This is a genomic window from Dactylosporangium sp. NPDC049525, assembly GCF_040676755.1.
Lineage (GTDB): Bacteria > Actinomycetota > Actinomycetes > Mycobacteriales > Micromonosporaceae > Dactylosporangium.
In genome coordinates this window covers 167,146-214,810 of sequence record NZ_JBFAPO010000013.1, presented here as the reverse complement: position 1 = coordinate 214,810, position 47,665 = coordinate 167,146, and the positions used below count along the sequence as shown (strand labels likewise).

Here is a 47,665-nt window from a genome sequence, read left to right as displayed (position 1 = left end):
GGCGGGCCGCCCCCCCGCCCGCCCGGTGGGGGCGGGCGGCCGGCGCCCGCCTGGTCGTCGGGCTCAGCGCCCCGGGGCGGAGGCCGACGGGCTGGGCGACGGGGACAACGAGGTCAGTGACGGCGTCGGCACCGCCGAGGAGGACGGTGCCGGCGTCGCCTTGTCCGCGGCCACGATGCGCCGCTGCAGCGATACTTCGGTCAGCCCGGTCCCGCCGACCTGGATGTCGTCATACGCGGTGAGGTGCCGGTCCTCATCGAAGTACAGGATCGACAGCGCGAGCGGCAGCGGCTTGGCGCTCTCCAGGCCACGCAGCCCGGCACCGCCCGTCGACCCCTCGACCATCAGCAGCGTGCGCTCCGGCGGCTGCGCGACCGGCGACGCGGCGTCCGACGGCAGCACGACCGGCACGCTCGGGTCGAGCCTGGTGATCGAACGGGCGTGCCGGTGCCCGGCCAGGACGAGGGGGCAGATCCCGGCCAGGGGCTGCGCGGCCACGGGGTCGTGCACCAGGGCGACGTCGACCGGCTTCGGGCTGGACAGGATCTTCTCGGCGAGCAGCTCACCGGACGTGACGACGGCGGCGTGCTGCTCGGCGTCGGTGGCGTCGGTCGACTTGTCCGGGGTGAACCGCGGGTCGCCGATCCCGGCGAACGTCAACCCCTGGACCGTGGCGATCGAGTTGTCGAGCACGATCGCGTTGGGCTGCTTCGCGACCGCGGCGGCGGTGACCGCCGAGTCGTGATTGCCGCGGACGTACAGGTACGGCAGCTGCAGCCGGCTGATCTCGCCGACGTAGGAGGACTCCGGCTCGCTGCCCCAGTCGTTGATGTCGCCGGTGTCCACGACGATGTCGACGTCGAACTGGTCCGCGACGGTCCGCACCACGCCCCACGCGGCGGGGTTGAGGTGCATGTCGGAGATGTGCAGCACCTTCGTCGCGCTGGTGTTCGGCTCGTACACCGGCAGCGCGGAGATCGTGCCGTACAGCTTGGAGACGTTGAGCACCAGCTTCTGCAGCTGCGCCCGGTACTCCTCGTAGCGGTCGGAGATCCGGCGCGCGTCGCCGATGATCGCGGGCGCGTTGACCAGCAGGCCGCGGTAGGTGGGCTCCTGGATCGCGGCGGGCTTGAACGTCAGCGCGGTCGCGCCGCCGACCGAGGCGAGCACCGCGACCACCACCAGGCCACCGATCGCCGTCTCGCGCCGGGTCCGGAACACCAGCCCGACGAGGATCATCGCGCCGAGCAGCCCGGAGCCTGCGGTCTGCAGCGCCAGCCGGCGCACGCCCAGGTTGAGCTGGTCGACGGCGTCGTGGCTGACCTGCTCCAGGTTGCCGCCGTCGGCGACGACCGCCCTGGTCCGGGCCTCGTCCAGGGACTCGAGGCGGATCTCCAGGTGGGCCGGGCCGTCGTGACTGTCCAGCTCGAGGGAGCCCAGCGGCGGGATCTCCACCGACGTGTCGCCGCGCAGCGACGGCGTCAGCGACAGCCGCGCCTGGAACGGGCCGATGTCCTGGGTCGTGTGCCCGCCGAGCTGGATGCCGATAAGCATGCCGATGATCGCGACGACGCCGAGCAGGACGCCGCGCAGCACCCGCTTGGTGCGCCGCCAGCCCGCTCCGGAGCCTTTGCCGGGTGGGCGGAACGGGTGGTGCCGCCGTCCGGCGGCCATCACGATCGCCCGGCGCTGAATCCGGCGCGCGGCCACGGCGGCCCGCCGGCGGAACGGCGAGCTCAACTCTTGCCGGCCCCACCCACGTTGCTGATCACGATCTGCAAGAGCTTGTCGTCCTCAGGCTTCGGATCGCCACGACCGTCCTTGTTGGACGTGGAGACCCAGATGCTGTTGTCCGGCGCCGCCACCGCCGCCCGCAGCCGGCCGTGCGCGTCCTTCAGCAGGGGGCTCGGCGCCCCGAAGATGCTGCCCTGGTCGGTGAGCTGCATCACGTACAGCCGCTCGCCCTTGAGGCACGAGGTGACGAGGAACCCCTCGACGTAGGCGAGGCCGGAGCACGACGCCTCGGACGTCTTCCACACCTGGATGGGGTCGACGAACTTCGGGTCGCCGCCCTTGCCCTCGTAGGTCGGCCAGCCGTAGTTCTTGCCCGCCTCGATCACGTTGATCTCGTCCCATTCACCCGAGCCGAACTCCACGGCATACATCCGCTTGTTCTTGTCCCAGGCGAACCCTTGCACGTTGCGATGTCCGTAGCTGTACACGGTGGTTCCGAACGGGTTACCAGGTGCCGGCTTCCCGTCGGGCTGGATGCGCAGGATCTTGCCGCCGAGGCTGTTGAGGTTCGGTGCGTTCTCCGGCTTCGCCGCGTCGCCGGTCGACACGTACAGCAGGCCGTCGGGTCCGAAGTGGATCTGGCCGCCGTTGTGGATCGTCGACTTCGGGATGCCGGTCAGGATCGGGGTCGGCGGCGAGCCGAGGGTGAGCTTCGCGACCCGGTTGTCGTCCTTGGCGGTGTAGTAGATGAACACCGTCTTGTCGGTGTCATACGCCGGCGACACCGCGATGCCCATCAGGCCACCCTCGCCGCCCGGCACCACGTCATCGATCGTCTGCACGGTCGACACCGCCAGGCCGTCGGGCGTGGACTCCTTGCCGACCTTCAGCAGCTTCTTGCTGTCGCGCTCGGTGACCAGCGCGGAACCGTCCGGCAGGAACGCGATGCCCCACGGCACGGTGAGGCCCTTGACCAGCACCTTGGTGGCGACCTGCGTCTGGCCGCCGTCCTCCTCACCCCCCGAGGTCGACGCGCTCGGATACGGCGACAGCTTCGGCGGCGAGCCCAGCTCGTCGGGGGGCGGCGGGCCGAACGAGCAGCCCGCGAGGGCCAGCATCGCCACGACGGCCGCCATCAGGGTCTTTGCGGCCGTCAGGCTTCTCGGGTGCGTCCGGGCGCTCACCCGGCCAAGACTAGCGTTGCCGGACATCATCTTCCTTTCAACCTTTGTCGGCGGGGTGGCGTCTGCCCGAGTGACGGATGTTCCGACTCGAGCAAGATTCGTGTTAGAGGAGCCACATGGGGGCCGGGGAGTTCCAGGAGTTCGTCGAAGTTCGATACGGCGACCTGCTGCGCACCGCCTACCTGCTGACCGGCAGCCAGCACGCGGCCGAGGACCTGCTGCAGAGCAGCCTGCTGCGGGTCATGCGGCACTGGGACCGGGTCGACGAGCCCCTCGCGTACGTGCGCCGGGCCATGGTCAACCAGCGCACCAGCATCTGGCGGCGGCTGCGCAACGCTGAGGTGCTGACCGACGACCCACCGGACCGGCCCGGCGACGATCCCACCGACCGGATCGCCGAACGGCAGTCGCTGCTGCAGGCGCTCGACCGGATCCCGGCGCGGATGCGGGCCGTGCTCGTCCTGCGGTACTGGGAGGACCTGTCGGAGACGGACACCGCCGCGCTGCTCGGCATCTCGGTCGGCTCGGTGAAGAGCCAGGCGTCGCGTGGGCTGGTCCGGCTGCGCGGCGTCCTCGGCGTGGACGTGCTGGCCAGCAGGAGGGCGTCATGAGCACCGATCTCGAACAGGCGCTGCGGGCCGCGTTCCGGGACGCCGCCGCGCCCGTCGTCCCGCGGCCCGACCCGATGCGCCGGCTCCTGCAGCGCCGCCGGCGCCGCTGGGCCGGGCTCACCTCCCTCTTCGCCGCGGTCGCGGTCGCTCTCAGCGCGGCGTTCGTCCCCGCCCTGCAGTTCGGCTCGCCGCCGGACCGCGGCAGCGGCGACGCGGGGTACCCCATCACCTCGCCATGGACGCGGACGCTGCTCGACTCGCCGACCCGTGGATCGCTCGGCGCCCCCGTGGTGTCCCAGGAGGAGCTCGAGCGCGAGCTCCGCCGGCGCGGTGGCGACAACCCCCGGCTCGACCGGTTGAAGGTGCTGTTCCTCGGCGACGCGGGCGGCCGGCGGTTCCTCGCGTACGCCCGCTACAACGCCACCCACGCCGCGCTGTATTACAACGACGGCCCCGCGGGCGCCACCGCGGCCCAGCTGCTCGGCGGCGGCTTCAGCAACCTGCGGCTCGACCCGCTGGTCAGGATCGGCAGCGGGTCTGCCCCGGCGCTGGTCGGGCTGGTCCCGGCGGGCTGCCGGTTCGCCACCGCCGCGGGCGGGACCGTCTCCGGCAACGGCGTCGTGGACCGCGTCTGGACCGAGGCGCCGACCGGCAGCTGGATCGCGCGCGACTCGCTGCGGCCCGCCGAGCGCTGGCGGGTCACCTGCGGCGACGGGGGCCTCTACTTCGAGGGCCCGGCGATGCCCGTGGACGAGTTCGGTGAAGGAGCCGACCTGTTCGCCGCCGGCGGCCTGGCCCACGGGAACATCGTGCAGCGCTGGAGCGGGCCGATCGAGGGGACCAGCGGCACCTGGACCCTGACCAGCACCCTGCTGGCCGGCGGCGGCGTGGCGGCGGTGCTGTCCAACGGTGCCGGTGCGAAGACGATGGTCGCGACGGCCTTCCCGCCGGACGTCGCCGCCACGGACACCACGGACCGGTCCGAGTGGGCACTGGCGTCGACAGCGATCAGCTCAGACCCCGACGTGATCGCGATCCGGGTACCGGAGCGGACGGGTGCGTACGCCTACTACGGGGAGAAGGTCCTCGTCGTCACCACGACACCCGGCGCGCGGTCGGCGCTGGTCCCCGCGGCAACCGGCTTCATCGGGCACCCCCTCGACAACGGCGTCGGTGTGCTGCGCACCGAGGGCGGACCCGTCGCGATCAGGAACGTCGCCGACATGACCGTCAGCCAGGCGTACGTCGCCGAACGGCGCGACGTGCCGGAGTACCTGGGGGAGAAGATCGTGTCGGCGTGGTAGTTACTGTGCTCCGGTGAAGGTTTGCATCCCGCACGAGGCCGGCCTGCCGTTGCTCGGTCCGCTCCCCTCCGAGGTGGCCGTGGCCGTCGACACCGCGCCGGTGGACGCGGACTTCTGGGTGCCGCCGTTCCTCGCCCCGCCGGACGTGGTCGACCTGGCGGCGACGATGTCTGGGCTGCGGGTCGTGCAGCTCATGAGCGCCGGCGCCGACCGGTGGGCCGGACGGCTCCCCGAGGGCGTCACCCTGTGCGACGCGCGTGGGGTGCACGACTCCTCCACGTCCGAGTGGGTCCTCACGGCGATCCTGTCCTGCCTGCGGGACTTCCCGCATTTCGTGCGGAGCGGGAGGCAGTGGGCGTACCGGCAGACCGACGAACTCGCGGGCAAGCGGGTGCTGATCGTCGGTGCCGGCTCGATCGGCGCCGCGGTCACGGCCAGGCTGGCGCCGTTCGAGGTGACGGTCACCTCGGTGGCCCGCCGGGCGCGTGACGGCGTGCACGGCGTCGAGGAGCTGCCGTCGCTGCTGCCCTCCGCCGACGTGGTGGTGGTCCTGGTGCCGCTCACTGCGGAGACGACAGGTCTGGTGTCGGCGGAGTTCCTCGCCGCGATGCCGGACGGGGCACTGCTGGTCAACGCCGCCCGGGGACCCGTGGTGGACACCGGCGCGGTCCTGGCCGAGGCGGCGTCGGGAAGGATCGGCTATGCGACAGACGTCACCGAGCCGGAGCCGCTGCCGGCCGACCATCCGCTCTGGGATCTGCCGAACGTGCTGATCACTCCACACGTGGCGGGTTCGGTACGGGGACTGTTCCGCCGGGCCTACGCGCTGGCCGGTGCCCAGGTACGGCGATTCGCCGCCGGTGAGCCGCTGGTCAACGTGGTGGTCGACGGCTACTGATCGCTGGTTTTGGTCACGGTGGTGATCTTCTCGAGGTCGGTGGGGCGGACCGCGTCGAGCTTCACGAAGTGACCGTTGGCGAGGCGCGCCTGCACGGCGCCGTCCTGGCTGACCAGACCGTCGACCGCGGCCCACGGCACCCGCCGGCTGCCGAACAGCGCCCGCACCGTGAAACCGGCCTCGTCGACGTCGGTGCCGGCCCGCCACGCCCACACCGCGATCGCGATCGGCACCAGCAGGACAGGCAGGAACCAGAGGCTCTCGGCCAGCAGCGGGATCGCGCCGACGGTGGCGATGCCGGCCGCCACGGCCAGCGACGCGCTGCGCCGGAACCGGACGGTGGGACGCGTGGTACGGGTGGTCACCGGACAAGTCTCGCACCTTTCGTGGAACTGCTTCTTGTCGGTGGGTCGGGGCATACTGGCGCGGTGGGGGATCACGATCGGGGCGGACGCCTCTCGCTCGGCGCGGCACGCGGGGTTACGCTCGGTGCCGTGTTCGACGTGATCGCGGCTGACCGGCTCGCCGGTGATCGCGGCGGTCCGCGTCGAAATGTATGGATCTGCCTGGAGGCTGGGACTTGACCGGCAACTCGTGGCACTCCGGCGTCAAGAGCAACCGCCGGGTCGGCGTGCGCCCGACCGGCGTGCTCGCGGGCGCCCTGCTCGTCGCCGCCACCCTCCTCGCCCTCGCCGTCACCGGCTGGGGCGTGACGGAGCTGAGCCCCCTGTGGAGCGCCGCGGCGATCCTGGCGCTCATCGGTGTGCTCGTGCTCACGCTGCGTGGCTTCCCGCTCTTCGCCATCCTCACCGCGGTCGCCGGCGCCGTCGCCTGGGGCGCCGCCACCCGCACCTGGCTCCCCGACGGCTGGATGGACATCCTCGGCCTGCTCAAGTTCATCGGTGCCAACCTCGGCTTCGACGTGCCGCTCATCGGCGCGTTCCTGGCCGCGCTGATGCTCGACGCCCGCCGGTTGTCCCGCGCCGCCGTCGACGAGGCCGTCAGCGGCCGCCGCTGGTGGGGCAAGCCCGACGACCACCTGCCCCGGCTCAAGGAGCTCGAGGCGCTGCCCTCGGCCCGCTTCTTCGCCCTCGGCGAGGGCGGCTGCACCCACCTCGTGGTCGCCGGGCGGCGGGTGGCCCTGTTCCTGCCGACCGTCTGGCCGCACGGCGAGTTCACCATGGACGCCTCCGGCCAGGTCCTGCGTGGCGGCCGGCTCTTCGTCCCCGGCTCGGAGGACGTCGACGGCCTCGCCGCCGAGGTGCACACCTGGCGCGAGCAGCTCGGCAAGGTCGGCGGCGCCGTTCGCGGCTATCTCGTCGTCGCACCCTCCCGCGGCGACGTCAGCGAGGACCTCGTCATCTCCGTCGCCCCCGGCGAGCACCTCCACCTCGTCCACGCGCACGAGATGGTCGACGCCGCGGGCCGCTGGCTCGCCGCCGAGCCCTATCGGGTGGAGCTCTCCGTCATGGAGCGCCTGCTGGTGATCGCCTCGGGCAACAAGCTGCCCGAGCCGTCGCCCCTGGCGCGCTCCTTCGCCCGGATGAACACCGGCGCGCACCCCACCGTCCCCGCGTCCCCCATGGTCGCCGACGCCGCCTTCGCCGCGGTGGCCGGCACCGACGGCCCCACCGGCGCCGAGCCCGGCTCGCTCCGCGACCGCCTCACCCGCGGCCGGTTCGGCCGCTCCACCGGCGGCGACACGTCCCGCGCCGAGGGCGGTTCCGGCGGCCGCTGGAACGGCCCGCCCGACTCCCCGTCGCACCTGGAGGAAGACGTTTCCAGCACCCGTCGCGGCGGCGACTTCGACGACGACGGCTCGGTCCGCGACCGGTTCGGCCGCACCGGCCGCGGTCCCGGGCCCGATCCGGACCCGATCGCCCCCGCCAACGACTCGTGGGAGTCCCGAGCCACGCGCGAGCTGGTCGGCTCCTGGGACAGCGAGTCGGCCAACAAGCTGGCCGCGTGGGCCGCGGACTCGGACCCCGACCCGGACTACTCCGCCGGCCGCGACGACCGCGACCGCTTGACGCTCGAAGACTTCGGCAGCAACTCCGACACCGACACCGGCGCGGGCCGCGGGTCGGAGCCGTTCCGCGACGAGTGGACGGCCACCCCGGACGACGCCGGCCACGATGACGCCGGCTCCCGGCTGCCGTGGTCGTCGGGCCGCGACGAGAGCGCGGCACCGGCGGACGAGCCCCGGCGGGTCGGCCGCCGCCGCGCGGACCCTGAGGACGAGCCGGCCGCTGCTGGCTGGCGCACTGAGCCGTTCGTTGCCCCGGAACCTCCGGTGGCTCCGGCACCTCCGATGGCTTCGGGGCCTTCGGGGCCTTCGGGGCCTTCGGGGGGTGAGCGCCGGTCGTCGTCGCCACCGCCGCCTGAGTGGCCGGCGTCGCCGTCGTCCGCGCCGTCCGTCTCGTTCGCCGCGCCCTCGGCCGCGGGGGGCGCGCCGGAGCCGCCGGCGGACCGGTTCGCGTCGCTCATGTCGGAGTTCGACCGCCTCGCCAATGACCCTGACCGGTTCGGCTTCGCTTTGGACGGCCCGGAGGACTTCAGTTCGGCGGCGCCCCACGACCCGAGTCCGTTCGCGTCGGAGCCCGGCCCGGCGCCCTTGCCGCCGCCGTCGTCGTCTGATCGCTTCGACGCGCCGGGCCCGCCGTCCCGCGGTGCTGCCTCGTCGGGTGCTTACGGGGCGGATGCCGACCGGTTCGGCTCGACCGGCGCCGACCGCTTCGACTCGGCGGCCCCGTCGTCGGACCGTGCCTGGTCGTCGAACCTGAGCGGCCCGTCGGACCGGGAGCCGGCACTGGACCTGGGGGGTCCGTCGGACCGTGCCTGGTCGTCCGACTTGGGTCGGTCGTCGGACTTGGGCCGAGACTCGGACTTCGGTCGGGCCTCGGACTTCGGTCGGGCTTCCGATCTTGGCCGGGCTTCCGACCTGGGTGGCGGGTTGTCCGGGCGGGACGCGGGGTCGGATCTGGGCAGTGGTCGGTCGGATCGTGATTCCGCGTTCGATCGTGACCGGCCGTCGGATCGTGACCGGCCGTCGGATCGTGACCGGCCGTCGGACCGGGACCGCTGGTCGGATCTGGGCGGCGAGATCGCGGATCGGGGCGGTGCCGCGGATCGCGACAGACCGGGCCGGAGCCCGGCCGACACTGGACATTTCAGCACCGGCGCCGGCGAGCGCCCCGCGCGGCGTCCTGCCGAGCGGCCCGCCTGGACCGGCAGCCTCTTCGACGGCGACAAGCCTGAGCTGGTCGCCGAGCCGCTCGAGCTGCGCCGCTCCTGGGACGCCGACCCGGAGGCCCGCTCCGTCCGGCGCCGCGACCGCCAGCAGCCCGGCCCATCAGGTCGCACCTCGGCAGACGACCCCGTCTCCAGCGCGCCCACGTCGGGCATGCCAACGTCGGGCAGTCCGACGTCCTCGATCCCGACCTCAGGCAGCCCGACCTCAGGCAGTCCGACCTCCGGCGGTCCGACCTCCGGCGGTCCGACGTCTGGCGGTCCCCGGCCCGGTGCCTCGTCCTTCGCCGGTCCCTCCACCACCGGTCCCTCCATCACCGGGTCCTGGTCCACCGGTTCTTCGTCCGCCGACGGCTCCTTCAACGGCCCGTCGGCAGCATGGCCGGTGGCCGCCGAGCCCGCGTCCGGTAGCTCGGCGACTCCGTTCGCGCCCCAGCGGTCAGAGCCGCACCGGTCAGAGCCGCACCGAGCGGACCCGGCACCCACGACTCGTTCGAGGTTCGCGTCTGGGCCGTCGACCCGATCGCAGCACCCGTGGGACTCGCCGGCGTCAGACCCGTCCCGGACCGGCCCGCCGGAGCCGAACTCGTCACGCCCGGCACCGTCGCCGTCCTCGTGGTCAAACGCCCCGGGACCCGACCAGCCACGGTCGGACGCAGCGCGGCCTGAGCCCTCATGGTCGGATCAGTTCCGGGCGGACTCATCGCCCGCGGACGCGCCGCCGGTGGACTCCTCCTGGTCGGAGCGGTCCCGGTCGGGGTCTTCGTGGCAGGAGCGGTCGCGGTCGGATTCACCGTCGACGGACGTGCCACCGTCAGGCTCTTCGTGGTCAGGTGACGCCCGGTCGGACGCTGCGAGATCGAATGCTGCACGACCGGATGTTTCGTGGTCGGAGCAGTCCCGGTCGGGGTCTTCGTGGTCGGAGCGGTCGCGGTCGGACTCGTCGCCGATGGACGCGCCGTCGTCGAGCTCGTCGTGGTCGGATGAGTCCCGGTCGGATGCTTCGTGGTCAGACCAGCCCCGGTCGGGCTCTTCGCGGTCGGGCCTGTCGCCAGCGGATGCGCCGTCGTCGGGCTCCTCGTGGTCAGACCAGCCCCGGTCGGGCTCTTCGCGATCGGGCCTGCCGCCAGCGGATGCGCCGTCGTCGGGGTCTTCGTGGTCGGATCATGCCCGTTCGGACGCGGCGCGTTCGGATGCCTCATGGTCGGACCAGCCGCGCTCGGGTCCGTCGCGCGGGGAAGCTGCGCGGGCGGAGCCCGCACCGGCAGACTCTCCGCGGGCAGACGGTTGGCGAGGGGCAGCGTCTGAGCCGCAGCCGGGCGCCTGGGACGCCGCACCCGCTGACGACGGCCCCGCATGGTGGGACGCCGAGGCAGCGCAGAACGCCCGCGGCCAGGTCGACGAGGCGCCGGCGGAGCAGCCGGCGAGTGGCAAGCGCTCACTGTGGGGGCGTTCCAAGTCGGGCAAGGGACGGAAGGGGCAGCCCGCTGAGGCGGCACCGTCCGCGAACGGTCCCGTGCAAGGCCGTCCCGCCGCGGCAGCTCCGAACGCCGGCGACGACTGGGCGTCCGAGGTGGCCACGGGACAGAGCGGGGGCTCCGGGCGATGGTCCGGCACACCCGACGGACCGGGTCCGTCCGAGCGGCCAGGCATGTCCGAGCGGCCAGGCATGTCCGAGCGGCCAGGCATGTCCGAGCGGCCAGGCCAGTCCGAGCGTCCGGGCCTGTCTGAACGGCCGGATCTGTCCGAGCGTCCGGGTTCGCCGGAGCGGCCAGGCCAGTCCGGGCGGCCGGGATCGCCCGAGCGGCAGGGGCAGTCCGGGCGGCCGGGATCGCCCGAGCGCTCGGGCTCGTCCGCGCGGCGGGCGGGGACCTCCGACCGGCCGGCGTGGGCCACGGACCCGACGTCCGGATACGAGAGCGACCCGAGCGGCGAGTTCACCTCCGAGAGCCGATCCCGCATCCCGTCACGCAACGCGCCCGGCGGCGGCAGTGGCGACCGGCCCGGCAGCGGTGAGCAGGACCGAGGCGGCGCCGCCGTGCCAGGTCAGCGGCAGCGTGCACGCGACATGATGTTCGACGACGATGACGTGGCGCCGTTGGAGCTCAACCTCGACGAGGAGCCCAAGAGCCCCGACCAGCGCTCCCGCCGGTTCCTGCGCCGCAAGTAACCCAGCTCGCCGGTCCGCCGGCGCAATGATCCAAAGACGGATCCGGTCTGCCCGGGCCGCTGGTGGCGCGGCGTTCGACACAGACACGCCACCAGCGGTGGGGTCAGTGCCAGCCGGGCATCGGGTACGCGGACAGCAGCTCGCGCACCTCGGCGGCGATCCTGTCCAGTGCCTGGTCGTCGTCCTTGACCGCGGCGTCGACGGCGCGGGAGATCCAGTCGGCGACCTGGGGCATCTGTGCCTCGGTGAGGCCGCGGGTGGTGAGCGCGGGCGTGCCGATGCGGACGCCGGACGGGTCGAAGGGCTTGCGGGTGTCGTACGGGACGGTGTTGTAGTTCGTCTCGATGCCGGCCCGGTCGAGGGCGCGGGCGGCGGGCTTGCCGCCGATGTTCTTGCCGGTGAGGTCGAGCAGGATGAGGTGGTTGTCGGTGCCGCCGGAGACCAGGTCGAAGCCGCGCTCCAACAAGGCGGCAGCCAGCGCGCGGGCGTTGGCGACGATCTGGTGGGCGTAGACGCGGAACGACGGCTGCGCCGCCTCCCGGAGCGCGACGGCGATGCCCGCGGTCGTGTGGTTGTGCGGGCCACCCTGCAGGCCGGGGAACACGGCCTTGTCGATCGCCTTGGCGAAGGGAGCGTCACACAGCAGCATCGCGCCGCGCGGGCCGCGGAGCGTCTTGTGCGTGGTGGTCGAGATGACGGGGGCGTGGCCGACGGGGGAGGGGTGCGCGCCGCCTGCGATGAGGCCGGCGATGTGCGCGATGTCGGCGACGAGAACGGCGTCGACCTCGCGGGCGATCTCGGCGAAGCGCGCGAAGTCGATCGTGCGGGGGATGGCCGTGCCGCCGGAGAAGATCAGCTTCGGGCGCTCGCGGAGGGCGATGTCACGGACCTCGTCGAAGTCGATGAGGCCGTCGGACCTGCGGACCGTGTACTGCACGGGCCGGAACCACGCGCCGGTTGCCGACACGGGCCAGCCGTGGGTGAGGTGGCCGCCCATCGGCAGGGCCATGCCCATCACGGTGTCGCCGGGGGCGGCCAGGGCCATGTACACGGCGAGGTTCGCGGGGGAGCCCGAGTAGGGCTGCACGTTGGCGTGCTCGACGCCGAAGACCGACTTGGCGCGGGCGATCGCCAGTTCCTCGATCGGGTCGATGAACTGCTGGCCCTCGTAGTACCGCTTACCGGGGTAGCCCTCGGAGTACTTGTTCGTCAGGACGGTGCCGGTCGCCTCGAGGACGGCCTGGGAGACGTAGTTCTCCGAGGCGATCATCCGCAGCGTGTCGTGCTGCCGCGAGGCCTCGCGCTGGATCAGGTCCGCGAGGTCAGGATCGGTCGTGGTGATCGTGGGCAGGGCGGGAACATGCATCGGGGCTTCCTCCCGGACAAGGCGCGCACGCGCCTATCACGGGCACCCAGGCGCGCGGTGCCAGCGATACAGGGAGCTCCCCGGTGGTCGATTCCACCTTGACGTGCGCCAGTCGCGGGTACGACCACCATGGTAGTCCAGAACCGAGCCCGTCTCCCGGGCCAATCCGGGCGAATTGGCCCGGGAGACGAATGACCTACGGCACCTTGCGGTAGGCGCCGTCGCTCGCCGCGGTGGCCATGGACGCGTACGCGCGCAGTGCGGCGGAGACGGGCCGCTCCCGGTCCACCGGCGTGTACGGGTGCTCGCGCTTCTCCTGAGCCACCCGGCGCGCGGTGAGCACGTCGTCGTCGACCGCGAGGACGATCGACCTGCGCGGGATGTCGATCTCGATCCGGTCGCCGTCCTCGACGAGGGCGATCAGGCCGCCGCCGGCCGCCTCGGGGGAGATGTGGCCGATGGACAGGCCGGAGGTGCCGCCGGAGAACCGGCCGTCGGTGATGAGCGCGCAGGCGCGCCCCAGGCCACGGCCCTTCAGGAACGACGTCGGGTAGAGCATCTCCTGCATGCCCGGCCCGCCCTTCGGACCCTCGTACCGGATGACCACGACGTCGCCGGCGACGACCTGCTTGGCGAGGATGCCGTCGACCGCGGACTCCTGCGACTCGAAGACCTTGGCCGTGCCGTTGAAGATGAGGTTCTCGTCCGGGACGCCGGCGGTCTTGACGACGCAGCCGTCCGGGGCGATGTTGCCGAACAGGATCGCCAGGCCGCCGTCGACGGTGTACGCGTGCTCCTTGGAGCGGATGCAGCCCTCGGCGGCGTCGGTGTCCAGCGACGCCCAGCGGTTGGACGTGGAGAACGGCTCGACGGTGCGGACCCCGCCGGGCGCGGCGTGGAACAGCTCGAGCGCCGTGTCGGAGGCGGCACCGGAGCGGATGTCCCACTCGGCGAGCCACCCGGCCAGGTCGGGTGAGTGCACGCTGCGGACGCCCGTGTTCAGCAGCCCCGCGCGGTTGAGCTCGCCGAGGATCGCGGGGATGCCGCCGGCGCGGTGCACGTCCTCCATGTGGTACTTCGGGCTGTTCGGCGCGACCTTCGACAGGCACGGCACCCGGCGGGAGATGCCGTCGATGTCGGCGACGCTGAACTCGACCTCGGCCTCGCGGGCGGCGGCGAGCAGGTGCAGGACGGTGTTGGTCGAGCCGCCCATGGCCACGTCGAGGGCGACCGCGTTCTCGAACGCCTCGCGGGTGGCGATCGCACGCGGCAGCACCGAGGCGTCGTCGCCGTCGTAGTACTGCTTGCACAGCTCGACGATCAGCGAGCCGGCCCGCTCGAACAGGGCCTTGCGGGCGCTGTGCGTGGCGAGGGTCGAGCCGTTGCCGGGCAGGGCCAGGCCGATCGCCTCGGTGAGGCAGTTCATCGAGTTGGCGGTGAACATGCCGGAGCACGAGCCGCAGGTCGGGCAGGCGGAGCGCTCGATCTCGCCGAGCTGGTCGTCGGTGACGGCCTCGTTGGCGGAGGCGATCATCGCGTCGATGAGGTCGAGTTTGGCGTGCACGACGCCCTCGATCGCGATGGTCTTGCCGGCTTCCATGGGGCCGCCGGAGACGAATACGGTGGGGATGTTCAGGCGGAGGGCGGCGAGCAGCATGCCGGGCGTGATCTTGTCGCAGTTGGAGATGCACACGAGGGCGTCGGCGCAGTGCGCCTGCACCATGTACTCGACGGCGTCGGCGATGAGCTCGCGGCTGGGCAGCGAGTAGAGCATCCCGCCGTGGCCCATGGCGATGCCGTCGTCGACGGCGATGGTGTTGAACTCCTTGGCGACCCCACCGGCCTCGGCGACCGCGTCGGCGACGATGATCCCGAGGTTGCGCAGGTGGACATGGCCCGGCACGAACTGCGTGAAACTGTTGGCGATGGCGACGATTGGCTTACCGAAATCGGAGTCGGTCATGCCGGTGGCGCGCCACAGGGCGCGTGCGCCGGCCATGTTGCGACCAGAAGTGGAGGTTTTGGACCGCAGCTCGGGCATACTTGTGAGTCTGACACGTTCCAGATCGTGGGACCGGTTGACTCGGGCCGTGAGATGCGCGAGAGTGGGGACATGTCGTCGAGGTCGCTGCGAGTACTTATCATCTAGCGCGCCGACGCCTGCCGTCAGCGCGCTAGCCCCTCGTGCATCGCACGGAGGGGTTTTTTCATGTCTGAGCGAGTATTGAGACGCGACCTGGACACCTTCGAGCGAAAGTGCGAAATGCGATGACGAGACCAACGCCTGAAGTCCTCGCCCACCGAGCGCACCCGACCGCCCCGGCGTCGTCGGCGACGTCGGGGTCGCTGCCGGCCGACAAGACCGACAAGTCGGAGAAGGTCGTAGAGAAGAAGCCGGAACTTCTGACCGGCGCTCAGGTGCTGGTGCGCTCGCTCGAGGCGCTCGGCGCGGACGTCGTCTTCGGCATCCCCGGCGGTGCGATCCTCCCGGCGTACGACCCGCTGTTCGACTCCGAGACCGTCCGGCACATCCTGGTCCGCCACGAGCAGGGCGCCGGCCACGCCGCCACCGGCTACGCGCAGGCCACCGGCAAAGTCGGCGTCTGCATGGCGACGTCCGGGCCGGGCGCCACCAACCTGGTCACGCCGATTGCCGACGCGTACATGGACTCCGTCGCCATGGTCGCGATCACCGGCCAGGTCGCGTCGGCCTACATCGGCACCGACGCGTTCCAGGAAGCCGACATCGCCGGCATCACGCTGCCGATCACCAAGCACAACTACCTGGTCAAGACGGGTGAGGAGCTGCCGCGGGTGCTCGCGGAGGCGTTCCACCTCGCCTCGACCGGCCGGCCCGGCCCGGTCCTGGTCGACATCCCCAAGGACATCCTGCAGAAGCAGACGACGTTCAAGTGGCCGCCGACCCTGGACCTGCCCGGCTATCACCCGACGCTGCACCCGCACGGCAAGCAGATCCGCGAGGCGGCCCGGCTCATCGCCGCCGCGAAGCGCCCCGTGCTGTATGTCGGCGGCGGCGTCATCAAGGCGCACGCGTCCGAGGTGCTGCGCAAGCTGGCCGAGCTGACCGGCGCGCCGGTCGTCACGACGCTGATGGCCCGCGGCGCGTTCCCCGACTCGCACCCGCAGCACATGGGCATGCCCGGCATGCACGGCACCGTCGGCGCCGTCTACTCGCTGCAGAAGGCGGACCTGCTGATCACCCTCGGCGCCCGCTTCGACGACCGGGTGACCGGCGAACTGAGCACGTTCGCGCCGAACGCGCAGATCATCCACGCCGACATCGACCCGGCCGAGATCGGCAAGAACCGGGTCGCGGACGTGCCGATCGTCGGCGACGCCAAGCACGTCATCGAGGAGCTGATCGGCGCCGTCTCCGCGGAGTACGCCGCCGGGCACAAGGCGTCACTCACCGACTGGTGGGCGACCCTCGACGACATCCGCGGCCGGTATCCGCTGGGCTACGAGGAGCCGTCGGACGGCACCTTGGCTCCGCAGTACGTCATCGAGCGCATCGGCAAACTCGTCGGACCCGACGCGATCTACACCGCCGGGGTCGGCCAGCACCAGATGTGGGCGGCGCAGTTCGTGCAGTACGAGCACCCCGCGACCTGGCTCAACTCCGGCGGTCTGGGCACCATGGGCTACGCGGTCCCCGCCGCCATGGGCGCCAAGGTCGGCCGGCCCGACAAGGTGGTCTGGGCGATCGACGGCGACGGCTGCTTCCAGATGACCAACCAGGAGCTCGCCACCTGCGCCCTGGAAGGCATCCCGATCAAGGTGGCCGTCATCAACAACGGCAACCTCGGCATGGTCCGGCAGTGGCAGACGCTGTTCTACGACCAGCGGTACTCCAACACGGAGCTGGGCACCCACAAGCACCGCATCCCGGACTTCGTGAAGCTCGCCGACGCCCTGGGCTGCGTCGGGCTGCGCTGCGAGACCAAGCAGGACGTCGACGCCACGATCGAGGCCGCGATGAAGGTCACCGACCAGCCGGTCGTCGTCGACTTCGTCGTCGGCAAGGACGCCATGGTGTGGCCGATGGTCCCCGCCGGCACCAGCAACGACGAGATCATGTTCGCCCGCGGGGTCGCGCCCAAGTTCGATAAGGACGACGTCTGAGATGACCACACACACCCTGTCAGTCCTGGTGGAGAACAAGCCCGGCATACTCGCCCGGGTCGCCGGCCTGTTCGCCCGCCGCGGCTTCAACATCGACTCCCTCGCGGTCGGTGAGACCGAGCACCCCGAGGTCTCCCGGATGACGATCGTGGTCAACGCCGAGGACAGCCCGCTCGAACAGGTCACCAAGCAGCTCAACAAGCTGGTGCAGGTCCTGAAGATCGTCGAGCTCGACACCAACGCCAGCGTCCAGCGCGAGCTGCTGCTGGTGAAGGTGCGTGCCGAGCGGCCCGTCCGCTCGCAGGTCCTGGAGACGGTGAACCTGTTCCGGGCCCGCGTCGTCGACGTCTCGCCGGACGCCCTCACGATCGAGGCCACCGGCACGTCGGAGAAACTGGACGCGTTGCTCCGTGACCTGGAGCCGTTCGGTATCAAGGAAATGGTCCAGTCCGGCGTCGTGGCCATCGGCCGTGGCTCCCGCTCCATCACCACAGGCCCGGCGCTTCGCGCCGCGTCCTGACTCGAAACCTTTGAAAGGAAAGAAATGTCCGCCGAGGTGTTCTACGACGACGACGCCGACCTGTCGTTGATCCAGGGCCGCAAGGTTGCGGTCCTCGGTTACGGCAGCCAGGGCCACGCCCACGCGCTGTCCCTGCGTGACTCCGGTGTCGACGTCCGCGTCGGCCTGCCGGAGGGTTCCAAGAGCCGCGCGAAGGCCGAGGAGCAGGGCCTGCGGGTCCTCTCGCCGGCCGAGGCCTCCGCCGAGGCGGACGTCATCATGATCCTGGCGCCCGACACCGCGCAGCGCTCCCTCTACACCGAGTCGGTCGAGCCGCACCTCACCGCCGGCAAGGCGCTGTTCTTCGGCCACGGCCTCAACATCCGGTACGGGTTCATCACGCCCCCGGCCGACGTGGACGTCGCCATGGTCGCCCCGAAGGGCCCGGGCCACCTGGTCCGCCGCCAGTTCGTGGACGGCAAGGGCGTGCCGTGTCTTGTCGCGGTCGAGCAGGACGCGTCCGGCAACGCGTTCGCCCTCGCCCTCGCCTACGCGGCGGGCATCGGCGGCACCCGCGCCGGTGCGATCAAGACCACGTTCAAGGAGGAGACCGAGACCGACCTGTTCGGCGAGCAGGCGGTCCTCTGCGGCGGCGCCTCCGCGCTCGTCCAGACCGGTTTCGAGGTGCTCACCGAGGCCGGCTACGCCCCGGAGATCGCCTACTTCGAGTGCCTCCACGAGCTCAAGCTGATCGTGGACCTCATGTACGAGGGCGGCATCGCCCGGATGCGCTACAGCGTGTCCGACACCGCCGAGTACGGCGACTACTCCCGCGGCCCGCGCGTCGTCGACGCCCGGACCAAGCAGGAGATGCAGCGGATCCTCGCCGAGATCCAGTCCGGCGAGTTCGCCAACGAGTGGATCGCCGAGGACGACGCCGGCCGCCCCAACTTCACCAAGTGGCGCGAGCAGGGTGCGGCGCACCCGATCGAGGAGACCGGCAAGAAGCTGCGCTCGATGATGAGCTGGGTCGACCGGCCCATCACCGAGACGGCCTGACCTGCCCCAGGGGGCCCGTCCGGGCCCCCTGGGAAGTTCACGCGCGCGCCGCGTTCGCGTGGATCGCGTCCCGGATGAACTGCGCCAGACCCGGGTGGTCCGTGTCGTAGTTCGCCGTGAACCGCGGGTCGTCGACGTACATGTCGCCGAGGCCGCGGTGGATCTCGCTCGAGCAGTCGTAGAACCACCGGCTGATGTGCTCCCGGTGCGCCTCGGCGAGGTCCATCGCCGCCTCACCCTGCGCCGGCTCGCCGTCGACGAACGCCCGCGTGAACGCCGCGGTGTTCTCCGCGGCCTCCGCCTTGATGCGTTCCCAGTCCCGCGGCGTGTACTTCGCGGTCCGCTCGGCGGACTGCCGGTACGCCTCGGTCTGCCCCCACCGCTGCTCGGCCTCGGCCGCGTACGGGTTCTCCATGGTGCCTCCCTTGTTCGTCGGTAGCACCAGCGTCGGGTCTCCAGCCACGGGAGAGTCAAGCAACGAGTACGGCCCCGGCGTGGAATGTCCACGCCGGGGCCGTCCCGGTTCCCTGACCGCTGCGATCAGGAGCGCGCGTACGGCGAGTACTGCTCGTAGCCCTTGTGCTCGTCGCCCTTGTAGTCAGCCTGGTAGTCGTCAGCCTTGTGGTCGTCGGCCTGGTACTCGTCCGACGCGTAGGCCTGCTGCCCGTCGTGCTCCTTGGGCTCCTCGTACGCGGCGCCGTCCTTGGCCTCGTACGCGTCGTGCTCGATGCCGTCGATCCGGTCGCCGATCAGCTCGATCACGTGGTGCACCTGCTCCTGGACGTCCGCGTACTGGCCGTGGCCGTCGTGCTGGTCGCCCTCGTAGGCGTCGTGACCCTCGTAGGTCGCGTGGTCGGCGCCGCCGTCGTAGTACTCGCTCATCGTGGTGTCTCCTATGCCGTCGGTGGGAGGTCGTGCCGATGCCAGCCGACACGGACGGGCCGGCCCAAAGGGTTCAGAAAGGGCCAGGTCGGGTCCCTGACAGCCGGTCACCCGATCGGGCTGCTGTGATCGCGCTCACGTCCGAGCGGGGACGGGCGGTTGCGGCGGCGGGCCTACCATCGGCGGAAGAGGCCGTCCGCCCGGCCCCGTCGCCGACCTGCGCGTGGCGTGCAGTGCCGCGCGCCCGCGCATCGACGCCAGCCGAAGCCCGAGAGTCGAGGACCGTATGACCCTCCCTCCTGAACGCCCGGTGGTGCTGATCGCCGAGGAGCTTGCTCCCTCCGCCCTTGAGGTCCTCGCCGACGACTACGAGGTCCGTCACATCGACGGCACCGATCGACAGGCACTGCTGAAGTCGCTCGCCGACGCCAGCGCGATCATCGTCCGCAGCGCCACCCAGGTCGACGCCGAGGCAGTCGCAGCCGGGACCCGGCTGAAGGTCGTCGCCCGCGCCGGCGTCGGCCTCGACAACATCGACGTCCCCGCCGCGACCGCCCGCGGCGTCATGGTCGTCAACGCGCCGACGTCCAACATCGTGTCCGCCGCCGAGCAGGCCGTCGCGCTGCTGCTCGCCGTCGCCCGCAACACCGCCGCCGCCTCCGCCGCGCTCAAGGCCGGCGAGTGGAAGCGGTCCAAGTACACCGGCGTCGAGCTGTCCGGCAAGGTCGTCGGCGTCGTCGGCCTGGGCCGCATCGGGGTGCTGTTCGCGCAACGGATGGCGGCGTTCGGGGTCCGGCTCGTCGCGTACGACCCCTACATCCAGCCGGCCAGAGCGGCCGCGCTGGGCGTGCGTCTGCTCGGCCTGGACGAGCTGCTGCGCGAGAGCGACTTCATCTCGATCCACCTGCCGAAGACCCCGGAGACCGTCGGCCTCATCGGCGCCCGTGAGCTGGGCATCGTCAAGCCGGGCGTGCGGATCATCAACGCGGCCCGGGGCGGCCTCGTCGACGAGCAGGCCCTCGCCGACGCGATCGCCGACGGGCGGGTGGCCGGCGCCGGCATCGACGTGTACGCCAAAGAACCGTGCGTCGCGTCGCCGCTGTTCGCGTTCGACAACGTGGTCGCGACCCCGCACCTGGGCGCCTCGACGGTCGAGGCGCAGGACAAGGCGGGCCTGGCGGTCGCCCGCAGCGTGAAGCTCGCCCTCGACGGCGAGTTCGTCCCCGACGCGGTCAACGTGCAGGTCGGCGGTGTGGTCGCCGAGGAGGTGCGCCCGCTGCTGCCCCTGGCGGAGAAGCTCGGCCGGGTCTTCACCGCCGTCGCGGGCGGCATCGCCTCGGCCGTCACCGTCGAGGTGCACGGTGAGGTCGCCCACCATGACGTGTCGGTGCTCAAGCTCGCCGCGACGAAGGGCCTCTTCAGCGGTGTCGTGGCCGAGCAGGTCACCTACGTCAACGCGCCCCACCTGGCGGCCGATCGGGGGGTCGAGGTGGCACTCGCGGTGTTCACCGAGTCCGCCGATCAGACCAACCTGGTGACCGTGCGCGGTGTGCTGCCCGACGGCAGGGTAGCCTCCGTGTCCGGCACGTATGTCGCGGGACCGCGAGAGGCGCTGAAGCTGACCGAGATCGACGGCTTCAGCCTCGAGCTCGCCGCGGAGGGCGTGCTGCTGTTCTTCCGATATGCCGACCGCCCCGGCGTCGTCGGACTGGTGGGGTCAATACTGGGCACTGCGGGGGTCAACATCGCGGCGATGCAGGTCGCCCGGCGCGAAGCCGGCGGCGAGGCGCTGATGACGTTGACCGTCGACACGTCCGTGCACGCGGACCTGCTCAATGAGGCCCAGCAGGCCATCGGCGCCAACGCGGCGAGCACGGTCGACCTGTCGGGCGAGTAAGACGTTCCTCCTAGGGGGCGGGGAGAGTGGCGGCTCTCCCTGCCCCCGTCTTCTTTCCATTCCTTGAGATGACGGTCCACGCAGTAGGACGAACGCGTACCGTGGGCAGGTCCGAGGAAAGGGGCACTGTGGTGGCGAAGATCGCGGTCGTAGCCGGGGACGGTATCGGGACCGAAGTGGTGGCGCAGGCACTCAAGGTGCTGCGGGTCATCCTGCCGGGCGTCGAGACGACCGACTATGACCTTGGCGCCGCCCGCTACCACCGCACCGGCGAGGTGCTCCCCGACAGCGTGCTCGAGGAGCTGCGCGGCCACGACGCGATCCTGCTCGGCGCCGTCGGCGACCCGAGCGTGCCGCCGGGCGTGCTCGAGCGCGGCCTGCTGCTGAAGCTGCGGTTCGACTTCGACCAGTATGTGAACCTGCGCCCGTCGCGGCTGTGGCCCGGCACGACCAGCCCCCTGGCCGGCGTGAAGCCCGGCGAGATCGACCTCGTCGTCGTCCGCGAGGGCACCGAGGGTCTCTATGTCGGCGCCGGCGGCAACCTGCACCCGGGCACGCCCGCCGAGGTCGCGACCGAGGAGAGCCTCAACACCCGGCACGGCGTCGAGCGGGTCATCCGCGACGCGTTCGCCCGCGCGGCGAAGCGCGAGCGGCGCAAGGTCACCCTGGTGCACAAGACCAACGTGCTCACCCACGCCGGCGGCCTGTGGGCCCGCACGTTCAACGCGGTCAAGGCCGAGTTCCCGGACATCGAGACCGAATACCAGCACGTCGACGCCGCCGCCATGTTCCTGGTGAGCAACCCGCAGCGCTACGACGTCGTGGTCACCGACAACCTCTTCGGCGACATCCTCACCGACATCGCCGCCGCGGTCACCGGCGGCATCGGCCTGGCGGCCAGCGGCTCGATCAACCCCGAGCGCGCCTTCCCGTCCATGTTCGAGCCGGTGCACGGCTCCGCGCCGGACATCGCCGGCAAGGGCATCGCCGACCCGTCCGCCGCGGTGCTGTCCACCGCGCTGCTGCTGGACCACCTCGGCCACCCCGAGGCGGCCGCGAAGGTCACCGATGCCGTCGGCGCCGAGGTCGCGGCCCGCACGCCGGGCTCGGCGCTGTCCACGGAAGCGATCGGCGACCGGCTCGCCGAAGCCGTCGCCTGACCCTCGGTGCGCTTGAACGACCGTTCGGGGTAAGTTGCAGACACGACGCGCAACTGGAGGAACGCCATGAACGGCGGTGAAACGCTCGACTTCGAGGTCCGTCCCAACCCGGCGCCGGTGAGCGCCGGGGAGCGGTCCGCGCTGCTCGCCAACCCCGGTTTCGGACGGATCTTCACCGACCACATGGTCACCGTCCGCTATGCCGAGGGCAAGGGCTGGTATGACGCCCGCGTCGAGGCCCGCGCGCCGATCCCGATGGACCCGGCGACCGCCGTGCTGCACTACGCCCAGGAGATCTTCGAGGGCCTGAAGGCCTACCGCGCGGCCGACGGCGGCGTCACCTTGTTCCGCCCCGACGCCAACGCCGCCCGCTTCCGGCAGTCCGCGGCCCGCATGGCCATGGCCCAGGTGCCGTCGCAGCTGTTCCTCGACGCGCTGAGCGAGCTCATCCGCGTCGACCGCGAGTGGGTCCCCTCCGACCCCGAGGGCAGCCTCTACCTGCGCCCGTTCCAATACGCGAGCGAGGTCTTCCTCGGCGTCAAGCCCTCCTCGGAATATCTCTTCCTGGTCATCGCCTCCCCGGTCGGCAGCTACTTCAAGGGCGGCGTCAAACCCGTCAGCGTCTGGGTCTCCCGCGACTACACCCGCGCGGCCCCCGGCGGCACCGGCGCCGCGAAGTGCGGCGGCAACTACGCCGCCAGCCTCGTCGCCCAGGCCGAGGCCATCGAGCACGGCTGCGACCAGGTCGTCTTCCTCGACGCCGTCGAGCAGCGCTACGTCGACGAGCTCGGCGGCATGAACGTCTTCTTCGTCTTCGACGACGGCACCCTGCTCACCCCGCCGCTGACCGGCACGATCCTGCCCGGCATCACCCGCGAGTCGGTCCTGCGCCTCGCCGCCGACCAGGGCCTCACGGTCCGCGAGGAGCTCTACTCCTACGAGCAGTGGCAGGCCGACGCCCGCAGCGGCCGCCTGCGCGAGGCGTTCGCCTGCGGCACCGCCGCGGTCATCACCCCGATCGGCGTCGTCCGTGACCGCTCCGGCGAGTTCACCATCGCCGACGGTGCCGCCGGCAAGGTCACCATGGGCCTCCGCGAGCGTCTCGTCGGCATCCAGCGGGGCACCGTCCCCGACCCGCACGGCTGGGTCCACCGCGTCCTGTAGTCGCGGCACTCTGCTGGCTCATCCATGCGGGCTCCGGTCCGTCGTGGGCGCGCGCCGTCGCTCCCGTCAGTCACCGGTCGGCCGTTGACGGCCTCCCTGCCAGGTTCGCGGATAGTTGCGCGGCCACGACCTGCGGTCGTGAACAAGCACGCGACCTGCGGCCGCGCCCGCGTCTGGCGGGAGTGGGCAGGGGGCTGGGCGGGGGGCCATCTTGACCTTGGAGACTTTGACTGGTTCTGGCAAGTCAAAGTCTCCAAGGTCAACTATCTCGCCGGGTCAGGCGGACCAGCGGCCGAGGTTCGAGGTCCGGCCGTAGCTGGGCCGGATGCCGCGCGGGGTCGGGCGTTCATACGCAAGTAACAATGCTTCCTCGGCGAGCTGCGCATCCGGGCACGGCCAGAACGCCTTGCACTCGCAGAAGTTGTCGGTGCGCGGCTTGTGCGCGTCGTGCAGGGCGCGGGCGACCCGCCACAGCATCGGATCAGCGCAGCCGAACGGTGGCTCGAGCGGCGGCTCACCCCCCGCACCGGCGCCGGACCCGGGCGGAACACCGTCGTCGTTCATCGTCGTCCCCCCAAGGATCCCGAGCCCCACCGCCGTGGCCCGCGCTCGACGGCTGCTGCCGGAAACGGTAACCGCCGATCCCACCCCTGCGCAGACACGCTGTGCGCAACTTGCACGACCGAGCGACACTAAGGCCTTCCGCCACCCGTCTGAACAGCGCAAACACCCAGCGAACCAGACAAACCCCACCCGAACAGGCAACCGACAACACCCGAACAGCCCACCAACCCCGCCGCCCCACACGCCCAGCCGCTGCGCGACCGGGTCAAGAGCCGATCCCGGCCGCGCAGGAAGTGGGGACGGGAGTTAGGGCAGGAGCGGCGACAGAGTCGGAGGCAAGGCCGGCGGACCGCACACGCGATCAGTTCCGAACCCGGACTGCGAGGAAGGCGCGGCGGGAGTCTCTGCTCGGGTCGGACGTCAGACCTGTCGGCAGCCGCCGAAGCGAGAAACAGCCCGAAGCTGCAGCGTACGGGTGCCGGAGCCGCCACTCCGACACCCGTACAAGAGGAAAGCTCCTAGACGGAAGCTGCCTCTGCATCGAGGGTCACGGCCAACGCGTGAACTACCGCGGCGACGCGTAGACCCTCGTCGACCACTTCGCGGGACACCCCTGCACCACGAAGTGATCTTTCGTGCGATTCCAGGCACACCCCGCACCCGGTGATCGCGGATACTGCTGTGGACCACAGCTCGACGTCGACCGTGCCGACGCCGGGCCAGGTGGTCACCTGGCGGCGCAGCCGCGCCGGCAGGTGGTTGTACGCCTCGTCACCGATGAGGTGCTTGGCGCGGAAATAGACGTTGTGGATCGCCATGCGGGAGGCGACTGCTTTGGCTGCTGTAACAGCCTCTGGCTTCAGGTGATTCCCGGCCTCGGTGAGGATCGAGCGGAACACGAAGGCGCTGCGTGTGGTCATCGCGCAGGCGAGCGCGGTGCCCCACAGCTGCTGCTCGGTGAGCAGGGTGCCGGCGAGCGCGGCGTCGAGGTTGAGCTCGACGTCCTTCGCATACGACGGCAGCGCGGCCTTCAGTGCTTCGATCGACATCAGACCGAAGACCTGCCCAGCCGGAGCGGCGAATGGATCTCACCAACGGTGAGCACGGGGACCTCCTGGTTGCTCTCGCTTGACTGGTTCCAACCTTGACCGACGCGCGTTACAGGTACGTGACGAACAGGGTGAATCGTGAAGCAGATCACCTGCGTTCTCAGAATTCGGAATCACATGCCACAGGCGGCACAGCCGTGGCAAGCTACCCAACGTGACTCGGCTCATTATTGGCCCCTAGCGCGACCAGCATCCCCTAGCTGGCCGCGCAGACCTCTCGCATTCGCGAGGGGTCTTTTTGTTGGCCCACCCGCCGGAAGCCACAAAAATCCCAAAGCCAGGAGAAGACCATGCAGGTGTACGACACCACGCTGCGCGACGGGGCCCAGCGAGAGGCGATCAGCTACTCAGTCGTCGACAAGCTGGCGGTCGCCCGGCTTCTCGACGAGTTCGGCGTCGGCTTCATCGAGGGCGGCTGGCCAGGTGCGATGCCGAAGGACACCGAGTTCTTCCGAAGGGCGCGCACGGAACTGGACCTGAAACACGCGGTGTTCGTCGCGTTCGGCGCGACCCGCAAGGCCGGCGTCCGCGTCCAGGACGACCCGCAGGTGCGGGCGCTGCTCGAGGCGGAGACGCCGGCCGTCGCCCTCGTCGCCAAGTCGGACATCCGGCACGTCGAGCGGGCGTTGCGCACCACGGCCCAGGAGAACCTGGCGATGGTCCATGACACCGTGGCGTACCTGGTGGCCGAGGGCCGCAGGGTGTTCCTGGACATGGAGCACTGCTTCGACGGGTACGCGTTCGACCCGGCGTACACCGCGAGCGTCGCCGCCACCGCGCTCGCCGCCGGGGCGGAGAAGGCCGTCATGTGCGACACCAACGGTGGCATGCTGCCGTCGCTGATCACCCGGACGATCGGGGAGGTCAAGGGGCGGCTCGCCGTCGCGCTCGGCATCTCCGAGGACGAGGCGGTCTTCCGGCTCGGCATCCACTGCCAGAACGACACGTCCTGCGCGGTGGCGAACACGATCGCCGCCGTCGAGGCGGGCGTCCCGCACTTCCAGGGCACCGCAAACGGCTACGGCGAGCGGCCCGGCAACGCCGACCTCTTCGCCGTCGTCGCGAACCTCCAGCTGAAGCTCGGTATGCCGGTCCTACCGGACGGGTGCATCGAGCAGATGGTGCGCGTCTCGCACGCCATCGCAGAGATCGCCAACATCGCACCCGACACCCACCAGGCTTATGTCGGGTCGTCAGCGTTCGCTCACAAGGCGGGCCTGCACGCGAGCGCGATCAAAGTGGATCCCGTGCTCTACAACCACATCGACCCGGTCGTCGTGGGCAATGACATGCGGATCCTGGTCACCGAGATGGCCGGCCGGGCCAGCATCGAGCTCAAGGCACGCGAGCTCGGCGTGGACCTGGCCGGCCATCCGGAGGCGCTGTCCCGGGTCACCACCCGGGTCAAGGAACTGGAGGCGCGGGGCTGGTCGTTCGAGGCCGCCGACGCCTCGTTCGAGCTCCTCGTCAGGGCCGAGCTGCAGGACGGTGCGCTGCCCCGGCCGTTCGCGCTCGAGTCGTACCGCGTCCTCGTCGAGCACCGGGAGGACGGCGCCGTGGTGTCCGAGGCGACGGTCAAGGTCCGGGTCAAGGGCGAGCGGATCATCGCGACGGCGGAGGGCAACGGGCCCGTCAACGCCCTCGACGAGGCGCTGCGGGTGGCGTTGACGAAGCACTACCCGGAGCTGTCGCGGTTCGAGCTGGCCGACTACAAGGTCCGCATCCTCGAAGGCAGCCACGGTACGGGTGCCGTCACGCGGGTGCTGGTGGAGACCCGGTCGACGGGCGAGGACTGGACGACGGTCGGCGTCCACGAGAACGTGGTGGAGGCGAGCTGGACCGCGCTCGTCGACGCGCTCAGCTACGGCCTGTCGCGCCAGGTGCGGGTCTGAGCAACGTGCGAGGGGCGGGGCCGTGCGGCCCCGCCCGTCACGGGCACTTGTTCTGTCTGAAGGCGGCCAGCGCCGTCGCGTCCGGCTCGAACTTCCATTGGCCGTTCTGATATTTGATGGTGTTGGTGCCGCTCGTCGCGCTGCCGCCGGCCGGCGTCCTGGTCCATTTGACGGTCGCCGTCGAGTCGTCCACCGGTGTCACTCCGGTGACGACATAGTCACCCTGCAGCGCGGTGCAGGTCGAGACCAGGTCGACGTAGGCGTCCTTGGCGATGGCGGACTGCGCGGTGTCGGTCCAGAGCTCCCAGGCCCCGGCCCAGTCGCCGTCGGACAGGTTGTCGAAGACCTGCTCGGCTGTGACCTGCGCCGTCTGTGCGTCCTGCGGCTGGGCGGTCACCTCCACCGTCGGACGGTCGGCTGTCGGTGTCTCGCCCGCGTCGTCCTTCTTGTCCGAGCAACCAGCCAGGACGCTTGCAAGCACAACCGGCGCGATGACGGCGAGCGCGATGCCGCGGAAGGTTCGTGTCACCCATCTGCTCCAACGTGGTTCTGTCGGGCGTTCCGCCCGATCCGTACGTGAAGGTACTCCCGGCCAACGAACCGCGTATAGCCGGAGGTACGCGTCAGTGATCTATCGGGTTCGTATTCGGCATGATCGGACGGGTCAGCCGTCGGCCTTTGGGAGCACCAACTCGGCGAAGACGGCCTTGTGATCGGTCCCGACGACGCGGTGGATCGCCACCTTCCGCACGCCGACGCGCTCATCGGTCAGGACGTGGTCGATCGTGACGCCAGGGATGTACCACCGCTCGTCGTAGGGCCACGAGGTGGTGAGCCCGGCGCCGGCGACGTCGGCGGCGTCGTGGTAGCCCTTGGCGAGCACATGGCGGAGCGCCGCATGGTCGAGGGTCGCGTTGAAGTCGCCGATGAGCAGGTTGACCGGGCCGTCCGGGGTCGCCGCCGGCTGCGCGGCCAGGTCGGTCACCCAGCAGGTGTCGCGGTCGCCGTCCGACGGGGCGCACGGGTGCACCGACTCGACGTACACCTCCAGGGCGCCGGGGACCCGTACCGTGGCCTGCGCCTGCCCGAAGTCGGAGGCGAACCGCCGGTACCCCTTGTCGGTGAGCGGGAAGCGGCTGTAGACGGCCGAACCGGTCACCCCGGGGCGCGGGTAGGCCACCACGTTGGGCAACGCGTCGTCGAGCCCGGCCTGGTGCAGCGCGGTGCGGCCTTCGTCGGTGTACTCCTGCACCGCGAGCAGGTCCACGGCGCCGGAACGCACCAGGCTCACGATCTGGCCCGGGTCGGCACCGCCGATGAGCATGTTGACGCTCATGACCCGCAGCGTCGGCCCGTCCGGGACGCCGGCGTCGCTGTCGGAGATCCAGCGCGGCAGGACACACGCGGCGAACGCGACGGTCACCACGGCCGCCGCGACCGCCGGCCAGACCCGCTTCGTCAGCACCGCGAGCACCAACGGTGCCAGCGAGAGCACCGCGGCATACGGCGTGAACGCGATCAGCTGGACGGTCGGGAAGCCGCTCTCCAGGCCGAACACCCGCGCCGCCGCCCACACCGCGAACGCCGCGACGAGCAGCCACAGCAGCACGGTCAGCCACCGGCGCCGCCCGGGCGTCGCGGCCGGTGCCGCCAGCGGCAGGGTTTCCTCGGTGCTGACCATCCCGTCAGGGTAGGGGAGCCGCGCCAACGGCTCCTGCCCCTGCTGTGAATCTTCACAGAACCACCAGGGATCCGCCGAACGGGACCACCAGGGACCCGCCGAACGGGACCGCCAGGGATCTCCCGGACGGTCAGCCGCCGGCCTTCGGGAGCACCAGTTCGGCGAACACGGCCCTGTGATCGCTCCCCGGGACGCGATGGACCACGACCTTCCGCACCCCGACGCGCTCATCGGCGAGGACGTGATCGAGCGTCACCCCCACGAAGTACCACCGGTCGTCATCGGGCCACGACACGGAGAGCCCGGCACCGGCGGCGTCGGCCGCGTCGTGGTACCCCTTCGCCACCACCCGGCGGAACGCCGCATGGTCGAGGGTCGCGTTGAAGTCACCCATGAGCAGGTTGACCGGCCCGCCCGGGGTCGCCGCCGGCTGCGCCGCGAGGTCCGCCAGCCAACAGGCGTCCGACCCGCGGCCCATCGGGGCGCACGGGTGCGCCGACTCGACGTACACCTCCGCGGCACCCGGCACCAGCACCCCGGCGTACGCCTGCATGAAGCCGCCGGCGAGCTGCCGGTACCCCTTGCCGGTGAGCGGGAAGCGGCTGTAGACGGCCGACCCGCCCGCGTCGTCCCGCGGGTAGGTGGCCGAGTCGGGCAGGATCTCCTCCAGCCCGGCCGCGCGCAGTGCGGTGCGCCCCGCCTCGGTGTACTCCTGCACGGCCAGCACGTCGACGGCGCCGTCGCGGACGAGGCGCACGATGTGGCCGGGGTCGGCCTGGCCGTAGAGCATGTTGACGCTCATCACCCGCAGCGTCGGCCCGGCCGGAACCCCCGCGTCGCCGTCGGCGATCCAGCGCGGCAGGACGCACGCGGCGAACGCGACCGCCACCACCGCCGCCGCGACCGCCGGCCAGACCCGCCTCGTCAGCAGCGCGATTGCCAGCGGTACCAAGGAGACCACCGCGACATACGGGGTGAAGGCAATGAACTGGACGGTCGGGTAGCCGCGCTCCAGGCCGAACACCCGCACCGCCGCCCACCCCGCGAACGGCGCGATGAGCAGCCACAGCAGCACGGTCAGCCACCGGCGCCGCCGGACCGCCGCGGCAGGCAACGCGAGCGGCGGGGACTCCTCGGTGTTGACCATCCCGTCAAGACTAGGGGGAGCGGGTCGGCCGGTCCGCCCCCTGCTGTGAATCTTCACAGAACCGGCCGGCGCCCCGTTAAGCTGCGCAATCGTGCACCCGGTGATCGCGACGTTCGGCCCGGTGGCGATCCTGACCCACGACGTGTGCGTCGCGCTCGGCATCGGGGTCGCCGCCCTCGTCTTCCTGTGGGAGATCCGGCGCCGCCGGGCACAGGACGACCGGCTCTGGTACGTGCTGGCCGGCGCACTCGTCGGCGGTGCCCTCTTCGCCCGGCTCGGCACCTGGGCGCAGCACCTCGACCCGCGCGACAACGCGACGCTGCTGGAGCAGTGGGCCTACGGCAACCGCAGCATCCTGTCCGGCCTCGTCGGCGCCTATGTCGGCGCGATCGTGGCGAAGAAGGCGTGCGGCTACCCGTGGCGCACCGGTGACCTCTTCGCGCCGGCGGTCGCGGCCGGGATGGCGGTCGGCCGGCTCGGCTGCTTCCTCGCCGAGCCGCCCGGCACCCCGACGGACCTGCCGTGGGGCGTGACCCTGAACGCGGCGCAGGCCGAGGCCATGCACACCGTCGCCGGCGTGCCGCTGCACCCGTCCTTCGGCTACGAGATCCTGTTCCACCTCGCTGCGTTCGGCGCGCTGCTGGCGCTGCGGAAGAAGGTCACCGCACCCGGCGCGCTGTTCAAAATCTATCTGGCCGCTTACGCCGCGTTCCGTTTCGTGGTGGAGTTCGTGCGGGGCAACGAGGTGGTGTGGCTCGGCCTGACCCGGCCGCAGCTGTTCCTGCTGGCCTGCCTGCCGCTCATCGTGGCGGGCCTGGTGCGTGATCTGGTGAGACGGAAGGAAGCGGTGACGGCATGACGTTGCCACCGAACTCGGGCTGGACCGTGCCGCCCCCGCCGCCGCTGCCGCCGAACGGGCAGGACCGCCCGATCCGCGGCCGCAAGGTCGCCGCGGGGCTGGGCATCGCCGCCGGCGGTCAGGTCCTCGCGATCGGCATCGGCGTGCTCGTGACGATCCTGTTCGCCGCGTCCGACAACAGCGACAACGCGTTGCTGGGCGTATACCTGGAGATGCTGCTGCAGCTGGCGTTGTTCGTCGCCTGCCTGGTGGTCGGCATCGTCTGGATCACCCGCCGCGACCGGGGTCTCGGCCTCGGCATCCTCATCGGCTGGGCGGTCAGCGTCATCGTCTTCCCGGTCGCCGGCATCGGTGTCTGCATCGCGCTCGTCAACGCCAACTCGGGGACCGTATGAGCAACGGGATGCAGCTGCGGGGGGACCGGATCCACCGGTACGTCAACGCCTTCTGCCCGCACTGCCACGACGAGCACCCCGACCGTCCACTGGAGACGGTGCAGCGGCTGTCGGGCTGGCTGGCCGAGCGCGACGGCCGGATCTGGCTGGAGCGCGGCTGCCCGAGCCACGGCCTGGTGCGCACGATGTACGACGAGTCGCCGGAGATCCTGCGGTACCTGGAGCAGTGGACCGCCCCGACGAAGACGCACGTGCCGGACCTCGCCGGGAACTTCGCGCCGGTGCCGTCGGCGTATCTGGCCGGGCTGCCGGAGATGCAGACCCAGCACACCTGCATCCTCCTGGCGGACCTCACCGACAGCTGCAACCTGCGCTGCCCCACCTGCTTCACCGACTCGTCCCCGGCGATCGAGGGCGTCGTGCCCCTCGCCGAGGTGCTCAACAGCGTCGACACCAAGCTGTCCCGGGAGAACGGGCGCATCGACGTGCTCATGCTGTCCGGCGGCGAGCCCACCCTGTACCCGCACCTGCCGGAGCTGCTGCGGGAGGTGTCGGCCCGCAACGTCGTGCGGGTCCTCATCAACTCCAACGGCGTGAAGATCGCCCGCGACGACGCGCTGCTGGACCTGCTGACCGAGCACCGCGAGCGGGTCGAGGTCTACCTGCAGTACGACGGCGTCTCCGAGCGCGCCGCCCGGCACCACCGCGGCGCCGACTTACGCCGCCTGAAGGACCAGGCGATCGACCGGCTCTCCTCCCGGGGCATCTTCACCACCCTCACCATGACCTGCGCGCTGGGCGTCAACGACGACGAGATCGGCGCCGTCGTGAAGCGGGCCCTGGACACCCCGTACGTCGGCGGCGTGTCGCTGCAGCCGCAGTTCGGGTCCGGTCGTTCGGGAGCGATCGACCCGCAGAACCGGCTCACCCACACCGGCGTCCTGGCCCGGCTCGGCCCGCAGACCGCCGACCAGGTCACCTGGCGGGACCTGACCGCGCTGCCGTGCTCGCACCCGCACTGCTGCTCCGTGGGGTACCTGCTGCGCGACGACGCCGGGCAGTGGCAGTCGATGACGAAGCTCATCGGCCACGACCGGCTGCTGACGTTCCTGGACCTGGAGCCCGACCTGGTCGCCAACCGCATCGCCGACGTGCAGCTGCCCGCCGCGCTGCGCACCGCGGTGAAGGACTCGCTGCTCGGCCTGCTGTCGGAGCAGTCGTCGCTGTCCCACCCCGACGTCGGCGCGCTGTGGCGCGACATCTGCGAGAACTGCGACCTGGGCATCTCGACCCTGACGACGCTGGTCTCCTCGTCGCTGCCCGGCGGCCGCAACCGGCTGCGCAAGATGCTCGGCGAACGCGTCAAACGCATCACGGTCAAGCCGTTCATGGACATGGCCACGATGATCGAGGAGCGGCTCCTGCAGTGCTGCGTGCACGTGGCCACCGTCGACACCCGCGACGGCGACCCGAAGCACCAGTGCGCCCCGTTCTGCGCCGTGCAGGCCTGGCCGGCGCTGTCCGCTCAGCGCCTGCCCAGAGCGCTATGACCGCCACCCCGCAGCCCTACGACCCGCTGCGCCTGTGCGTGTACGCCACGATCGCCGCCCTCGCGTGGCTGCTGGGACCGGTGGCGCTGCTGGGCTTCGCCGTGCTCGGCTTCGCCGGCTACGTCAGGGCCCGCCGCCAGGGCCTGACCCGCTCCAAGTGCGTCCTGCGCGACACCCGCCTGGTGCTGACCTACCTCGGCGCCCTCGCCCTGGCCGCCGTGGCGGGCATCGGCTGGAACGTCTACACCTGGCTGACCTGAGCGCTGTCGCAGACGGCGATGAGGGCGGCGCGCAGCGGTGCGGCACGGTCCGACAGGTCCCGTTGGCGGCGGGTGTACTCCGCGCGCCCGTCCGGCGTCTCGATCGGCACCGGCGGGTAGCCCAGCGCGGCCAGATCATACGGGCTGGCCTGCATGTCGAGGGTACGGATGGCGACGGCCAGCTCGAAGCAGTCGGCGATCAGCTCGCTCGGGGTGAGCGGGCTCAGCTTGTAGGACCACTTGTAGAGATCCATGTTGGCGTGCAGGCAGCCGGGCTGCTCGTTGGCGGCCTGGGTCTCCCGGGTCGGCTGCAGCAGGTTCAGCGACCGGGCCGGCGCGGTGTAGAAGCGGAACGCGTCGAAATGGCTGCACCGGATGCGGCTCGCCGCGACGACCGCGTCGGTGCCGTCGGATCCGAGGCGCAGCGGCCACGCGTTGTGCCGCAGCTCCTCCTGGGTCTGCCGGTAGACCATCGCCCACTCGTGCAGGCCGAAGCAGCCCAGGTGCGGCTGGCGGGCCGCGGTCGCGGCGAGGAGGTCCCGGACCCAGGTCACGGTCTCCGGGCGCCGGTGCGGCTCGCCACCCGGGCGCCACTGCCGCAGCTGCGCGGGGCGGAACGAGTAGTAGGTGAACAGGAAGTCCAGCACCGGGTGCTTCTCGCCGCGGCGGCGGCGCTCCAGGTGCGGCCCGATCCACCCGTCGACCCGTGCCTCGTGCGCGGCCCGGCGGGCCTGCCACGATGCCTGGTCTGTGAGCATCCGCCAAGTTTAAGTTGTACCGTCACACGCATGCGCAAGCTCGGTGCTCTGCTCGCAGCCGCCACCGCCTGCTCGCTCGCCCTCACCGGTTGCGGTGGTGGTGAGGCCGGCGAAGAGGCCCGCCCGGCGGTGTCCGGCAGCGGCGCCGCAGGCTCGGGCTCGCAGCCCGCGACGGCGCTGGTGCTCGGCAAGCCCGCGAGCGTGAAGGTCACCGTCGGTGCCGGGATGAACGCAGCGCCGTTCGACGTGGCGCGGAGCGTGACGCTGCCGGCGGGGTGGACCGCGGCGGTGTACGCGCGGGTGGACAAGGCCCGCTTCATGACGTTCACGCCGAGCGGCGACCTGCTGGTGTCGCAGCCGAGCCAGGGCAAGGTGCGCATCGTGCGGGGCGGGAAGGCGACCGACTTCGCCTCCGGGCTCAACCGCCCGCACGACCTGGTGTTCGCCGAGATCGCCGGGGCCACCTGGCTGTTCATGGCGGAGGCCGACAAGGTCGTGCGGTACCCGTACAAGGCCGGGGACCTCAAGGCACACGACGGGCAGGTCGTCGTCGACGGGCTGCCGGACACCAGCACCCCGGAGCTGCGCGGCAACTACGCGCACGTGCTGAAGAACATCGCGGTCAAGGGCGAGCTGCTGTATGTGTCGATCGCCTCGACCTGCAACGCGTGCGTCGAGGACACCGTCAGCGACCCGCGGCGCGCGGCGATCTACACCTATGCCGCCGCCGGGAAGAACGCCGGCCGGCACCTGCTGGCCACCGGCATCCGCAACGCGGAAGGGCTCGCGTTCCGCCCCGGCACCGACGAACTGTGGGTCGTGGTCAACAACCGCGACAACACCCTCGTCCCCGACGACCGCGACGTCGACGGCGACGGCAAGTCCGACAAGGGCAAGCGGATGAGCCAGTTCGTCGACCAGTATCCGGCGGAGGAGCTCATCAAGGTGCGCGACGGCGGGTTCTACGGCTGGCCGTTCTGCAACCCCAACAGCGACAACGGCACCCACAACCTCGGCTTCCACCGCGACTACGAGCTCAACCGCGACGGGCAGAAGGCCGACTGCGCCAAGGCCGACCCGATCGACCTCGGGCTGCCGGCGCACACCGCGCCGCTGGGGCTGACGTTCTCCCCGGCGCTCGGCGGCGCCGTCATTCCCATGCACGGCTCGTGGAACAGCACCAAGCCGGTCGGCTACAAGGTGGTCTTCGTGCCGTGGACGGCAAACGGCCCGGGCGACCCGGTCGACCTGCTGTCCGGGCTGGTCGACCTGAAGGCCGCCAAGCCGTGGCTGCGGCCGGTCGACGCGGCGCTGGACGCCGACGGCTCGATCCTCGTCAGCGACGACTTCGGCGGCTCCATCATCCGGCTGACGCCGCCGAAGTAGGCCGGCCGATCCTCGCGGGGCTGCCGTCCGCGAGGAGGAACGAGATCCCGATGGGTCCATTGTGGACCGTGACGGCGCCGGCCGCGTCGACGGTGACGTCCAGCTCGCCGCCGGCGACCTTCAGCCCGCGCACCCGGAACGCGCCGACCGGCGACGGCCGCAGCGGGTCGAACGTGATCCGCCCGGCGGGCACGTCCACGTCCAGGCCCAGCAGCGCGGTGAGCACCGCCGGGCCCACCGCGGCCGCCCACGCCTGCGGGCGGCACGCCGGCGGGTAGGGCGTCGCGCCGTCGTCGCCGCCGTACAGCTCCGGCAGCCGGTAGTCGAAGCGTTCCGCGGCCGACAGCAGCGCGCCGACGAGCGCCGCCGCCTCCTGCCGGTGCCCGTCGCGGGCCAGGCCGAGCAGCGCGATCGCGGTGTCGTGCGGCCAGACAGAGCCGGCGTGATACGAACCGGGGTCGTAGCCGGCCGAGTCCGTGGCGAGGGTTCTCAGCCCGAACGGCGACCGCAGCGACGCCAGGTGATCCGCCACCACAGCGCTTTCGTCCTCGGACAGCAGCCCGGTGCCGAGCAGGTGACCCATGTTGGACGCCACGGCGTCGACCTGTTCCCCGTCGCCGGTCACCGCGACCGCGGGATACCCGCCGGGGCACCAGAACGCCTCCCGGAACCTCTCGGCGAGCTCCGCCGCCCAGGCGCGCCACCGCTGCCCGCCGGGCCGGCCGAACGCGTCCAGCAGGTCGGCACCGTGCAGCGCCGCCTGGTAGGCGTACCCCTGGACCTCACACAACGCCAAGGTCCCGGTGGCGACGCGCCCGTCGGCGAACTGGATGCCGTCGCCGGAGTCCTTCCAGCCCTGGTTGGTCAGCCCCTTGCCGGTGGACCGGTAGGCGACGAACCCCTCGTGCCCCGCCAGCCACGCCAGCGCCGCCTCCACGTTCGGCAGCAGCGCCTCGACGGCGTCGGGCCGCATGCCCCAGCGGTGCGCGTCGGCCAGGGTGCAGACGAACAGGGCGGTCGCGTCGACCGTGCCGTAGTAGACCGGCGGCAGGCGGTGCACGGCGTCGGGAGGCCGGACCTCGTGCAGGATCCGGCCGGGCTCCTCCTCGGTGTCGCCGTCGTACGCGGTGCCCTGCCGCGCGGCGAGCGCCCGCAACGTGCCGGCGGCGACCTCGACCCCGAGCGGCAGGCCGAGCCGCGCGGCCCACAGCGCGTCGCGGCCGAACAGCGTGAGGTACCAGGGACTGCCGGCGCTGTAGTAGACGTCGGCGCCGTCGGTGCGGCGCAACGCGTCGAGGTCCTGGACGCCGGTGCGCACCAGCGCGTCGAGCCGCGGGTCGGCGGCCGCGACCCGCAGTGTGCTGAATCGTTTCGCGCGTTGGATCGGCGGGATGTCGGTACGGGTGAAGCGCAGCTCGACGCTCCACGCCTCGCCGGCCTCGAGCGTGACCGCCCAGCGCAGCGCCCCCTCGGGCGCCGGGGTGGTGTCGAGCCGCACCGCCATGCCGTCCGCGGACCGCGCCCACCAGGCGCCGTCCTCCTCGGCGCGGAAGTCCACTATGGACGCTGTCAGGTCGTCGCGGACCGCGCCGGTGGTGGCGAAGTCCGTCGCCACATCCACCGCGAGCACCACGCTGCGCCGCTCACCGGCCTCGTTGGCCAGCGTGACGGTCTCGGTGCCGCCCAGGGGCTCCGCGAGGCGGCTGCGGGTGACGGTGAGGCTGTCCCGTACCCCCGCGAACACCGCCGACGCGGCACCGGTGCGCTGCACGTCCAGCGCCGTCAGCGTCGCGCCGTCGACCGTGACCTCCAGGCGCGCCACGGCCCGCCGGTCCTCGACGTAGAGCCCGTCCGCGTCGCCGCCGAGCCGCCCGTCCGGCCCGGAGAGCCACGTCGCGGGGCTCGCGACACACGTGACGCGCTCGTGCAGCTGGTGCTGTGCCATGTGCTCGGACGTTACGACATCACGGGCGCGAAGGGTTAGCGTTAACGGTTGTGAGTGACAACCAGCCGGCACCGCCGCAGCTGCCCGGCTGGCTGCGCCGCACCGAGGCCGAGCAGCGCTGGCCCGCCGCCCTGGCGATCGCCGTCGCCGTCGGCATTCACCTGCTGCTGCCCGCCGACCTCGCCCCCCGTCCGCGCTGGCTGCTGCCCGGCCTGGAGGCGGCCCTGCTGATCAGCGTGGTCGCGGTCAACCCGCTGCGGATCAACCGCGAGACCCGGATCCTGCGCCCGCTGAGCATCGGCCTGGCCGCGGTCCTCGGCGTCGCGACCGCCTGGTCCGCCGCCCTGCTGGTGCAGGCCCTCTTCGGCCACGGCGACATCGCGCCCGCGCACCTGCTGCTGTGGGGCGCCGCGATCTGGCTGACCAACGTCATCGTGTTCGCCCTGTGGTTCTGGGAAGGCGACCGCGGCGGCCCGGCGGCCCGCGCCGACGGGCGAAGCCCCCACCCCGACTTCCTCTTCACCCAGATGACCGCCGGGGACCTCGCCCCGCGCGACTGGGAGCCGACGTTCTTCGACTACTTCTACCTGGCGTTCACCAACGCCACCGCCTTCAGCCCCACCGACACCCTGCCGATGTCCATCTGGGCCAAGGCCGGCATGCTCGCCGAGTCCGTCATCTCCCTCATCACCGTCCTGCTCGTCGTAGCCCGCGCCGTCAACGTCATCGGCTGAGCATCGATCCTGTGCGGCGGCTCAGGTCTTCTTAGGGTCGCCACAGCAAGGTTTGGATAGCTTGCCGCTCAACGCCGCGCTTTGCGCGAGTCGGTGTCTGAGCGGGAGGAACCATGATCGAGGCTGTCGGCCTCACCAAGCGGTACGGCGACCGCGTCGCCGTGGACAAGTTGTCGTTCACGGTGCGGCCGGGGCAGGTGACGGGATTCCTGGGGCCGAACGGGGCCGGGAAGTCCACCACGATGCGGATGATCCTGGGGCTCGACGCGCCCACCAGCGGGGGGGTCACGGTCAACGGGCGGCCGTTCGCGCGGCTGGACAACCCGATGCTCGAGGTCGGGGCGCTGCTGGACGCGAAGGCGATCCACGGCGGGCGCAGCGCGTACCACCACCTGCTGTGCCTCGCACAGACCAACAACCTGCCGCGGCGGCGGGTCGACGAGGTGCTCGACACGGTCGGGCTGTCGGCGGTCGCGCGGAAGCGGTCGAAGGGGTTCTCGCTCGGCATGGGGCAGCGGCTCGGCATCGCCACCGCCCTGCTCGGCGACCCGAAGATCCTCATGTTCGACGAGCCGGTCAACGGCCTCGACCCCGAGGGCATCCTGTGGATCCGCAACCTGATGAAGTCCCTCGCCGCTGAGGGGCGCACGGTGTTCGTGTCGAGCCACCTCATGTCGGAGATGGAGCACACCGCGGATCACCTGCTGGTCATCGGGCGGGGACGGATGATCGCGGACTGCACGGTCAAGGAGTTCATCGAGGGCAACTCGGTGCTGGCGACCCGGGTCCGCACACCCGATGCCGATGCGTTGGCAGCGTTGGTACGGGCATCAGGCGGCACCGTGACCACCGATGCGGACGGGGCGCTGCTGGTGACGGAGCTGCCGATGCGTCGCGTCGGGGACCTCGCGTACGACAACGGGCTGCGGTTGCACGAGCTGGCGCCATTGCAGGCGTCGCTGGAGCAGGCGTTCATGGAGCTCACCAAGGACAGCGTCGAATACCACGGCACTTTGGAGAACCGATGACCACGCTCACGGCCGGACGTCCGGCCACCCGCCGGGCCGGCTTCGACGGCCTGCTGCGCTCGGAGTGGACCAAGCTGCGGACCGTGCGCTCCACGACCTGGTCCCTGGCGGCGATGGCGGCGATCTCGGTCGGCCTGATGTCGTTCATCGCCTGGGTCATCATGCGCCAGTGGGGCACGTTCTCACCGGAGGACCAGGCGGTCATGGCGGCCGAGCCGCTGCAGATCATCATCGACCAGCCGGTCTTCATCTCGCAGCTCATCGTCGCGGTGCTCGGTGTCATGGTGGTCTCCGCCGAGTACACGACCGGCATGATCCGCTCCACGCTGCAGGCGCAGCCGCGGCGGCTGCAGGTGCTGGGCGCGAAGGTCGTGGTGTTCGCGGCGCTGATGTTCGCGGTGGGGGAGCTGCTGAGCTTCGCCGCGTTCTTCGCCGGTCGCTGGGTCATGTCCGATCACATCCAGGTCGAGCTCGGCGACCCCGGCATCGCCCGCTCGGTGTTCGGCGCGGGCCTGTTCCTGACCGTCCTCGGCCTGTTCTCGCTGGCCTTCGGCGCGATCGTCCGGCACACCGCGGGCGCCATCACCGGCGTCCTCGGCCTGATCCTGATCGTGTCGAACCTGACGATCCTGCTGCCCGGCAGCTGGGGCGACCACGTCCACGCCTGGATGCCCACCAACGCCGGCCAGCTCATCTTCAAGCCGTCGCTGCCGCCGGACACGCTCCTGACCCAGTGGCAGGGCCTGGCGGTCTTCAGCGGCTGGACGGTCCTCCTGCTGGTCGTGGCCGGGTACCTCTTCCGGACCAGGGACGCCTGACGGGCCCGGACGCTGCTACTCGCAGCCGATGCCGTCGTGGTCGGTGTCGAGCTTGTAGACGTCGCTGCCGATGACCCGGACCGGCCCCTGCACGTATGACGGCCCGTTGCCGCTGCCACCCTTGCAGTCCACGTCCACCGGGTCGTTCGGCACACACGGGGAGTAGTTCGGGTTGCAGTTTCCCGCCGGAGGCTTGGTGGTCGGCTGCTTCGTCGGTGGCTTGGTCGGTGCTTTCGTCGTCGGTGCTTTTACGGCCGGTGCTGTTGTCGTGGCGGCCGGTGCCGGCGGCGTGGTCGTCGTCGGCGCCGCGGTGGCCGGCTCGGTCGTGCCGGTGGTGGCCGTGACAGGCGTGGGGGCCGCGGTGGACTGCGGCATCGCCAGCGCGCCGGTCCGCGCCACGTCCCGGGTTTCGTTCGGGTCCTTACCACCCGCGGCGGCGACGACGATTCCGCAGAACACGAAGACGCCGAGGACGGCGGCGCCGAGTACGAAGAACCAGCCGCGACCCGAGCGCGAGTTGGCCTGATTGAGCTGCGGATACGTCACCCGGGGAAGTCTGCTCGGATGCCGCCCGGCGGGCCAGTAGCCGAACGGATGCGTTCGGTGATACTGCCGGCGGCGCGGGGCCGCGAACGATGCGGCGCGAATAGACTCGGCCGCATGACCCTCACCAACTGGGCGGGAAACATCGCGTTCGGCGCGGCCCGGGTGCACCGACCGTCCACGGTGGACCAGGTGCGGGACGTGGTAGCCGGCGCGGAGCGGGTGCGGGTCCTCGGGTCCGGGCACTCGTTCAACGAGATCGCCGACACGCCCGCCGACCTCGTCAGCGTGGCCGGATTGCCGCCGCGGCCGCGGATCGACGCGGCGGCGGGGACCGTCACCGTGGCCGGCGGGATCCGCTATGGGGAGCTCGCCGCGTTCCTGGACGCCGAAGGCTTTGCGCTGCACAACCTCGGGTCCCTGCCGCACATCTCGATCGCGGGGGCGGTCGCCACCGGCACACATGGATCCGGCGCGGCTCTGGGCAACCTTGCCACCGCCGTGGCGGGGATCGAGCTGGTCACCGCCGGCGGGGAGCTGGTGCGGCTGGCCCGGGGTGACGCGGACTTCGCGGGTGCCGTGGTGTCGCTGGGCGCCCTCGGGGTCGTGGTGGGCGTGACGTTGGACGTGCGCCCGGCGTTCACCATCCGCCAGTTCGTCTTCGAGCACCTGCCGCGGACGGTCCTGGACGCGCGCTGGGAGGAGATCGCGACCGCCGGCTATTCCGTCAGCCTCTTCACCGACTGGTCGGGCGACACGGTCAACCAGCTGTGGCTCAAGCTCGCCGACGGCGAGGAGCCGGACGGCTTCGGGGCGACGCCCGCCGTTCGGACGATGCACCCGATCGCCGCGATGTCCCCGGAAAGCTGCACCGAGCAGGGCGGCGTGCCCGGGCCGTGGCACCGCCGGCTGCCGCACTTCAAGCTGGAGTTCACGCCCAGCAGCGGCGAGGAGCTGCAGACCGAGTTCTTCGTGGCGCGCGGGGACGCGGTCGAGGCGTTCGCCGCGATCGAGCGGCTGCGGCACCTCGTCACGCCCGTCCTGCAGATCTCCGAGATCAGGGTCGTGGCCGCCGACGAGCTGTGGCTGAGCCCACACCACCGGCGCGACAGCGTTGCGCTGCACTTCACCTGGATCCGCGACGGTGCCAGGGTCGCGCCGGTCGTCGCCGCGCTCGAAGACGCGCTGGCGCACCTGGCACCGCGGCCGCACTGGGGCAAGGTGTTCCACCACGCGCCCCGCCCGGAGCGGCTCGGTGACTTCCTCGCGCTGCGCGACCGGCTCGACCCGGACCGCAAGTTCGGCAACGCGTTCGTGGAGCGGCACCTGACGGCGGAGTAGATTCCACGGCGTGCGTATCGCTCGTTTCGCCCACAGCAGTGGCATGTCGTTCGGAGTCGTCGAGGGCGAGCCCTCGGCCGGACTCACCGGACTCACCGTCGCCGAGATCGACGGTCACCCGTTCGGAGAGCTGCGCTTCACCGGCCAGCGCTGGGCGGTCGCCGACGTGCGGCTGCTCTCCCCGATGCTGCCCAGCAAGGTGGTGTGCGTCGGGCGCAATTACGCCGACCACGCCGCGGAGCTCGGCAACGAGGTGCCGAAGGAGCCGCTGCTCTTCCTCAAGCCGTCCACGTCGATCATCGGCCCCAACGACGCGATCCGGATCCCGCCGCAGTCACAGCAGGTCGAGCACGAGGCCGAGCTCGCCGTCGTGATCGGCGTCACCGGTGCCCGCCGCGTCGACCGGGCCGGCGCCGCCGCGGCCATCTTCGGCTACACCGCCGCCAACGACGTCACCGCCCGCGACCTGCAGCGCAAGGACGTCCAGTTCACCCGGGGCAAGGGCTTCGACTCGTTCTGCCCCATCGGCCCCTGGATCGTCACCGGCCTGGACGTCAGCGACGTCGAGGTCCGCTGCGAGGTCAACGACGAGGTCCGCCAGCTCGGCCGCACCAAGGACATGATCTTCGACGTCCCCACCCTCGTGTCCTACGTCTCACACGTCATGACCCTCCTCCCGGGCGACGTGATCCTCACCGGCACCCCCGCCGGCGTCTCCCGGATCGTGGCCGGCGACGAGGTCACCGTCTCGATCGAGGGCATCGGCGCGCTCAGCAACAGGGTCCTGACCTTGGAATAGGCGTGTTTGCGACAACCGATTTGGCCTGGTGCGTTCGCTCCGGTAAAGTTTCCAACCGGCGCTCACAGCGCCAATGGGGTATGGGGTAATTGGCAGCCCAACTGATTCTGGTTCAGTTAGTCTAGGTTCGAGTCCTGGTACCCCAGCACCGCAGCAAGATCGCGGTGCTGTATTGTTCCACCGCACCACCGAGCAAGACCTGGGGCCCCGTCGTCTAGCGGCCCAGGACGCCGCCCTCTCAAGGCGGTAGCGTGGGTTCGAATCCCATCGGGGCTACAGTCCAATAGGTCCACCCTGTTCACAGGGTGGACCTATTCCCGTTGGTGGACTTCCGCATCCCCGCGCACGGCTTCGCCGCGCTCCCCAGCGGGGGGTTCCCACCCCGCACCCCCCATGCTCCGCTTCGCGGTCGCACGCTCGCTTCGCTTGCGGCTCTTCGCTGGCGCGGGGCCTCTGCGTCGCTTGGCGTCTGCATGTTCCGCACCCACCACACCCACCCCACCCCGCTGGCCGCCCGCTTGCTTTGCGTCGGTCGTCAGTCCATGCGTGCAGCGCCGCGTGCGTGCCCGCCCACGCCCGCCTCGGCCTGCGCCCGCCCTGAGCCTGCGCCCGCGCTGCGCCCGCGCTGCGCCCGCGCCCGCGCTGCGCCCGCGCCCGCCTCGCGCCCGCCCCGGCCCGTGTGCCGTCCGTGCCTGCCCTGCCCATGCCTGCACCACTGGGGCGAGATCGGCGGTTGGCTGTTTGCCACGCTGGGGCGAGGTGTCGTGCCTGTGCGGGCGGAGGTCGGCTGTGGCTGGTGGAGGCCTGTGGCCCCAGTGCGATGTGGTCGCGGGGGTGGTCAGGGGGTTTCTAGGTAGCGGAGCATTTGTTGGATTTCGGCGGTGCGGGAGTCGGTGATGCGCTTGGCGAGGTCCAGGGCGCCGGGGTTGACGCCGGAGCTGGTTTCCAGGCGGGCGATCTCGACGGCGTTGTGCTGGTGGGCGACGAGCATGTTGAGGAAGCGTTGCTCGAACTGGGGGCCGTCGTAGGTGGCCAGGGCGGCGATGTCGTCGGCGTTCGTGCCGTGGGCGCCGCCGTGGCCGGTGTGGGCGTCTGCGGCGGCGGTGGGGGGCTGGCCCCAGGTTTGCAGCCAGACCTGCATGGTCTTGGTCTCGTCGGCCTCGGTGACGTCGATGGCGGCGGCGAGGGTGCGCACGTCCTCGCGGACGGACTTCGTGGCCGCCAGGCGGACCATTTCGAGGGCCTGGGCGTGGTGGGCGACCATCATCTGGGCGAACATGACGTCGGTGTCATTGTAGAGCTTGCCCGTGGCGGCGGGTGCCGGGACCGGCTGCGCCGGGGCGGCGGCGCAGCCGGCGAGGAGCAACGCCGCGACGAGTACTAGCTGGAACCGCACCCGAACTCCTCCGTGAACGACGACGGTGCACGACGCTGCACGAGAGTGCACGACGTTGCACGAGGGTGCCCGGTCGCGCCGGGCACCCTCGAAGACGAACTAGACCCGCAGCCAGAGCGCCGGGACGTTGGGCGGTTCCCAACCGGCGATGGCGGTGTGTGCCTGGCGGCACTGGTAGGTGACGCCGCCGTAGGTGACGCGGTCGCCGACCTTGTACGCGGTGCCCGCCTTCCACGTGCCGCCGGCCGGAGGCGTGGTGGCGGTGGGCGTCGGGGTCGGTGTGGGGTTGGTGGTCGGCGTCGGGGTGGGCTGCGTGGGCGTCGGCGTCGGGTTGCCGCCGCCGCCTCCGACCTGCAGGTCGACGCAGGAGTAGAACGCGTTGCCCGTGTCGGCGATGTTCCACCGGGCGAGGACCAGGATCCGGCCGGTGCGGCCGCCGAGGCTCACCGTGTGGGAGACCGTGGCGCCGGGCTGGCGGCCGCCGTCGTCGATGACGCCGATGCGGGTGCCGCCGACGAAGTACTCCCACGTGCTGGTGCTGTGCCGGGCGGTGAGCACCCAGTTGAACGTGACGGAGTTGCCGACGGCGGTCGCCGGCCAACCCTTGTTCGGGTCGTCGAGCTGCGCGAACCGGCTGTTGCCGCCGCTGCAGCTCATCAGGCCCTTGGGACCTTCGACGCTCTGCGGCTCGTAGACGATCTCGCCGCAGTTGGCGACGCGCCCCTGGGCGCACATCGCCTGGCGGCTGGCTGGTGAGGAGATGTACCCGTGCGCTGCGGCCGGTTGGGCGGAGACGAGTAGTGATGTTGCGATGGCGGCGAGCGCCAGCGGAACCAGCGCGATCGTTCTTCGCATCGATCGCTCCCTTCGTGCAGTGGGGGTGATGCCGCCAATGTAAAGGAAGGATTGTTAACAGTAAATAACCTTTATGGAACTCGGTCGATAGAGCGCTCTCACTTAAGGTAAGGTCCAGCCCGCCTTAAGGCATAAGCGGCGGGACCAGTGCCAGCAGGCTGCGCACCACGGGGTTCGTGGTCCGGGCCGACCAGGCGAGCCCGATGTCGACCGTGGGCGGCACTCCGGTGAACCGGCGCAGCACCACGCCCGGCATCCGCAGCGCCCTCGCCCGGCCCTCCGGCACCGCCGCGACCACGCCGCCGGCGGCCACCGCGCGCAGCAGCTGCTCGTCGTCGGGCTCGTGCCGGACGAGTTCGAAGCCGCCGGCGGGCCAGACCTGCGCCACGATCCGGTCGAACATGCCGGGGCCGTTGCCCCGCGGCCACATCACCGCCGGCTCGCCCCTGAGCAGTTCCCGGGGCACCCGCCGGCGGGCTGCCAGCCGATGCCCGGCGGGCAGCGCGAGCAGCAGCTCCTCGGTGTCGACCAGCAGCCACCGGATCCCGTCGTCGTCGACCGGGGGCCGCACGAACGCCGCGTCGTAGCGCCCGGCGAGCAGCCCGGCCACGTTGGGTGCGGTCCAGCCGGTCTCCGGTACCACGTCCACCAGCGGGTGTGCGGCGCGGAACCGCTCGACGAGGTCGTCGACCCTGCCGCCGCGGGCCGAGCGCGTGTACGCCAGCCGCAGCCGGCCGCCCTGCCCGAGCACCGCGGCCGCGATCCGCTGCTCGGCGCCGGCAGCCTGGGCCAGCAGCGCCGCCGCCTCCGCCGCGACGACCGCCCCGACCGGGGTGAGGACGCAGCCGCCCCGCGCCCGCTCGACGAGCCGCGCGCCGACCTCCCGTTCGAGCGCCTTCACCTGCTGGCTGAGCGCCGGCTGGGCGATCCGCAGCCGGGCCGCCGCCCTCGTGAAGTGCAGCTCCTCGGCGAGGACCATGAAGTACCGCAGCCGCCGCAGTTCCATAAGTCAGGCTTATCATGACGCGGCCAACCGGTCTTTGACGGCACCTGCCCGGCCTGGTTGCGTGGGCCGTATGAGCGCGAACGTGACCGTCGTCGGCGCGGGGATCAGCGGCCTCACCTGCGCCGTGCGGCTGCAGGAGCAGGGGCACGCGGTGACGGTCGTGACCGCCGACGAGCCGGCCGGCACCGTCTCCCGGCTCGCCGCCGCCGTCTGGTACCCCACCCGCACCGCCGCCGACCCCCGCGTCCTGGGCTGGGCGCACCGCACCTACGACGAGCTGATGGCGCAGGCAGCCGCGGGCGTGCCGGGGGTGGTCCCGCGGCCGACCCGGATGATCCTGCGGGGGACGCACGCCACGCCGTGGTGGGCGGCCGCGGTCCCGGACTTCGCCGCGGGGCCGGACGAGTGGCGGTTCACCGTGCCTTCGGTGGAGATGGAGGTGTACCTGCCGTGGCTGCTGGACCGGTTCGAGACGGCCGGCGGGCGACTGGTACGGCACCGGCTCGCCCGGCTGGCCGACGCGCCGCTGGTGGCCGGCGGCGCGGACGTCGTGGTCAACGCGAGCGGCCTGGCGGCGCGGGACCTCGCGGGCGACCCGGCCGTGCATCCCGCGCGCGGTCAGGTCGTCGGCGTCGCCAACCCCGGGCTCGTCACCTCGGTGCGTGACGAGGACCACCCCGCGGGGATGACGTACGTCCACCCCCGCAGCCGCGACGTGGTCCTCGGCGGCACGTTCCAGCCCGGCGACTGGGACACGACCGTCGACCCGGCCACCACGGCGGCGATCCTCGCCCGCTGCGTCGAGCTGGTCCCCGAGCTGGCCGGCGCCCCCGTGGTGTGGCAGGCCGTCGGGCTGCGGCCCGCCCGGCACGGCGGCGCCCGGGTCGAGCTCGACCCCGTCGCGCTGCCCGGCGGCGCGCGCGTGGTGCACGACTACGGCCACGGCGGCGCCGGAATCACCCTCGCCTGGGGCTGCGCCGAGGAGGTCGGCACGCTCACGGGTGGCGCGGCAGGCGCATGATCGAAGCATGATTCGCTTCATCCTGAACGTGCTGTGGCTCATCTTCGGCGGCGGGTTCCTGTTGTTCGTGGGCTACGCCGTCGCCGCGGCGATCTGTTTCGTGCTGGTCATCACGATCCCGTTCGCGGTGGCGTCGTGGCGGCTCGCCGTCTATTCACTGTGGCCGTTCGGGCGCACGGTGCAGGCCAAGCCCGACGCCGGCGTGGCCACGGGCGTGGCCAACGTCATCTGGGTCGTGCTCGCCGGATGGTGGCTGGCGCTGAGCCACATCGTCGCCGGCGTCGCGCTGTGCGTCACGCTCATCGGCATCCCGTTCGGCATCGCCAACTTCAAGCTCGTCCCGGCCGCGTTCTGGCCGCTGGGCCGCGAGGTCGTCGACCTGTAGCACCCGCCGGCCGGGACCCGGGTGGTGTCACCCGGGTCCCGGGAGGCTCAGCCGACCAGGATCCGGGCCAGCACCACGGTGTCGGCGCCGTCGCGGCCGACGGTCCCGCCGACGGCCTTGCCCGGGCCGCCGCTGCGTTCGCCGTCGACGTAGAACGCCGCGGTGGCACCGGGGACGCCGCCGGCGGTCGCGGCCCGGAAGCGGGCGCTGTCGGCGAGGGTGCCCTTGGTGCCGGCCACGTACGTCTTCGTCCGCAGGATCACGTGCTCGTCGCGGACCTCGCAGGTGGTCCCGCTGACCTTCAGCAGCTCGGACAGGTCGGCCTGCGCCCGTTTGGCCGCCGCGGCGTCGGCGAGCCGCAGGTCGATCTGCACCGGTTCGCCGGGCGCGTTGTCCGTCGGCGCCGAGCCGGACACGGTCACCGACACCGACGTCGCGGTGGTGACGGCCTTCGCCAGTGCGTCGGTGCCCTTGCGCATCCCCTCGGCAGTCACCGTCGGGGTGCGGCCGCCCATGATCGTGACGGACCCTTCGCCGTGCTCGCCGAACAGCTCGGGGTGCTCCTGAATGTACTTCCGCACCGCCTCGGGATCGCTCAGGTTCACGTCGGGCGGCAGCGTGACCACGCTGTCGAAGTCGGCGCCCGGCGGGAGGATGTCGGGGTCGAGCGCGCCGTCGGGGACGCCGGCGAACATCGCCATCGGGAACAGGACCGAGGTCAGCAGGAAACCGGGATCGCCGAGGATCGACAGGTCGCCGAGCGGGCCGGCCGCGACCGCCGCCGCGGTGGCGTCGCCGGAGAGCGCACCCAGCTGGGCGAGGGCGTCCGTGCCGGTCGCGGCGCCGGTCAGCGGCAGGCCCGCGGCGCCGGAC

42 protein-coding genes and 2 tRNA genes (1 of these 44 cut by a window edge) are annotated in these 47,665 nt (G+C 71.6%); 25 read left to right on the top strand and 19 right to left on the bottom strand.

Going from position 1 to position 47,665, the window contains the following annotated elements; genetic code table 11:
- Window positions 1–63: 63 nt before the first annotated feature.
- Both AB0K00_RS21320 and AB0K00_RS21315 read right to left on the bottom strand, forming a co-directional pair.
- Window positions 64–1,740, bottom strand: a complete 1,677-nt coding sequence (locus AB0K00_RS21320) for a metallophosphoesterase (protein WP_363523120.1) — start codon at window positions 1,738–1,740, stop codon at window positions 64–66.
- Window positions 1,737–2,870 (bottom strand): PQQ-dependent sugar dehydrogenase, encoded by a 1,134-nt coding sequence (locus AB0K00_RS21315; RefSeq protein ID WP_363523143.1) that lies wholly within the window; start codon window positions 2,868–2,870, stop codon window positions 1,737–1,739. The genes AB0K00_RS21320 and AB0K00_RS21315 overlap by 4 nt, the downstream gene beginning before the upstream one ends.
- A gap of 164 nt (window positions 2,871–3,034) precedes the next feature.
- On the opposite strand from AB0K00_RS21315, the gene AB0K00_RS21310 reads away from it, so the two are divergent.
- Genes AB0K00_RS21310 through AB0K00_RS21300 form a run of 3 tightly spaced genes read left to right on the top strand, consistent with a single transcriptional unit; the run spans window position 3,035 to window position 5,731 of the window.
- Window positions 3,035–3,529 carry a SigE family RNA polymerase sigma factor gene (locus AB0K00_RS21310; RefSeq protein ID WP_363523118.1) on the top strand — a complete coding sequence of 165 codons (495 nt, stop codon included), beginning with the start codon at window positions 3,035–3,037 and terminating at the stop codon, window positions 3,527–3,529.
- Window positions 3,526–4,833, top strand: coding sequence for a hypothetical protein (locus AB0K00_RS21305; protein WP_363523116.1), 1,308 nt, complete (start codon window positions 3,526–3,528; stop codon window positions 4,831–4,833). The genes AB0K00_RS21310 and AB0K00_RS21305 overlap by 4 nt, the downstream gene beginning before the upstream one ends.
- Before the next feature lie 13 nt (window positions 4,834–4,846).
- On the top strand, window positions 4,847–5,731 hold the full coding sequence (locus AB0K00_RS21300) for a 2-hydroxyacid dehydrogenase (RefSeq protein WP_363523114.1): 885 nt from the start codon (window positions 4,847–4,849) through the stop codon (window positions 5,729–5,731).
- Here the strand turns inward: AB0K00_RS21300 and AB0K00_RS21295 are convergent.
- On the bottom strand, window positions 5,725–6,096 hold the full coding sequence (locus tag AB0K00_RS21295; protein ID WP_363523113.1) for a PH domain-containing protein: 372 nt from the start codon (window positions 6,094–6,096) through the stop codon (window positions 5,725–5,727). The genes AB0K00_RS21300 and AB0K00_RS21295 overlap by 7 nt on opposite strands.
- Before the next feature lie 191 nt (window positions 6,097–6,287).
- On the opposite strand from AB0K00_RS21295, the gene AB0K00_RS21290 reads away from it, so the two are divergent.
- Entirely contained in the window at window positions 6,288–11,150 is a 4,863-nt protein-coding gene (locus tag AB0K00_RS21290) for a hypothetical protein (protein ID WP_363523111.1), read from the top strand.
- Window positions 11,151–11,253: 103 nt separating this feature from the next.
- Here the strand turns inward: AB0K00_RS21290 and glyA are convergent, their stop codons facing one another.
- Together glyA and ilvD are read right to left on the bottom strand one after the other, a co-directional pair.
- A complete protein-coding gene (gene glyA, locus AB0K00_RS21285) occupies window positions 11,254–12,516 on the bottom strand; it encodes a serine hydroxymethyltransferase (protein ID WP_363523110.1) in 1,263 nt (420 codons plus the stop codon).
- Window positions 12,517–12,712: 196 nt separating this feature from the next.
- On the bottom strand, window positions 12,713–14,557 hold the full coding sequence (ilvD, locus tag AB0K00_RS21280) for a dihydroxy-acid dehydratase (RefSeq protein ID WP_363523108.1): 1,845 nt from the start codon (window positions 14,555–14,557) through the stop codon (window positions 12,713–12,715).
- 227 nt (window positions 14,558–14,784) lie between these two features.
- Here ilvD and AB0K00_RS21275 point away from each other — a divergent pair, with 227 nt between their 5' ends.
- The 3 genes from AB0K00_RS21275 to ilvC are packed head-to-tail and all read left to right on the top strand — an operon-like array spanning window position 14,785 to window position 18,217.
- Window positions 14,785–16,659, top strand: a complete 1,875-nt coding sequence (locus tag AB0K00_RS21275) for an acetolactate synthase large subunit (protein WP_363523106.1) — start codon at window positions 14,785–14,787, stop codon at window positions 16,657–16,659.
- Window position 16,660: 1 nt separating this feature from the next.
- Window positions 16,661–17,179, top strand: coding sequence for an acetolactate synthase small subunit (gene ilvN / locus AB0K00_RS21270; protein WP_327005901.1), 519 nt, complete (start codon window positions 16,661–16,663; stop codon window positions 17,177–17,179).
- A gap of 24 nt (window positions 17,180–17,203) precedes the next feature.
- A complete protein-coding gene (gene ilvC, locus AB0K00_RS21265; RefSeq protein WP_363523104.1) occupies window positions 17,204–18,217 on the top strand; it encodes a ketol-acid reductoisomerase in 1,014 nt (337 codons plus the stop codon).
- Between the two features lie 37 nt (window positions 18,218–18,254).
- On the opposite strand, the gene AB0K00_RS21260 is transcribed toward ilvC, so the two are convergent.
- The gene (locus tag AB0K00_RS21260; protein ID WP_363523102.1) at window positions 18,255–18,632 is read right to left on the bottom strand and encodes a TipAS antibiotic-recognition domain-containing protein; all 378 of its coding nucleotides are present in this window, start codon (window positions 18,630–18,632) and stop codon (window positions 18,255–18,257) included.
- A gap of 125 nt (window positions 18,633–18,757) precedes the next feature.
- A complete protein-coding gene (locus AB0K00_RS21255; protein ID WP_363523100.1) occupies window positions 18,758–19,099 on the bottom strand; it encodes a hypothetical protein in 342 nt (113 codons plus the stop codon).
- Between the two features lie 286 nt (window positions 19,100–19,385).
- On the opposite strand from AB0K00_RS21255, the gene serA reads away from it, so the two are divergent.
- The 3 genes from serA to AB0K00_RS21240 all read left to right on the top strand — a co-directional run bounded on the left by serA (window position 19,386) and on the right by AB0K00_RS21240 (window position 23,320).
- On the top strand, window positions 19,386–20,996 hold the full coding sequence (serA, locus tag AB0K00_RS21250) for a phosphoglycerate dehydrogenase (protein WP_363523099.1): 1,611 nt from the start codon (window positions 19,386–19,388) through the stop codon (window positions 20,994–20,996).
- 131 nt (window positions 20,997–21,127) lie between these two features.
- Window positions 21,128–22,156, top strand: coding sequence for a 3-isopropylmalate dehydrogenase (locus AB0K00_RS21245; RefSeq protein ID WP_363523098.1), 1,029 nt, complete (start codon window positions 21,128–21,130; stop codon window positions 22,154–22,156).
- A 66-nt stretch (window positions 22,157–22,222) separates the two neighbouring features.
- A complete protein-coding gene (locus AB0K00_RS21240; protein ID WP_363523096.1) occupies window positions 22,223–23,320 on the top strand; it encodes a branched-chain amino acid aminotransferase in 1,098 nt (365 codons plus the stop codon).
- A gap of 276 nt (window positions 23,321–23,596) precedes the next feature.
- Here AB0K00_RS21240 and AB0K00_RS21235 read toward each other — a convergent pair whose 3' ends face one another.
- Both AB0K00_RS21235 and AB0K00_RS21230 read right to left on the bottom strand, forming a co-directional pair.
- Window positions 23,597–23,884 (bottom strand): hypothetical protein, encoded by a 288-nt coding sequence (locus tag AB0K00_RS21235; protein ID WP_363523094.1) that lies wholly within the window; start codon window positions 23,882–23,884, stop codon window positions 23,597–23,599.
- Window positions 23,885–24,402: 518 nt separating this feature from the next.
- On the bottom strand, window positions 24,403–24,933 hold the full coding sequence (locus AB0K00_RS21230) for a carboxymuconolactone decarboxylase family protein (RefSeq protein WP_363523093.1): 531 nt from the start codon (window positions 24,931–24,933) through the stop codon (window positions 24,403–24,405).
- Window positions 24,934–25,283: 350 nt separating this feature from the next.
- Here AB0K00_RS21230 and cimA point away from each other — a divergent pair, with 350 nt between their 5' ends.
- A complete protein-coding gene (gene cimA, locus AB0K00_RS21225; protein WP_363523092.1) occupies window positions 25,284–26,885 on the top strand; it encodes a citramalate synthase in 1,602 nt (533 codons plus the stop codon).
- A gap of 37 nt (window positions 26,886–26,922) precedes the next feature.
- On the opposite strand, the gene AB0K00_RS21220 is transcribed toward cimA, so the two are convergent.
- From AB0K00_RS21220 to AB0K00_RS21210, 3 genes are all read right to left on the bottom strand, one after another.
- Entirely contained in the window at window positions 26,923–27,414 is a 492-nt protein-coding gene (locus tag AB0K00_RS21220; RefSeq protein WP_363523090.1) for a hypothetical protein, read from the bottom strand.
- A 135-nt stretch (window positions 27,415–27,549) separates the two neighbouring features.
- Window positions 27,550–28,566 (bottom strand): endonuclease/exonuclease/phosphatase family protein, encoded by a 1,017-nt coding sequence (locus AB0K00_RS21215; protein WP_363523088.1) that lies wholly within the window; start codon window positions 28,564–28,566, stop codon window positions 27,550–27,552.
- Between the two features lie 130 nt (window positions 28,567–28,696).
- A complete protein-coding gene (locus tag AB0K00_RS21210; RefSeq protein WP_363523087.1) occupies window positions 28,697–29,713 on the bottom strand; it encodes an endonuclease/exonuclease/phosphatase family protein in 1,017 nt (338 codons plus the stop codon).
- A gap of 91 nt (window positions 29,714–29,804) precedes the next feature.
- Here AB0K00_RS21210 and AB0K00_RS21205 point away from each other — a divergent pair, with 91 nt between their 5' ends.
- From AB0K00_RS21205 to AB0K00_RS21190, 4 genes are read left to right on the top strand one after another with little or no spacing between them, the layout of a single operon-like run.
- A complete protein-coding gene (locus tag AB0K00_RS21205) occupies window positions 29,805–30,572 on the top strand; it encodes a prolipoprotein diacylglyceryl transferase family protein (protein WP_363523085.1) in 768 nt (255 codons plus the stop codon).
- A complete protein-coding gene (locus AB0K00_RS21200; RefSeq protein ID WP_363523084.1) occupies window positions 30,569–30,967 on the top strand; it encodes a hypothetical protein in 399 nt (132 codons plus the stop codon). The genes AB0K00_RS21205 and AB0K00_RS21200 overlap by 4 nt, the downstream gene beginning before the upstream one ends.
- Complete coding sequence (locus AB0K00_RS21195; protein WP_363523083.1) at window positions 30,964–32,517, top strand: radical SAM protein; 1,554 nt, start codon at window positions 30,964–30,966, stop codon at window positions 32,515–32,517. The genes AB0K00_RS21200 and AB0K00_RS21195 overlap by 4 nt, the downstream gene beginning before the upstream one ends.
- Window positions 32,514–32,777: a hypothetical protein gene (locus AB0K00_RS21190; protein ID WP_363523081.1), complete on the top strand. Its 264-nt coding sequence runs from the start codon at window positions 32,514–32,516 to the stop codon at window positions 32,775–32,777. The genes AB0K00_RS21195 and AB0K00_RS21190 overlap by 4 nt, the downstream gene beginning before the upstream one ends.
- On the opposite strand, the gene AB0K00_RS21185 is transcribed toward AB0K00_RS21190, so the two are convergent.
- On the bottom strand, window positions 32,759–33,535 hold the full coding sequence (locus AB0K00_RS21185; RefSeq protein ID WP_363523079.1) for a 3-methyladenine DNA glycosylase: 777 nt from the start codon (window positions 33,533–33,535) through the stop codon (window positions 32,759–32,761). The two genes, AB0K00_RS21190 and AB0K00_RS21185, sit on opposite strands and share 19 nt — an antisense overlap.
- Window positions 33,536–33,565: 30 nt before the next feature.
- Here AB0K00_RS21185 and AB0K00_RS21180 point away from each other — a divergent pair, with 30 nt between their 5' ends.
- Entirely contained in the window at window positions 33,566–34,921 is a 1,356-nt protein-coding gene (locus AB0K00_RS21180; protein ID WP_363523077.1) for a gluconolaconase, read from the top strand.
- Here the strand turns inward: AB0K00_RS21180 and AB0K00_RS21175 are convergent.
- Window positions 34,896–36,866, bottom strand: coding sequence for a glycogen debranching N-terminal domain-containing protein (locus tag AB0K00_RS21175; protein ID WP_363523076.1), 1,971 nt, complete (start codon window positions 36,864–36,866; stop codon window positions 34,896–34,898). The two genes, AB0K00_RS21180 and AB0K00_RS21175, sit on opposite strands and share 26 nt — an antisense overlap.
- Before the next feature lie 50 nt (window positions 36,867–36,916).
- On the opposite strand from AB0K00_RS21175, the gene AB0K00_RS21170 reads away from it, so the two are divergent.
- The 3 genes from AB0K00_RS21170 (at window position 36,917) to AB0K00_RS21160 (ending at window position 39,446) form a co-directional block, all read left to right on the top strand.
- Window positions 36,917–37,600, top strand: coding sequence for a hypothetical protein (locus AB0K00_RS21170; RefSeq protein WP_363523074.1), 684 nt, complete (start codon window positions 36,917–36,919; stop codon window positions 37,598–37,600).
- A 113-nt stretch (window positions 37,601–37,713) separates the two neighbouring features.
- Window positions 37,714–38,628 (top strand): ATP-binding cassette domain-containing protein, encoded by a 915-nt coding sequence (locus AB0K00_RS21165; protein WP_363523073.1) that lies wholly within the window; start codon window positions 37,714–37,716, stop codon window positions 38,626–38,628.
- The gene (locus tag AB0K00_RS21160) at window positions 38,625–39,446 is read left to right on the top strand and encodes an ABC transporter permease (RefSeq protein ID WP_363523071.1); all 822 of its coding nucleotides are present in this window, start codon (window positions 38,625–38,627) and stop codon (window positions 39,444–39,446) included. The genes AB0K00_RS21165 and AB0K00_RS21160 overlap by 4 nt, the downstream gene beginning before the upstream one ends.
- Before the next feature lie 15 nt (window positions 39,447–39,461).
- On the opposite strand, the gene AB0K00_RS21155 is transcribed toward AB0K00_RS21160, so the two are convergent.
- On the bottom strand, window positions 39,462–39,992 hold the full coding sequence (locus AB0K00_RS21155; RefSeq protein WP_363523070.1) for a hypothetical protein: 531 nt from the start codon (window positions 39,990–39,992) through the stop codon (window positions 39,462–39,464).
- A gap of 114 nt (window positions 39,993–40,106) precedes the next feature.
- Between AB0K00_RS21155 and AB0K00_RS21150 the strand changes: the two genes are divergently transcribed.
- The 4 genes from AB0K00_RS21150 to AB0K00_RS21135 all read left to right on the top strand — a co-directional run bounded on the left by AB0K00_RS21150 (window position 40,107) and on the right by AB0K00_RS21135 (window position 42,405).
- Entirely contained in the window at window positions 40,107–41,330 is a 1,224-nt protein-coding gene (locus AB0K00_RS21150) for an FAD-binding protein (RefSeq protein WP_363523068.1), read from the top strand.
- 10 nt (window positions 41,331–41,340) lie between these two features.
- Complete coding sequence (locus AB0K00_RS21145) at window positions 41,341–42,129, top strand: fumarylacetoacetate hydrolase family protein (protein WP_363523066.1); 789 nt, start codon at window positions 41,341–41,343, stop codon at window positions 42,127–42,129.
- A gap of 74 nt (window positions 42,130–42,203) precedes the next feature.
- Window positions 42,204–42,275: transfer RNA gene (locus tag AB0K00_RS21140), tRNA-Gln, on the top strand.
- Window positions 42,276–42,332: 57 nt separating this feature from the next.
- A tRNA-Glu gene (locus AB0K00_RS21135) sits at window positions 42,333–42,405 on the top strand.
- Between the two features lie 562 nt (window positions 42,406–42,967).
- On the opposite strand, the gene AB0K00_RS21130 is transcribed toward AB0K00_RS21135, so the two are convergent.
- The 3 genes from AB0K00_RS21130 to AB0K00_RS21120 all read right to left on the bottom strand — a co-directional run bounded on the left by AB0K00_RS21130 (window position 42,968) and on the right by AB0K00_RS21120 (window position 45,386).
- Window positions 42,968–43,525, bottom strand: a complete 558-nt coding sequence (locus AB0K00_RS21130) for a DUF305 domain-containing protein (RefSeq protein WP_363523065.1) — start codon at window positions 43,523–43,525, stop codon at window positions 42,968–42,970.
- Window positions 43,526–43,624: 99 nt separating this feature from the next.
- Window positions 43,625–44,380: a lytic polysaccharide monooxygenase gene (locus tag AB0K00_RS21125; RefSeq protein WP_363523063.1), complete on the bottom strand. Its 756-nt coding sequence runs from the start codon at window positions 44,378–44,380 to the stop codon at window positions 43,625–43,627.
- A 124-nt stretch (window positions 44,381–44,504) separates the two neighbouring features.
- On the bottom strand, window positions 44,505–45,386 hold the full coding sequence (locus AB0K00_RS21120) for a LysR family transcriptional regulator (protein ID WP_363523061.1): 882 nt from the start codon (window positions 45,384–45,386) through the stop codon (window positions 44,505–44,507).
- Window positions 45,387–45,456: 70 nt separating this feature from the next.
- Here AB0K00_RS21120 and AB0K00_RS21115 point away from each other — a divergent pair, with 70 nt between their 5' ends.
- Window positions 45,457–46,407, top strand: a complete 951-nt coding sequence (locus AB0K00_RS21115) for an FAD-dependent oxidoreductase (RefSeq protein ID WP_363523059.1) — start codon at window positions 45,457–45,459, stop codon at window positions 46,405–46,407.
- 7 nt (window positions 46,408–46,414) lie between these two features.
- Window positions 46,415–46,792 (top strand): YccF domain-containing protein, encoded by a 378-nt coding sequence (locus tag AB0K00_RS21110; RefSeq protein WP_363523058.1) that lies wholly within the window; start codon window positions 46,415–46,417, stop codon window positions 46,790–46,792.
- Window positions 46,793–46,839: 47 nt separating this feature from the next.
- On the opposite strand, the gene AB0K00_RS21105 is transcribed toward AB0K00_RS21110, so the two are convergent.
- Window positions 46,840–47,665, bottom strand: the 3' portion of a protein-coding gene (locus AB0K00_RS21105) for a hypothetical protein (RefSeq protein WP_363523056.1). It continues 980 nt past the right edge of the window; 826 of the gene's 1,806 nt are visible here — the last part of the coding sequence; its start codon lies beyond the right edge, outside the window; it ends in the stop codon at window positions 46,840–46,842.

Bases quoted from the DNA above. Each gene is read 5' to 3' on its own strand.
- AB0K00_RS21290 (WP_363523111.1), top strand. From the start codon at position 6,288: ATGGATCTGCCTGGAGGCTGGGACTTGACCGGCAACTCGTGGCACTCC.
- AB0K00_RS21165 (WP_363523073.1), top strand. From the start codon at position 37,714: ATGATCGAGGCTGTCGGCCTCACCAAGCGGTACGGCGACCGCGTCGCC.
- glyA (WP_363523110.1), bottom strand. From the start codon at position 12,516: ATGCATGTTCCCGCCCTGCCCACGATCACCACGACCGATCCTGACCTC.
- AB0K00_RS21185 (WP_363523079.1), bottom strand. From the start codon at position 33,535: ATGCTCACAGACCAGGCATCGTGGCAGGCCCGCCGGGCCGCGCACGAG.
- AB0K00_RS21255 (WP_363523100.1), bottom strand. From the start codon at position 19,099: ATGAGCGAGTACTACGACGGCGGCGCCGACCACGCGACCTACGAGGGT.
- AB0K00_RS21235 (WP_363523094.1), bottom strand. From the start codon at position 23,884: ATGAACGACGACGGTGTTCCGCCCGGGTCCGGCGCCGGTGCGGGGGGT.
- AB0K00_RS21125 (WP_363523063.1), bottom strand. From the start codon at position 44,380: ATGCGAAGAACGATCGCGCTGGTTCCGCTGGCGCTCGCCGCCATCGCA.
- AB0K00_RS21190 (WP_363523081.1), top strand. From the start codon at position 32,514: ATGACCGCCACCCCGCAGCCCTACGACCCGCTGCGCCTGTGCGTGTAC.
- AB0K00_RS21215 (WP_363523088.1), bottom strand. From the start codon at position 28,566: ATGGTCAGCACCGAGGAAACCCTGCCGCTGGCGGCACCGGCCGCGACG.
- AB0K00_RS21240 (WP_363523096.1), top strand. From the start codon at position 22,223: ATGAACGGCGGTGAAACGCTCGACTTCGAGGTCCGTCCCAACCCGGCG.
- AB0K00_RS21315 (WP_363523143.1), bottom strand. From the start codon at position 2,870: ATGGCGGCCGTCGTGGCGATGCTGGCCCTCGCGGGCTGCTCGTTCGGC.
- AB0K00_RS21200 (WP_363523084.1), top strand. From the start codon at position 30,569: ATGACGTTGCCACCGAACTCGGGCTGGACCGTGCCGCCCCCGCCGCCG.
- AB0K00_RS21310 (WP_363523118.1), top strand. From the start codon at position 3,035: ATGGGGGCCGGGGAGTTCCAGGAGTTCGTCGAAGTTCGATACGGCGAC.
- cimA (WP_363523092.1), top strand. From the start codon at position 25,284: ATGCAGGTGTACGACACCACGCTGCGCGACGGGGCCCAGCGAGAGGCG.
- AB0K00_RS21260 (WP_363523102.1), bottom strand. From the start codon at position 18,632: ATGGAGAACCCGTACGCGGCCGAGGCCGAGCAGCGGTGGGGGCAGACC.
- AB0K00_RS21195 (WP_363523083.1), top strand. From the start codon at position 30,964: ATGAGCAACGGGATGCAGCTGCGGGGGGACCGGATCCACCGGTACGTC.
- AB0K00_RS21180 (WP_363523077.1), top strand. From the start codon at position 33,566: ATGCGCAAGCTCGGTGCTCTGCTCGCAGCCGCCACCGCCTGCTCGCTC.
- ilvC (WP_363523104.1), top strand. From the start codon at position 17,204: ATGTCCGCCGAGGTGTTCTACGACGACGACGCCGACCTGTCGTTGATC.
- AB0K00_RS21150 (WP_363523068.1), top strand. From the start codon at position 40,107: ATGACCCTCACCAACTGGGCGGGAAACATCGCGTTCGGCGCGGCCCGG.
- AB0K00_RS21110 (WP_363523058.1), top strand. From the start codon at position 46,415: ATGATTCGCTTCATCCTGAACGTGCTGTGGCTCATCTTCGGCGGCGGG.
- serA (WP_363523099.1), top strand. From the start codon at position 19,386: ATGACCCTCCCTCCTGAACGCCCGGTGGTGCTGATCGCCGAGGAGCTT.
- ilvD (WP_363523108.1), bottom strand. From the start codon at position 14,557: ATGCCCGAGCTGCGGTCCAAAACCTCCACTTCTGGTCGCAACATGGCC.
- AB0K00_RS21175 (WP_363523076.1), bottom strand. From the start codon at position 36,866: ATGGCACAGCACCAGCTGCACGAGCGCGTCACGTGTGTCGCGAGCCCC.
- AB0K00_RS21120 (WP_363523061.1), bottom strand. From the start codon at position 45,386: ATGGAACTGCGGCGGCTGCGGTACTTCATGGTCCTCGCCGAGGAGCTG.
- AB0K00_RS21160 (WP_363523071.1), top strand. From the start codon at position 38,625: ATGACCACGCTCACGGCCGGACGTCCGGCCACCCGCCGGGCCGGCTTC.
- AB0K00_RS21115 (WP_363523059.1), top strand. From the start codon at position 45,457: ATGAGCGCGAACGTGACCGTCGTCGGCGCGGGGATCAGCGGCCTCACC.
- AB0K00_RS21230 (WP_363523093.1), bottom strand. From the start codon at position 24,933: ATGTCGATCGAAGCACTGAAGGCCGCGCTGCCGTCGTATGCGAAGGAC.
- AB0K00_RS21210 (WP_363523087.1), bottom strand. From the start codon at position 29,713: ATGGTCAACACCGAGGAGTCCCCGCCGCTCGCGTTGCCTGCCGCGGCG.
- AB0K00_RS21305 (WP_363523116.1), top strand. From the start codon at position 3,526: ATGAGCACCGATCTCGAACAGGCGCTGCGGGCCGCGTTCCGGGACGCC.
- AB0K00_RS21275 (WP_363523106.1), top strand. From the start codon at position 14,785: ATGACGAGACCAACGCCTGAAGTCCTCGCCCACCGAGCGCACCCGACC.
- ilvN (WP_327005901.1), top strand. From the start codon at position 16,661: ATGACCACACACACCCTGTCAGTCCTGGTGGAGAACAAGCCCGGCATA.